Origin of the sequence: Bradyrhizobium sp. CCBAU 45321 (genome assembly GCF_028128975.1) — a bacterium.
Taxonomy (GTDB): Bacteria; Pseudomonadota; Alphaproteobacteria; order Rhizobiales; family Xanthobacteraceae; genus Bradyrhizobium; species Bradyrhizobium yuanmingense.
Genome location: NZ_LFKZ01000130.1, coordinates 297,501 through 354,155, shown reverse-complemented (window position 1 = coordinate 354,155; position 56,655 = coordinate 297,501). Strand labels below are relative to the sequence as shown.

General features: G+C 64.3%; 49 protein-coding genes, 2 tRNA genes, 2 rRNA genes and 1 riboswitch (2 of these 54 running past the window's edge). Of the genes, 31 read left to right on the top strand and 22 right to left on the bottom strand.

Going from position 1 to position 56,655, the window contains the following annotated elements; translation table 11 throughout:
* The 6 genes from ACM43_RS34175 to ACM43_RS34150 form a co-directional block, all read right to left on the bottom strand.
* Positions 1-68, bottom strand: the start of a protein-coding gene (locus ACM43_RS34175) for an HNH endonuclease (protein WP_057028390.1). 490 nt of this gene lie to the left of the window's left edge; 68 of the gene's 558 nt are visible here — the first part of the coding sequence; it begins with the start codon at positions 66-68; its stop codon lies beyond the left edge, outside the window.
* 200 nt (positions 69-268) lie between these two features.
* On the bottom strand, positions 269-1,246 hold the full coding sequence (locus ACM43_RS34170) for a peptidyl-alpha-hydroxyglycine alpha-amidating lyase family protein (protein WP_271546140.1): 978 nt from the start codon (positions 1,244-1,246) through the stop codon (positions 269-271).
* Between the two features lie 127 nt (positions 1,247-1,373).
* A complete protein-coding gene (locus ACM43_RS34165) occupies positions 1,374-3,134 on the bottom strand; it encodes an NAD(P)/FAD-dependent oxidoreductase (protein WP_271546138.1) in 1,761 nt (586 codons plus the stop codon).
* Between the two features lie 163 nt (positions 3,135-3,297).
* Positions 3,298-4,824, bottom strand: coding sequence for an acyl-CoA synthetase (locus ACM43_RS34160; RefSeq protein WP_271546520.1), 1,527 nt, complete (start codon positions 4,822-4,824; stop codon positions 3,298-3,300).
* A gap of 22 nt (positions 4,825-4,846) precedes the next feature.
* The gene (locus ACM43_RS34155; protein WP_157286816.1) at positions 4,847-6,028 is read right to left on the bottom strand and encodes an ABC transporter substrate-binding protein; all 1,182 of its coding nucleotides are present in this window, start codon (positions 6,026-6,028) and stop codon (positions 4,847-4,849) included.
* A 34-nt stretch (positions 6,029-6,062) separates the two neighbouring features.
* Entirely contained in the window at positions 6,063-7,037 is a 975-nt protein-coding gene (locus tag ACM43_RS34150; RefSeq protein ID WP_271546136.1) for an NAD(P)H-dependent flavin oxidoreductase, read from the bottom strand.
* Positions 7,038-7,216: 179 nt separating this feature from the next.
* On the opposite strand from ACM43_RS34150, the gene ACM43_RS34145 reads away from it, so the two are divergent.
* Positions 7,217-8,104, top strand: coding sequence for a LysR family transcriptional regulator (locus tag ACM43_RS34145; protein ID WP_035996816.1), 888 nt, complete (start codon positions 7,217-7,219; stop codon positions 8,102-8,104).
* Here the strand turns inward: ACM43_RS34145 and ACM43_RS34140 are convergent.
* Entirely contained in the window at positions 8,101-8,754 is a 654-nt protein-coding gene (locus tag ACM43_RS34140) for a DNA-3-methyladenine glycosylase family protein (RefSeq protein ID WP_157286851.1), read from the bottom strand. The two genes, ACM43_RS34145 and ACM43_RS34140, sit on opposite strands and share 4 nt — an antisense overlap.
* A 185-nt stretch (positions 8,755-8,939) precedes the next feature.
* Here ACM43_RS34140 and gluQRS point away from each other — a divergent pair, with 185 nt between their 5' ends.
* A complete protein-coding gene (gluQRS, locus tag ACM43_RS34135; RefSeq protein WP_271546133.1) occupies positions 8,940-9,812 on the top strand; it encodes a tRNA glutamyl-Q(34) synthetase GluQRS in 873 nt (290 codons plus the stop codon).
* A gap of 101 nt (positions 9,813-9,913) precedes the next feature.
* Positions 9,914-11,167: an ATP-binding protein gene (locus tag ACM43_RS34130; RefSeq protein ID WP_157286819.1), complete on the top strand. Its 1,254-nt coding sequence runs from the start codon at positions 9,914-9,916 to the stop codon at positions 11,165-11,167.
* Here the strand turns inward: ACM43_RS34130 and ACM43_RS34125 are convergent.
* Positions 11,094-11,987: a YihY/virulence factor BrkB family protein gene (locus tag ACM43_RS34125; protein WP_271546128.1), complete on the bottom strand. Its 894-nt coding sequence runs from the start codon at positions 11,985-11,987 to the stop codon at positions 11,094-11,096. The genes ACM43_RS34130 and ACM43_RS34125 overlap by 74 nt on opposite strands.
* 314 nt (positions 11,988-12,301) lie before the next feature.
* On the opposite strand from ACM43_RS34125, the gene ACM43_RS34120 reads away from it, so the two are divergent.
* From ACM43_RS34120 to ACM43_RS34095, 6 genes are all read left to right on the top strand, one after another.
* On the top strand, positions 12,302-12,496 hold the full coding sequence (locus tag ACM43_RS34120) for a twin transmembrane helix small protein (protein ID WP_028178512.1): 195 nt from the start codon (positions 12,302-12,304) through the stop codon (positions 12,494-12,496).
* A gap of 2 nt (positions 12,497-12,498) precedes the next feature.
* Positions 12,499-13,071, top strand: coding sequence for a cob(I)yrinic acid a,c-diamide adenosyltransferase (locus ACM43_RS34115; protein WP_271546126.1), 573 nt, complete (start codon positions 12,499-12,501; stop codon positions 13,069-13,071).
* Positions 13,072-13,196: 125 nt separating this feature from the next.
* Positions 13,197-13,946, top strand: a complete 750-nt coding sequence (locus tag ACM43_RS34110; protein ID WP_271546125.1) for an electron transfer flavoprotein subunit beta/FixA family protein — start codon at positions 13,197-13,199, stop codon at positions 13,944-13,946.
* Positions 13,946-14,890, top strand: a complete 945-nt coding sequence (locus ACM43_RS34105) for an electron transfer flavoprotein subunit alpha/FixB family protein (RefSeq protein WP_271546123.1) — start codon at positions 13,946-13,948, stop codon at positions 14,888-14,890. The genes ACM43_RS34110 and ACM43_RS34105 overlap by 1 nt, the downstream gene beginning before the upstream one ends.
* 196 nt (positions 14,891-15,086) lie before the next feature.
* Entirely contained in the window at positions 15,087-15,968 is an 882-nt protein-coding gene (locus tag ACM43_RS34100) for a 3-hydroxybutyryl-CoA dehydrogenase (RefSeq protein ID WP_128265896.1), read from the top strand.
* 203 nt (positions 15,969-16,171) lie between these two features.
* Positions 16,172-16,366, top strand: coding sequence for a hypothetical protein (locus ACM43_RS34095; RefSeq protein ID WP_008543352.1), 195 nt, complete (start codon positions 16,172-16,174; stop codon positions 16,364-16,366).
* A gap of 59 nt (positions 16,367-16,425) precedes the next feature.
* Here ACM43_RS34095 and tlpA read toward each other — a convergent pair whose 3' ends face one another.
* Positions 16,426-17,088 (bottom strand): thiol:disulfide interchange protein TlpA, encoded by a 663-nt coding sequence (gene tlpA / locus ACM43_RS34090; RefSeq protein WP_271546117.1) that lies wholly within the window; start codon positions 17,086-17,088, stop codon positions 16,426-16,428.
* 102 nt (positions 17,089-17,190) lie between these two features.
* On the opposite strand from tlpA, the gene argH reads away from it, so the two are divergent.
* The 3 genes from argH to lysA all read left to right on the top strand — a co-directional run bounded on the left by argH (position 17,191) and on the right by lysA (position 20,264).
* Positions 17,191-18,588, top strand: a complete 1,398-nt coding sequence (gene argH, locus ACM43_RS34085) for an argininosuccinate lyase (RefSeq protein WP_271546115.1) — start codon at positions 17,191-17,193, stop codon at positions 18,586-18,588.
* A 93-nt stretch (positions 18,589-18,681) separates the two neighbouring features.
* Entirely contained in the window at positions 18,682-18,975 is a 294-nt protein-coding gene (lptM, locus tag ACM43_RS34080; protein WP_036040362.1) for an LPS translocon maturation chaperone LptM, read from the top strand.
* 23 nt (positions 18,976-18,998) lie between these two features.
* Entirely contained in the window at positions 18,999-20,264 is a 1,266-nt protein-coding gene (gene lysA / locus ACM43_RS34075) for a diaminopimelate decarboxylase (protein ID WP_271546112.1), read from the top strand.
* A gap of 179 nt (positions 20,265-20,443) precedes the next feature.
* Here the strand turns inward: lysA and ACM43_RS34070 are convergent, their stop codons facing one another.
* Entirely contained in the window at positions 20,444-21,352 is a 909-nt protein-coding gene (locus ACM43_RS34070; RefSeq protein ID WP_271546111.1) for an NAD(P)-dependent oxidoreductase, read from the bottom strand.
* Between the two features lie 224 nt (positions 21,353-21,576).
* On the bottom strand, positions 21,577-21,960 hold the full coding sequence (locus tag ACM43_RS34065) for a carboxymuconolactone decarboxylase family protein (protein WP_028134137.1): 384 nt from the start codon (positions 21,958-21,960) through the stop codon (positions 21,577-21,579).
* 169 nt (positions 21,961-22,129) lie between these two features.
* Here ACM43_RS34065 and ACM43_RS34060 point away from each other — a divergent pair, with 169 nt between their 5' ends.
* On the top strand, positions 22,130-24,799 hold the full coding sequence (locus ACM43_RS34060; RefSeq protein WP_271546109.1) for a TIGR02302 family protein: 2,670 nt from the start codon (positions 22,130-22,132) through the stop codon (positions 24,797-24,799).
* 141 nt (positions 24,800-24,940) lie between these two features.
* Here ACM43_RS34060 and ACM43_RS34055 read toward each other — a convergent pair whose 3' ends face one another.
* Entirely contained in the window at positions 24,941-25,315 is a 375-nt protein-coding gene (locus ACM43_RS34055) for a response regulator (protein WP_018316255.1), read from the bottom strand.
* Positions 25,316-25,352: 37 nt separating this feature from the next.
* The gene (locus tag ACM43_RS34050) at positions 25,353-26,231 is read right to left on the bottom strand and encodes an MJ0042-type zinc finger domain-containing protein (protein ID WP_271546106.1); all 879 of its coding nucleotides are present in this window, start codon (positions 26,229-26,231) and stop codon (positions 25,353-25,355) included.
* Between the two features lie 204 nt (positions 26,232-26,435).
* Here ACM43_RS34050 and ftsE point away from each other — a divergent pair, with 204 nt between their 5' ends.
* From ftsE to ACM43_RS34030, 4 genes are all read left to right on the top strand, one after another.
* Entirely contained in the window at positions 26,436-27,095 is a 660-nt protein-coding gene (gene ftsE, locus ACM43_RS34045; protein ID WP_057028593.1) for a cell division ATP-binding protein FtsE, read from the top strand.
* On the top strand, positions 27,088-28,056 hold the full coding sequence (locus ACM43_RS34040) for a cell division protein FtsX (RefSeq protein ID WP_128265888.1): 969 nt from the start codon (positions 27,088-27,090) through the stop codon (positions 28,054-28,056). Before ftsE ends, ACM43_RS34040 begins: the two co-directional genes overlap by 8 nt.
* Positions 28,057-28,128: 72 nt before the next feature.
* Positions 28,129-28,833 carry a YdcF family protein gene (locus ACM43_RS34035; RefSeq protein WP_035996919.1) on the top strand — a complete coding sequence of 235 codons (705 nt, stop codon included), beginning with the start codon at positions 28,129-28,131 and terminating at the stop codon, positions 28,831-28,833.
* Positions 28,834-28,844: 11 nt separating this feature from the next.
* Entirely contained in the window at positions 28,845-29,615 is a 771-nt protein-coding gene (locus tag ACM43_RS34030; protein WP_271546100.1) for a lysophospholipid acyltransferase family protein, read from the top strand.
* Between the two features lie 97 nt (positions 29,616-29,712).
* Here ACM43_RS34030 and ACM43_RS34025 read toward each other — a convergent pair whose 3' ends face one another.
* Positions 29,713-30,324: a gamma-glutamylcyclotransferase gene (locus ACM43_RS34025; RefSeq protein ID WP_271546098.1), complete on the bottom strand. Its 612-nt coding sequence runs from the start codon at positions 30,322-30,324 to the stop codon at positions 29,713-29,715.
* 110 nt (positions 30,325-30,434) lie between these two features.
* Here ACM43_RS34025 and ACM43_RS34020 point away from each other — a divergent pair, with 110 nt between their 5' ends.
* On the top strand, positions 30,435-31,619 hold the full coding sequence (locus ACM43_RS34020; protein ID WP_271546096.1) for a DUF2125 domain-containing protein: 1,185 nt from the start codon (positions 30,435-30,437) through the stop codon (positions 31,617-31,619).
* A gap of 119 nt (positions 31,620-31,738) precedes the next feature.
* On the opposite strand, the gene ACM43_RS34015 is transcribed toward ACM43_RS34020, so the two are convergent.
* From ACM43_RS34015 to ACM43_RS34005, 3 genes are read right to left on the bottom strand one after another with little or no spacing between them, the layout of a single operon-like run.
* The gene (locus tag ACM43_RS34015; RefSeq protein ID WP_271546093.1) at positions 31,739-32,674 is read right to left on the bottom strand and encodes a prephenate/arogenate dehydrogenase family protein; all 936 of its coding nucleotides are present in this window, start codon (positions 32,672-32,674) and stop codon (positions 31,739-31,741) included.
* Positions 32,671-33,768, bottom strand: a complete 1,098-nt coding sequence (gene hisC / locus ACM43_RS34010; RefSeq protein WP_271546091.1) for a histidinol-phosphate transaminase — start codon at positions 33,766-33,768, stop codon at positions 32,671-32,673. The genes ACM43_RS34015 and hisC overlap by 4 nt, the downstream gene beginning before the upstream one ends.
* A 33-nt stretch (positions 33,769-33,801) precedes the next feature.
* Entirely contained in the window at positions 33,802-34,650 is an 849-nt protein-coding gene (locus ACM43_RS34005) for a chorismate mutase (protein WP_271546090.1), read from the bottom strand.
* Positions 34,651-34,805: 155 nt separating this feature from the next.
* Positions 34,806-34,885: riboswitch (SAM riboswitch) on the top strand.
* Between the two features lie 94 nt (positions 34,886-34,979).
* Between ACM43_RS34005 and metX the strand changes: the two genes are divergently transcribed.
* Both metX and metW read left to right on the top strand, forming a co-directional pair.
* Positions 34,980-36,182, top strand: a complete 1,203-nt coding sequence (gene metX / locus ACM43_RS34000) for a homoserine O-acetyltransferase MetX (RefSeq protein ID WP_157286853.1) — start codon at positions 34,980-34,982, stop codon at positions 36,180-36,182.
* Between the two features lie 2 nt (positions 36,183-36,184).
* A complete protein-coding gene (gene metW / locus ACM43_RS33995) occupies positions 36,185-36,847 on the top strand; it encodes a methionine biosynthesis protein MetW (protein ID WP_157286836.1) in 663 nt (220 codons plus the stop codon).
* 116 nt (positions 36,848-36,963) lie between these two features.
* On the opposite strand, the gene ACM43_RS33990 is transcribed toward metW, so the two are convergent.
* On the bottom strand, positions 36,964-37,827 hold the full coding sequence (locus ACM43_RS33990) for an alpha/beta fold hydrolase (protein ID WP_271546089.1): 864 nt from the start codon (positions 37,825-37,827) through the stop codon (positions 36,964-36,966).
* Between the two features lie 213 nt (positions 37,828-38,040).
* On the opposite strand from ACM43_RS33990, the gene ACM43_RS33985 reads away from it, so the two are divergent.
* Positions 38,041-38,694 (top strand): TIGR02594 family protein, encoded by a 654-nt coding sequence (locus ACM43_RS33985; protein WP_271546087.1) that lies wholly within the window; start codon positions 38,041-38,043, stop codon positions 38,692-38,694.
* A gap of 118 nt (positions 38,695-38,812) precedes the next feature.
* Here the strand turns inward: ACM43_RS33985 and ACM43_RS33980 are convergent, their stop codons facing one another.
* The gene (locus ACM43_RS33980; protein WP_271546085.1) at positions 38,813-39,616 is read right to left on the bottom strand and encodes an MOSC domain-containing protein; all 804 of its coding nucleotides are present in this window, start codon (positions 39,614-39,616) and stop codon (positions 38,813-38,815) included.
* Positions 39,617-39,855: 239 nt separating this feature from the next.
* Between ACM43_RS33980 and clpB the strand changes: the two genes are divergently transcribed.
* Positions 39,856-42,495: an ATP-dependent chaperone ClpB gene (clpB, locus tag ACM43_RS33975; RefSeq protein ID WP_271546083.1), complete on the top strand. Its 2,640-nt coding sequence runs from the start codon at positions 39,856-39,858 to the stop codon at positions 42,493-42,495.
* Between the two features lie 41 nt (positions 42,496-42,536).
* Here the strand turns inward: clpB and ACM43_RS33970 are convergent, their stop codons facing one another.
* On the bottom strand, positions 42,537-42,956 hold the full coding sequence (locus ACM43_RS33970; RefSeq protein ID WP_271546081.1) for a nuclear transport factor 2 family protein: 420 nt from the start codon (positions 42,954-42,956) through the stop codon (positions 42,537-42,539).
* A gap of 54 nt (positions 42,957-43,010) precedes the next feature.
* On the opposite strand from ACM43_RS33970, the gene ACM43_RS33965 reads away from it, so the two are divergent.
* The 5 genes from ACM43_RS33965 to ACM43_RS33945 all read left to right on the top strand — a co-directional run bounded on the left by ACM43_RS33965 (position 43,011) and on the right by ACM43_RS33945 (position 49,276).
* Complete coding sequence (locus ACM43_RS33965; RefSeq protein WP_271546079.1) at positions 43,011-43,823, top strand: helix-turn-helix domain-containing protein; 813 nt, start codon at positions 43,011-43,013, stop codon at positions 43,821-43,823.
* A gap of 549 nt (positions 43,824-44,372) precedes the next feature.
* Complete coding sequence (locus ACM43_RS33960; protein ID WP_271546077.1) at positions 44,373-45,110, top strand: AfsR/SARP family transcriptional regulator; 738 nt, start codon at positions 44,373-44,375, stop codon at positions 45,108-45,110.
* 421 nt (positions 45,111-45,531) lie between these two features.
* Entirely contained in the window at positions 45,532-45,774 is a 243-nt protein-coding gene (locus tag ACM43_RS33955) for a hypothetical protein (RefSeq protein ID WP_271546075.1), read from the top strand.
* A gap of 89 nt (positions 45,775-45,863) precedes the next feature.
* The gene (locus ACM43_RS33950) at positions 45,864-47,222 is read left to right on the top strand and encodes a hypothetical protein (protein WP_271546073.1); all 1,359 of its coding nucleotides are present in this window, start codon (positions 45,864-45,866) and stop codon (positions 47,220-47,222) included.
* 20 nt (positions 47,223-47,242) lie between these two features.
* Positions 47,243-49,276: a DUF2272 domain-containing protein gene (locus tag ACM43_RS33945; protein WP_271546071.1), complete on the top strand. Its 2,034-nt coding sequence runs from the start codon at positions 47,243-47,245 to the stop codon at positions 49,274-49,276.
* A 227-nt stretch (positions 49,277-49,503) separates the two neighbouring features.
* On the opposite strand, the gene ACM43_RS33940 is transcribed toward ACM43_RS33945, so the two are convergent.
* Positions 49,504-49,761: a hypothetical protein gene (locus ACM43_RS33940; RefSeq protein WP_271546069.1), complete on the bottom strand. Its 258-nt coding sequence runs from the start codon at positions 49,759-49,761 to the stop codon at positions 49,504-49,506.
* A gap of 102 nt (positions 49,762-49,863) precedes the next feature.
* Positions 49,864-51,927, bottom strand: coding sequence for a M23 family metallopeptidase (locus ACM43_RS33935; RefSeq protein WP_271546067.1), 2,064 nt, complete (start codon positions 51,925-51,927; stop codon positions 49,864-49,866).
* A gap of 1,136 nt (positions 51,928-53,063) precedes the next feature.
* Here ACM43_RS33935 and ACM43_RS33930 point away from each other — a divergent pair.
* The 4 genes from ACM43_RS33930 to ACM43_RS33915 form a co-directional block, all read left to right on the top strand.
* Positions 53,064-54,552: ribosomal RNA gene (locus ACM43_RS33930) — 16S ribosomal RNA — on the top strand.
* A gap of 192 nt (positions 54,553-54,744) precedes the next feature.
* Positions 54,745-54,821: transfer RNA gene (locus tag ACM43_RS33925), tRNA-Ile, on the top strand.
* 109 nt (positions 54,822-54,930) lie between these two features.
* Positions 54,931-55,006 (top strand) — tRNA-Ala (locus ACM43_RS33920).
* Positions 55,007-55,470: 464 nt separating this feature from the next.
* Positions 55,471-56,655: ribosomal RNA gene (locus tag ACM43_RS33915) — 23S ribosomal RNA — on the top strand (it continues 1,662 nt past the right edge of the window).
* The 16S and 23S rRNA genes sit together here with 2 tRNA genes alongside, the layout of an rRNA operon.

The following is a 56,655-nucleotide window of genomic DNA, read 5'->3' as shown; positions in this document are numbered from 1 at the left end:
CTCAGCGGCCGGAAGTCCGCATTCAGCACCAACACCGGCCAACTGCCTTGCGAGACATGTGCGTTCAAGTAACGCTCCCGGCCTCCAATATACGCTGCGAAGCAGCATGTAGTGACATACTACATGCAGCGTGACGGGATTGTGAAGCCCGTTGAGCGACTTATTCAAGCGCAAGCAATGCGGCGGCGGGGTGGCAAACGTGCTCAAAAAGCCGCGATCCAGGGGGCGCGCGGAACCGCCCCAGCATGGGCTGCCGTTGCCATGGCAGCTACTCCCGTACCCGCTCCAGCTTCTGCAGGCAGCGCGTCGCGCGCACCGCGGCCGGCATCTCCTCGTCCGGAAAGCTGGTCGTCCAATTGGTGACGCCGACCTCGCCGACATAGATGTCACCCCTCGAGTCCAGTGCGAGCCCATGCGGCGCGAGGAATTTGCCGCTGGCAACGCCCGGGCCCTCCTCGCCGCCAAGCCGTGCGATGCGTTTGCCTTGTGCATCGACGATCGACAGCCGCGGGCCGAGATTGGGCACATTGCGGTTGATGGCAAGGCCGGGGCCGAGCTCGCCGATGACGAAGGTCGGGCTCTTGGCCCCGCCGCAGCAGCACAGCGCGCAGGGCCGGTGCAGATTGTTCCACTGCGTCTCGTATTTGCCCTCGCCGTCGAACACCTGGACGCGGTGGTTCTCGCGATCGGCGACATAGACCCAGCCGTCGGCATCGGTGGCGATATTGTGCACGATATTGAACTGGCCGGGATCGGTGCCCGGCTCGCCCCAGCTCTTGATCAGCTTGCCGTCGGGCGTGAATTTGTGCACGCGCGCATTGCCATAGCCGTCGGAGACGTAGATCTCGCCCTTCGGCGACAGCGCGGTATGGGTGCAGCGGTGGAACGGCTCGCCGCTCATGAACGGCGCCGGCTTTGCGGGAATGCCGATCGTCAGCAGCACCTTGCCGTCGGTGGTGCATTTGCGCACGGTATGGTCGCCGTCGTCGGTGCAATAGAGATTGTCGTCGGCGTCGATATGCAGGCCGTGCGCGCGCGAGAATAGGCCCTCGCCAAAACTGCGCAGGAAATTGCCCTCGCGGTCCAGCACCACCATCGGGTGGGCGCCGCGGTTGAAGACGTAGACGCGGTCCTTGCTGTCGACCGCGACCGAGGCGACGTCGGTGAGTTGCCAGCCGTCCGGCAATCTCGCGAAGTTGTCGACGACGCGGTAGCGGTGCTCGCCGGTGCCGAGAATGGCTGGCATTGATATCTCCTCTTGTCATTCCGGGGCACGGGGAGCGTGAGCCCGGAATCCATCGGGCCGCGGGTTCCGGAGTTTCCATGGATTCCGGGTTCGCGCTGACGCGCGCGCCCCGGAATGACGGCTGTAGCTATATTCGTGCCAAAATCCCTTCCTCGATCGCCTTGATCTGCAGCGCCAGATATTTCGAGTTGATCCGGCATTGCGCCAGGCTCCCCGCAATGAACCAGAGGCCGGGCTGCTTGGTGCGCGCATACATGTTGCGCAGCTCGAAGCCGTCGCCAAAACCCCAGATCGGGCCGACGCGGTCGGCGATGCCGTCGCCGAACAGCTTGCGCACCAGATACTCCTGCGGCTTGTAGCCGGTCGAGAGCACGATCAGGTCGGCGGCGATGATTGAGCCGTCCTTCATCCGCGCGCCCTCGGCGTTGAAGCTTTCGATGTCGGAAATCTGCCTGAGCTTGATCTTGCCCTCGACGATCAGGTTGGAGCAGCCGACGTTGAAATAATAGCCGCCGCCACGGGTGAGGTATTTGAACTGCCAGCCGGTGCCGGCCTCGCCGAAATCGAGCCTGAAGCCGACGCGCGAGAGGCCGTCGAGCAGCTCCTTGTCGAGCTCCTTGGATTGCTCGGTCAGCATCACATGCGTCTTCTTCGCGAGCGGCGTCGGCATCGAGGCCGCGATCAGATCGTTGTCCTCGAGCGTGCCCTCGTTGTAGGTCGCATAGGCCAGCTGCGCCGACGGCTCGATATTGGTGACCAGCGTCGGCGAACGCTGCACCAGCGTCACCTCGGCGCCGCTGGAATGAAGATCCTGCGCGATGTCGTGACCGCTGTTGCCGGTGCCGATGACGATCGCGCGCTTGCCGGTCCAGTTCTCCCCGTCCTCGTAACGGCTGGAATGCACCAGCGTGCCCTTGAAATTGTCGAGGGTCGGAATGTCGGGAATGTTGGCGATGCCGCTGACGCCGGTCGCCATGATCACATGGCGCGGATGCATGGTGCGCTTGCTGCCGTCGGCGCGCCGCAGCGTGACGGTCCAGTGGCCTTTAGCCTCGTCATAGGCGCCGCCCTCGAAGTCGGTGCCGGTCCAGAAGTTCAGCTCCATCGCATCGACATAGGCCTCGAACCAGTTGGCGAGCTTGTCCTTGGGGATATAGACCGGCCAGTTCGGCGGAAACGGCATATAGGGCAGGTGATTCACCTGCACCTGGTTGTGCAGGGTCAGCGCGTGATAACGCTTGCGCCAATTGTCGCCGATCCGCATCTCGCGATCGACGATCAGGGTGTCGACCTTCAGCTGCTTTAGCCGCGCAGCAATGGCGAGCCCGGCCTGGCCGCCGCCGACCACCAGCACGGCCGGGTCACGATCGACATAGTCGCGCGAGGCGTTGCGCTGGTCGAGCCAGTTCGGCCCGCGGAAGTCGCGCGAATAGGCCTGGCCGCGCGGCCGCGAGGTGCCGAGTTGTTCCTCGAAGCCTTTCAATTCGTCGAGCGCGGTGAGCAGCGTCCAGGCTTTCAGGCTGTCGTCAGGGCCGTCGGGAATGAGCCGGACGATGCCGCTGCCGCGGCCGAGCGCGGTCTCAAAATTGAAGATCGCTTCGATGTTGTTGGTGCCGGCCCGCGTCACCCAGCGCGGCGGCGCCCGGTTCGGTGCGATCTTGAAATTGGTCGGCGTTGCCTTGGGCGCCAGCGCGGCCAGCGCTTGCGCAATCGTCTCGCGCCCGGCGATTGTCTGCAGGTTCCAGCTCAGCGCCAGCACGTCGCGCCAGAAGCCGTCGGCGAGGAAGAGCGGGCCCAGCGTCGCGGGATCAGGTCTGCTTAAGGTGCGCTCGAAGTCGTCGAGCCAGGCCTGTGCGGCAATGGAAATATCCTGCGTCCGGTCCAGCATGCGCGACCTCATGGCCGTCTTCGCGGCGTTTCCTCAGAGATCGAACGCTATACGGTTTCGCCGCCCGCCAAAAGCCGCGGACCCGAGCGAGGCCGGCATGCGGCCCTGCCCGGACGGAATATGGCCCGGAATTCCACGCGTGCGGACGCCGCCGGAGAACGGCTTAAGCGCCGCCCGGCCCCCGGTCTGCCCAATAGGGATCGCGCAGCTTGCGCTTGAAGATCTTTCCGGTTGCCTCGCGGGGCAGCGCATCCAGGAACTTGACCTCCTTCGGCACCTTGAAGTTGGCCAGGCGTTCGCGCAGATAAGCCTGCACCGCGGCGGCCGAGAGTTGCTCGGCCCTGTCGGGTTCGATGCAGGCGCACAGCCGCTCGCCATATTCCGCGTCCGGGATGCCGAACACGGCGCAATCGCGCACGCCGGGCATCGCGATCAACACGTTCTCGATCTCGGCGGGATAGATGTTGACGCCGCCCGAGATCACCATGTCGCGCTTGCGGTCGCACAGGAACAGATAGCCGTCCTCATCGAGATAGCCGACGTCGCCGACGCTGACGAGACCGTCGCGCCCGGCCTCGGCGCGCGCCTGCGCCTTGCCGTGATAGTCGAAATCGGGCACCGCGGTCTGGCGCATGTAGATCTCGCCGACCTCATTGACATCGCAGAGGCTGCCGTCGTCGCGAAAGATCTTGACGATGCCGCCTTCGATGGCGCGGCCGACAGTGCCGGGCTTCTTCAGCGCCTCTTCGGCCGAGTGCCAGACCGGGATGCCGGTCTCAGTCGAGCCGAAATATTCGTTGATGACCGGTCCCCACCACTCGATCATGGCCCGCTTCACCTCGGGCGGGCAGGGCGCCGCGCCGTGCACGACGAAGCGCAGCGACGACAGGTCGTAACGCTGCCTGACCGCTTCGGGCAGGCGCAACAGGCGCACGAACATGGTCGGCACCATGTGGATATGCGACACACGGTGGCGCTCGATCAGCGCCAGCAGCTGCTCAGCGTCGAAGCGCGGCTGAAGCACGATGGTGCAGCCATTTCGGAACGCCATCATGCCGTAGGAATGCGGCGCCGAGTGATACATCGGCCCGTTGATTAGCACGACCTGGTCCTCGCGCGGCTTGATGCCGTAGGCGATCGCGCCGACCCGCTCGGAGGCGGCGGCCTGTTCCGGCTGCATCGGCATACGCCGCACGCCCTTCGGCATGCCTGTCGTGCCAGAGGTGTAGATCATCGCCGCGGCCCGGCGCGGCGGCTCCTGCATTTCGGTGTGGCCGTCGCGCCAGCGGTCCCAGTCGGTGAGGCCAGCCGGGATCTCGGCCAGCTCCTGGGGAATGGCGAAGGTCGCCGCCAGCTCGGGCGGCGTCGCGACCACGAGCAGGCGGACATCCTCCGGAGTGCCGCCGCGGATTTGCGGCAGCAGGTCGGCGTGGCAGATCAGGATCTTCGCGCCGCTGTCGGTCAGGATGTAGCGGACCTCCTCGGCCTTCAGGTGCCAGTTGATCGGCACCACGGGGCTGCCCAGTGCGGCCGAGGCCGCGACCACCTCGAACAAGGCGAAGTCGTTGCGCAGCATCATGGCGACCGGTGCGCCTTCGGCAAGGCCGAGGGCGCGCAGCCCGCTCGCCGCGCGCCTGATGCGCGCCTGGATCTCGTCATGGCCGATCCGGCGTTCGCCGCTGATGATCATGGTCATTCCCATTCCGTTGGAGTCAGCGATCGTCCAGCACGTCGCCGAAGCCGACCCAGCTCTTGCCGTTGAAGCGCCGCAGCTGCAGCTGCTGGAACGGCAGATAGTCGTCGGCTGCGGTGCTGACGGATATGCCGGGCAGCAGCAGCGGCAGCTTCACCTCTTTCAGCGAGGCGGACTGGCGCATGATGTTGTCGCGGCTGAAATCGTCCTTGCATGCCTTCAGCACCGTCATCAGCAGCGTCGCGTAATGGTAGCCGGCCGCATAGTTGGAGTTGGAGAGGTCCGCATTCGGCATGTACTGCTTCATGAAGGCGAAATACTCCTTCACGCCGGGATCGCTGGCCCATTGCGGGTCCATCGTGTCCTTCTGGTTGCTCGACGAGATCAGGCCGACGGCGTTCTCGAGCCCGGCAGGCTCCAGGAACGAGATCGACGAGGCCGAGGTCGGCACGAAGAACAGCTCGGGCTTCCAGCCGAGCTCGGCGACGCCCTTGATCATCTGCGAGGTGAACTTGCCGAGCACGACGCCGAACAGCACGTCGGCGCCCGATGCCTTCAGGGTCGAGAGCTGCGAGCTGATCGTCGGCGCGCTGGTCTCGTAGGTCGCCTCCGCAACGATCATGCCGGCGGCCTTGTCCCCGAGCGCGCGCTTGAAGCCGGCGACATAGTCGCGGCCGAAATCGTCGTTCTGGGACAGGATGGCGATCTTGGCGCCCGGCTTGGTGCGCAGCACGTGCTTGGCATAGACCACGCCTTCGGATTCATAGGCGGCCATGCCGGGCATGGTCCATGGATATTTCTGCGGATCGGCCCATTTGGTCGCGCCGGAAAGCACGAACAGCTGCGGCACCTTCTTGCCGTTGAGGTAGCGATGCACGGCGCTATTGGTGGCGGTGCCGAGCGAGCCGAACAGCATCAGCACTTCGTCCTGCTCCACCAGCTTGCGGGTCTGCTCAACCGTCTTCGGCGGCGAGTAGGCATCGTCCAGCGTGATGAACTTGACCTTGCGGCCGTTGATGCCGCCTTCGGCATTGATCTTCTCGAAGAACGCCTCCTGCGTCCGGCCGATCGCACCGAAGCCGGAGGCCGGGCCGCTATAGGGCAGGGTCTGTCCGATCCGTATCTCCGTGCCTTCGGCGTGGGCGCTGTCCGTGGCGAGTGCCAGCAGGGACAGACCGATCAGTGCGGCTGCCAGCTTCATGATATCCTCCCGTTTGTCTTGTCAGTTGGAGACGTCAGGCGCAGACGCGCATTAGGAAATCCTGCCTCGCCTGATCGAATTCACGCTTCATGCGGTCGACGAGCTCCGCAACGGGCGGGGCATCAGTAATCTGGCCGATGCCCTGGCCCGATCCCCAGATGTCGCGCCACGCCTTGGACTTCATGTTGCCGCCGGAGCCGAAATTCATCTTCGATTTGTCGGCGGCGGGGAGGTTGTCCGGATCGAGGCCGGCGGCAGCGATCGACGGCCCCAGGTAATTCCCGTGCACGCCGGTGAACAGGTTGGTGTAGACGATGTCGTGCGCGGCGTGCTGCGTCAGCGCAGATTTATAGGCCTCATCGGCGTTGGCTTCCTGCGTCGCGATGAAGCGCGTGCCCATATAGGCGAGGTCGGCGCCCAGCGTCAGCGCCGAGGCGATGCCATAGCCGTCGCTGATCGCGCCCGACAGCAGGACGGCGCCGTCAAACCATTGCTTGACCTCGCGCACCAGCGCAAAGGGCGACAGCGTGCCGGCGTGCCCGCCCGCACCGGCGCAGACCAGGATCAGGCCGTCGACGCCCTGCTCGGCGGCCTTGCGCGCGTGCTTGACGTTGATGACGTCGTGGAACACCAGCCCGCCATAGGAATGCGCGGCCTCGACGATCTCCGCCGGCGGCCGCAGCGAGGTGATGATGATCGGCGCCTTGTGCTTGACGCAGGTCTCCATGTCCTTCATCAGCCGGTCGTTCGAGGCATGGCAGATCTGGTTGACGGCGTAGGGCGCGACCTTCTTGCCGGGATTGCGCGATTGGTACTCGCCGAGCTCGTCCTCGATCCGGCTCAGCCATTCGCCGAGCTTCTCGACCGGGCGGGCATTGAGCGCGGGAAAGGAGCCGACGACGCCCGCCTTGCACTGAGCGATCACCAGTTCCGGGCCGGAGACGATGAACAGCGGCGAGCCGACCACGGGCAGCTCGAGCGAATCCTTCAAGAGATTGGGTAGTGCCATCATGTCCTCCCGAAACGCAGCCCCGCCCGCGGGCGGATGACGAGGCGTTTCCGTATTGATTGTCGCGCGGGCGGATGGGCCGCCCGGGCCGCGGATTTGATCCCATTATAAGGTTGGACGACGCGGCCCGGCCGTTCAATAATGAACGGACGATCATTCAGGTATGAACAGGGCTGCCGATGGATTGGGACCTTTGCAAGACCTTCGTCGCGGTCGCCGATACCGGCAGCTTCACCGCTGCCGCCCGCCGCCTGCACACCAGCCATCCCACTGTCAGCCGCAAGATCGCGGCGCTGGAAGCCCAGCTCGGCACCAGATTGGTGGCGCGCGCCGCCGACGGCCTGGCGCTGACCGCGGATGGACGGACCTTGCGCGAGCACGCCGAGGCCATGGCGGCCGCAGCGCTGCGGGCCGAGACCGCAGTGGCGGCGGGTGGACACAAGGCGCGCGGCATCGTCAAGCTGTCGATCGGCGCGACGCTGGCCTCGCACTGGCTGATGCCGCGCTTGCCAGCCTTCCTGCGCGCGCACGATCATATCCAGCTCGAGATCATCACCCATCCCTTTCCGGCGAGCGTGCGCCGGCGTGAGGCGGACGTGGTGCTGCGGCCCTTCGATACCGGGGAGGAGAACCTGGTCGGCCGCAAGATCGGCCGTCTCGGCACCGGCTTCTATGCCTCGCGCGATTATGCCGCCGGGCGGTCCTTGCCGGAACGGCGCGGCGATTGGAAGGAGCACAGCGTCATCGGCTTCGCCGACCAGACGTCCAATGCGCAGCTTGCGCGCTGGAGCGACGTCGTCACGCGGCAGGCAAGGGTGGCGATGCGCTGCTCGTCCCAGGGGGACATGCTGGCGGCGGTCCGCGCCGGCATCGGAATCTCCGCGCTGTCGTGCTTCGTCGCCGAAGCCTACTCCGATCTCGTGCGCGTCGCTCCGCAGAAGCTCGCCAGCGTGGCGGATCTCTGGCTGCTGGCCCACCCCGACCTCGTCGAGCTGCCGGCGGTGCGCGCCGTGATCGAATTCGTCGCCGAATGCGCCCGGACCGACCGCGCGCGGCTACGGGGTTAGCCCGCTCCCGCGAGCACGCCCTCGCGCTTCTTCACCGCGCGGTAATAGCTCCACCACAGATGCGCCGCCGCACCGCGCAGCGGACGCCAGGGCTCGGCGATCGGCGCCATCTGCTTCTCCGTCGGCCGCGCCTTGAGGCCGAGGCCGATACGGATGCCTTCCTGCACGGCGAGGTCGCCGGCCGGCCAGGCATCGCCGTGGCCGAGGCAGAACAACAGGTAGAGGTCGGCCGTCCAGGGGCCGATGCCGGGCAGCGCGATCAGGGTGTGATGCGCGGCGTCGGCATCCTCCTCGGCGAGCACGTCGAGATTCAGCCGCTGCGCGGCGATCTCGCGGGCGAGATGCTTGAGCGTCTTGATCTTGGCGGCGGAGAGGCCGAGCCGCCCCAGCCGGTCGGCGCGGGCGCGGCGCACGGCGTCATGGTCGAGCGGATCGAATGCGGCCGACAGCCGTCCCCAGATCGCCGCGGCGCTCGCGGTGGAGAGCTGCTGTCCGCAAACGATGTGCGCGAGCCCCGTAAACCCGGGCTCGCGCCGCCGCAACGCCGGCATGCCCGCGATCTCGAGCACGGGCTTGAGCCGCGGATCGCGCTTGATCAGCGCGTGGACGGCCTCTTCGAGATCGGACTGGGTTTCGAGGTGGATGGTCATGGCGGGCGGGTTCTCTCCAGCGTCATGGCCGGGCTTGTCCCGGCCATCCACGTCTTTCTCACCGCGAGGCACTGTGTAGCATGAGCGGTGGTCGTGGTGTTTGTTCGTGACGTTGACACCATCGGTCTGTGGTACCGAAGAACGTGGATGGCCGGGACAAGCCCGGCCATGACGAGATTCATGTGATGGCACCACCCGTTTTCCGATTCGCCCCGAGCCCGAACGGCTTCCTGCATCTCGGCCACGCCTATTCCGCGCTGCTCAACTTCGATCGCGCGCGGGAGACCGGCGGCCGATTGCTGCTGCGAATCGAGGACATCGACTCGACGCGGTGCCGGCCGGAGTTCGAGACGGCGATCTACGAGGATCTCGCCTGGCTCGGGATTGCCTGGGAGACGCCGGTTCGGCGTCAATCCGAACATCTCGCCGATTATCGCGCTGCGCTGGAAAAGCTCTCTGTGCTCGGTCTTGTCTATCCCGCCTTCGAAAGCCGCGCCGAGATCGCAAGGCTGGTGGCGGCGCGCGAGGCCGCTGGCCCGTGGCCGCGCGATCCCGACGGCGCGCCGCTTTATCCGGGCGAGGCCAAATCACTTTCGGCTGACAAGCGCGCGCAGCTGATCGCCTCGGGCGTGCCCTATGCGCTGCGGCTCGACATGGCGGCCGCCTGCCGCCGCGTCGCCGGCCTGAGCTGGAACGAGCTCGGCGAGGGGCCGGATGGCGAACGCGGCGTCGTCCCGACGCGACCGGAGGCCTGGGGCGATGTCATCCTAGCCCGCAAGGAAACGCCGACCAGCTACCATCTCTCGGTGGTCGTCGACGACGCGCTCCAGGGCGCCAGCGAGATCGTGCGGGGGCAGGACCTGTTTCACGCCACCGCGGTGCACCGCCTGCTCCAGGTCCTGCTCGGCCTGCCCGAGCCGGCCTATCGCCATCACCGGTTGATTCGCGATGAGGCGGGTCGGAAGCTGTCGAAATCGGGCCGCTCGACCGGTCTGCGCGAATTGCGCGCGGCCGGCCTCACGCCTGCCGCGATCCGCGGGCTGGTGGGATTAGGTTAAGTTTCTCTGGGGGTTAGCGAAACGTCGCCGTGACTCCGGGCGTTCCTCCGTGCCATGCTTGGCCAGCGCGGGGTTCGAAGAGGGTACTTCGAAGGGGATTCATGGCGGCGAAGACGCGTCCAGTGCGCACCACCCGGACGTCCAGGCGGCGGCCGCTTCGGAAGCGGCCCAGGGCGGCAGGCCAGCTGCGCAAGCGCAGCACCAAGGCGGTTGCGCCTGATGTCGTCCAGGCGGCGCTGGCCGCGTTTGCCCATGAGGTCCGCACCCCCCTGACCGGCATTCTCGCGATCAGCGACCTGCTCGCGACCTCCGATCTCGGCGAGCGGGAGCGGCGCTGGGCCGACACTATCAAGGCCGGCGCCGAGCATCTGGCGAGCCTCGCCACGCTGTTCGTGGATGCTGCCAGAACGGGAAAGGGCGGCAGCACGCCGCGGCAGGACCTGTTCGATCTCAAGGCGCTCGCCCGTACCGCCGGCGATTCCCTGGCCGGCCGTGCCGCGGCCAAAGGTCTCCAGGCCAAGGTCGAGATCGCCGACAAGATCCCAGGGCTCGTGGTCGGTGATTCCGTCCGCCTGCGCGCCGCGCTCGAGAACCTGATCGACAACGCCGTGAAATTCACCGACCAGGGCGGTGTGGCCCTCGCGGTCGAGCCGTGGCGTCCGGCCAAAGGTAAAGCAAAGGGCAGGGTCGGCGTCGCTTTCGCCGTGTCCGACAGCGGCATCGGCCTGACCATGACCGAGATCAAGCGGCTATTCCGCCCGTTCACCCAGGCCAATGTCACCATTGCCGCACGCTTCGGCGGCGCCGGCTTGGGGCTCTCCTCGGTCAAGCAATTGGCGCGGGCGATGGGCGGCGATATCACCGTCGCTCCGCGCCGCGGTGGCGGCGCCACCTTCACATTGACGGTGTCGCTGGACGCGGCGGGACCGGGCAAGGTCCGCAAGGCGAAGGACGGCAGCGAGCCCGAGGCGGTGGCTGCGCTCCGCGTGCTCAGTGTCGAGGACAACCCGTTCGGCCGCGTCGTGCTCAACACCATCCTGACCGAGCTCGGCCATCATGCCGAATTCATCGGGCGCGGCGAGGACGCCGTGAACCGGCTGGAGCAGGGCGCATTCGACGCGGTGCTGATGGACATGGTGCTGCCGGGCATTGACGGCATCGAGGCCATCAGGCGGATTCGCATGCTGCCAACGCCGCTGGCTCGGATCCCGATCATCGGCGTGTCCGGCCGCGGCGAGGACGAGGCCGCCTCGCGCGAAGCCGGGGCCGACGCCTTCCTGGTTAAGCCTGTGTCTCCGAGGGCTTTAGCGACTGCGCTGCTTGAAGCGACACGCCGTGAGGAAGCCTCGACTTGATGATCGCGGCGTTCAGCTCGCCGCCGTAAACGAAGATCGCGGCGATGAAGTACAGAAACACCAGCGCGATGATCACCGAGGCGAGCCCCGCATACATGGTCACGTAGTTGTTGGCAAAGCGGGCCAGGTATTGGCCGAACACGATGCTGGAGATCAGTGACGCCACGATGGTGAAGACGATGCCGGGCAGTATCTGCAGGAAGCTGCGCCGTCCCGCCGGCAGCCAGGCGTGCAGGATGAGCAGTGCGATCACCAGCGCGCCGATGGAGATGCCGTAGCGCACCCAGGTGAGGATGCTCTCGTTCGATTCCACGAACAGGGGAATGTGGCGCCGCGCGGCCTCGATGATGAGCGGGCCGAGCACGATCAGGAACGCCATGGCGAGCGCCGTGAAGGCCGCAATGATCGTATAGGCGATTGATTCCAGCCGGAGCCAGTACCAGCTTCGCATCTCCACCACCGCATAGGCGCGGTTGAGCGCGACCCTGAGCGCCTCGACGCCGTTCGAGGCGAAATAGACCGACAGCGCCGCGCCGATGGTCAGAAGCCCGGTACGGGTGGTGGTCAGCACGTCATGCACCTCGCCCGAGATCGAATCGGCGACTTGCTTGGGCCAGACCTGGAGCATCAGGCTGGCCGCCTGGTCGGCGAGTTCCTTGGAGCCGAAGAAGCCGGCGAGCGCGGTCAGCACGATCAGGAATGGGAACAGCGCCATCAGCGTCGACAGCGCGATGTGGCTTGCGATCGCCCAGCCGTCATCGGCGAGGAACGTGTAGAACGCGTCCTCAGCGACGCAGTAGATGTAGCGGATGGCTTTCACTTGGCACCTACGCCGCTGCCCTCTCCCTCTGCACGTAGGGAGAGGCCAGGAGAACAAGCAATGGGCGCAAATCGAAAAATCATCGCGCTACCATCTGATATTCTTGGCCCAAAAGCCAGTTCGCGAAGCGCCCCGCCGTCATTCCGGGGGCGCGCCAAGCGCGAGCCCGGAATCCATCTAGCCGCGGCGCAAGTGGCCCGATGGATTCCGAGCCCGATGTGCCGGGCCTCGCTGCGCTCGGTCCCGCCGCATCGCCCTGGAATGACGAGCTGGGGAGATGGCGGACCGGCACACATGGTGTTATCTACCTTCAAATGGCATCTCTCCTGAGTACTTTCATCCTGCCGGCCGCAGCCGGCGCCGTGGCGCTGGTGCTGCTGCTCGGGCTCATCAACATGATGCGCGGCGGCTCGCCCAACACCTCGCAGAAGCTGATGCGCTGGCGCGTGCTGCTTCAGTTCGTGGCGATCATCATCGCGATGCTCGCGGTCTGGGCGATGGGACGCTGATCATGGTGGTGCTGAACCGCATCTACACGAAGACCGGTGACGATGGCACGACGGCGCTCGGAACCGGAGAGCGACGTCCGAAATACGATCTGCGCATCGAGGCCTATGGCACCGTCGACGAGACCAACGCGGCGATCGGCGTGGTCAGGCTCTACACCGCCGAGATGCACGAGCTCGACGCGATGCTCGGCCGCATCCAGAACGATCTGTTCGATCTTGGTGCCGATCTCGCGGTGCCGGAGCGGGAAGGCAAGGCCGAGCGGCTGCGGGTGGTGGTGAGCCAGGTCGAACGGCTCGAGCGCGACATCGACATGCTGAACGAAAAGCTCGCGCCGCTGACCTCCTTCGTGCTTCCCGGCGGCACGCCGGCCGCGGCCCATCTGCATGTGGCGCGCACGATATGCCGCAGGGCGGAACGCGTGATCGTGGAACTGGCGGCCCAGCCGGGCGAGCCGGTCAGCGCGGCTGGCATCCAATATATGAATCGCCTGTCCGACTTTCTCTTCGTGGCCAGCCGGGTCGTGAACGGCAATGGCGCGGGCGACGTGCTCTGGGTTCCCGGCCAGAACCGCTGACCCATCGCGCTCCCGCATTTCAGAAGGCCAAAATTAGACCCGTTCGCGCGTTGACCGGGGCAGATCAGGCCTTTAGGTTCCGCGCCAGTTGATAACCCCCTCCCAAATTGAGTGAAAGAGGATCGATGAAGGTCTTAGTGCCGGTAAAGCGGGTGGTCGATTACAACGTCAAGGTCCGCGTCAAGGGCGATGGATCGGGCGTTGAACTCGCCAACGTCAAGATGTCCATGAACCCCTTCGACGAAATCGCTGTCGAGGAAGCGCTGCGCCTGAAGGAAGCCGGCAAGGCCACCGAGGTCGTGGTGGTCTCGATTGGACCTGCGCAGGCGTCCGAGACGATCCGTACCGGTCTTGCCATGGGCGCCGATCGCGGCATCCTGGTCAAGGCGGAGGGCACGGTCGAGCCGCTGGCTGTCGCCAAGATCCTGAAGAAGGTTGCGGAAGAAGAGCAGCCCGGCCTGATCATTCTCGGCAAGCAGGCGATCGACGACGACTCCAACCAGACCGGCCAGATGCTGGCCGCGCTGCTCGGCTGGTCGCAGGCAACCTTTGCCTCCAAGCTCGAGGTCGAAGGCTCGGACTTCAAGGTCACCCGCGAAGTCGATGGCGGCCTGCAGACCGTGAAGCTGAAGGGGCCGGCGATCGTCACCACCGATCTCCGCCTCAACGAGCCGCGCTACGCCTCGCTGCCCAACATCATGAAGGCGAAGAAGAAGCCGATCGCGGAGAAGACCGTCGCCGATACCGGCGTCGACATCGCCGCGCGCCTCGAGGTTCTAAAGACGGCTGAGCCCGCGGGCCGCAAGGCCGGCGTCAAGGTCAAGGACGTCGCCGAGCTGGTGTCCAAACTCAAGAACGAAGCCGGGGTGCTCTGATGACGACGCTTCTGATTGCCGAACACGACAATGCCTCGCTCAAGGACGCCACCAACAAGGCGCTGACCGCTGCTAGCGCCCTCGGCGCCGATGTCGAGGTTCTGGTCGCCGGCCAGAACGCCAAGGCCGCGGCCGATGCCGCTGCCAAGCTCAATGGCGTGAAGAAGGTGCTGCTCGCCGATGGCGACCTCTACGCGCACGATCTCGCCGAGCCGCTGGCTGCGCTGGTGGTGTCGCTGGCGTCCGGCTATGACGCCATCGTCGCGCCGGCGACCTCGCGCTTCAAGAACGTGATGCCCCGCATCGCCGCTCTGCTCGACGTCATGCAGGTCTCGGAGATCACCAAGGTGGTCGCGCCCGATACCTATGAGCGCCCGATCTACGCCGGCAACGCCATCCAGACGGTGAAGGCGAAGGACGCCAAGAAGGTCATCACGGTCCGCACCTCCACCTTCGCCGCAGCAGGCGAGGGCGGCAGCGCCCCGGTCGAGACCGTGGCGGCGGCGGCCGATCCGGGCCTGTCGACTTTCGTCGGTGAGGAAGTCGCCAAGAGCGATCGCCCCGAGCTGACCTCGGCCAAGATCATTGTCTCCGGTGGCCGCGCCATGCAGAGCCGCGAGAACTTCGCCAAGTACATCGAGCCGCTCGCGGACAAGCTTGGGGCCGGTGTCGGTGCCTCGCGCGCCGCGGTCGATGCTGGCTATGCGCCGAACGACTGGCAGGTCGGCCAGACCGGCAAGGTCGTGGCTCCCGAGCTCTATGTCGCGGTCGGCATTTCCGGCGCGATCCAGCATCTGGCCGGCATGAAGGACTCCAAGGTGATCGTCGCGATCAACAAGGACGAGGACGCGCCGATCTTCCAGGTCGCCGACTACGGCCTGGTCGCCGATCTCTACCAGGCGGTTCCTGAGCTGACCGCCGAACTCGGCAAGCTCGGCAAGTAAAAGGCATCGAAAACACCGGCCGGAGGTATAAACTCCGGCCGGTGTTGCGTTTCTGAGGCGTTTTCTTTGGCGTGGGGCGCGCCTTGGAGGCGATCCAATCTAGGTTTCGAGCCAAGGTTCTGATTAAATCGGACCTCCCGGCTCGAGGGGAAAAGGCAGGGCGCGCCCCCCGCGCGCCGTTCCGGTGGATGACAATATGGCGGCAGTGATCAAGAAGGTCGGCGTGATCGGCGCGGGTCAGATGGGCAATGGCATCGCGCATGTCGCGGCGCTCGCTGGCTTCGACGTGGTGCTCAACGACGTTTCAGCCGACCGCCTCAAGTCGGGCATGGCCACCATTAACGGCAATCTGGCGCGTCAGGTCTCCAAGAAGGCCGTCACCGAGGACGACAGGGCCAAGGCGATTGCGCGTATCAAGCTAGCCGAGAAGCTGGACGATCTCGCCGATTGCGACCTCGTCATCGAGACCGCGGTCGAGAAGGAAGAGGTCAAGCGCAAGATCTTCCACGAGCTCTGCGCCGTGTTGAAGCCGGAGGCGATCGTCGCCTCCGATACGTCCTCGATCTCGATCACGCGCCTCGCCGCCGCCACCGACCGCCCGGAGCGCTTCATCGGCATTCACTTCATGAATCCGGTGCCGTTGATGGAACTGGTCGAACTGATCCGCGGCATCGCCACCGACGACGCCACCTTCGAGACCGCCAAGGAATTCGTCGGCAGGCTCGGCAAGCAAGTCGCGGTCTCCGAGGATTTTCCGGCCTTCATCGTCAACCGCATCCTACTGCCGATGATCAACGAGGCGATCTACACGCTGTATGAAGGCGTCGGCAACGTCGAGGCGATCGACGCGGCGATGAAACTGGGCGCCCACCATCCCATGGGTCCGCTCGAGCTCGCCGATTTCATCGGTCTCGACACCTGCCTCTCCATCATGCAGGTGCTGCACGAGGGGCTGGCCGACTCCAAGTACCGCCCGTGCCCGCTGCTGGTGAAATACGTCGAGGCCGGCTGGCTCGGCCGCAAGACCCAGCGTGGCTTCTACGATTACCGCGGCGCCAAGCCGGTGCCGACGCGTTAAGGTGGTCTCGTGCCCCGGACGCAGCGCGGAGCGCTGCAGAGCCGGGGCCCAGGAGCCGTGCGCTGAATGCTGGGTCCCGGCTCTGCGGTGCGTCACTTGCGTGCTCCCCTTGTCCGGGACACGATTGCCCGTACTGCTCCATCACAGTTCATCTCGCGTTAACACCTCGCGCCTAGGTTACGGCCGGTACGAGGGTTCGCGTAATGGACATGATGGCAATGGTCAGCACCATGCTGGCCGCACAGCAAGGCGCGCTGCAGTCGAATATTGCGGCGACGCTGACCAAGCAGAACGCGGATATGGAGAAATCCACCGTCCTGACGCTGCTCGGCGCCGGCCAGCCCTCGCTCGCCAATGTCGGCCCTGGCGTCGGCGGCAATCTCAACGTCACGGCCTAGCGCATGATCCGGAAGAGTGGGAACCGGTTTTCCGATCAGATCATGCGTAAAATGACTATCTAAAGCGACGCGACAGCCTTCCCTGTTGCCGCCCGGATCAGCTTGAGTGCGTCCTCGCTCGCCCATTCCGCTGGCCCCGCGATCGTCGCGATCTCGCAGCCTTGCGGGTCCACCAGCACCGAGGTGGGCATCCCCAGCGCCCGTCCCACGGCTTTAAGATCCTGAAAAACCTTGGCTTTGTGGTCGCTGAAATAGCCGAGCCTGACAAGATTGGCGTCTTTCAGGAAGGTTTTCGGCTTCTCCAGGTCGCGGGTGTCGATGTTGATCGCCACCACCTCGAAATTCGGGCCCGACAGCTTGCCCTGGAGCTCGTCCAGCGCCGGCATCTCCTTTCGACAGGGCACGCACCAGGTCGCCCAGAGGTTCACCAGCAGGGTCTTGCCGCGGAAGTCGGACAGCTTCTTCGGCTTGCCCTCGGAATCCTCGAAAGCGAGGTCGGGCAATCTCAAGGGGGTGCTTGCCATGGTCAGCGCCGCCACCTCGCCATGGGCGAGCGGGGCAATTTTCTGCGCCGTCGCGACCGCCGCCTTGCAGGTCGGATCGCCAGATGGCGCCCGGCTCAGGCCCAGCCCGTACAGCGCGGCGAAGCCGGCCAGCCCGCCAATCGCCACGGTGGCGATGACGAGGGGGATGCGGCGCGTGGAGGGCTTCGGTTCGAGCATATCGTTTGTCATCCGGTCGCAGATATGGCTATCAGGGGCCTCTTAATACGGCTGGCCGCGGCCAGCAAACGTTCGGCAAATCAGGCGTGAGCACAGGGGATCATGAGCAACAAGATGTGGGGCGGCCGGTTCTCGGAACGCCCCGACGAGATCATGGAAGAGATCAACGTCTCCATCGACGTCGATCGTCACCTCTTCGCCCAGGACATTGCCGCGTCCAAGGCCCACGCCGCGATGTTGGCCAATCAGGGCATCATCACGGCTTCTGATGCGAAAAATATCGGCAAGGGTCTAGACACAATCCTGTCAGAGATCGGCAAGGGCGGCTTCGAATTCAAGCGCGCGCTCGAGGACATCCATATGAATGTCGAGAGCCGCCTGTCGGAGCTGATCGGCCCGGCCGCCGGCAGGCTGCACACCGCGCGTTCGCGCAACGACCAGGTCGCCACCGACTTCCGTCTATTCGTCCGCGACGTCATCGACGAGACCGATGCCGCGCTCGCCGCGTTCCAGCAGGCCCTGGTGGACCGCGCGCTGGAGCACGCCGCAACCGTGATGCCCGGCTTCACGCATCTGCAAACGGCGCAGCCCGTCACGTTCGGCCATCACCTGCTGGCTTATGTCGAGATGGCGGCGCGGGACCGCGGCCGCTTCCAGGACGCCCGCAACCGGCTGAACGAATCGCCGTTGGGCGCGGCTGCGCTCGCCGGCACCTCGTTCCCGATCGACCGCCATGCCACCGCTAAGGCGCTCGGCTTCGACCGCCCGATGGCGAACTCGCTCGATGCCGTCTCCGACCGCGATTTCGTGCTGGAGACCCTGTCGGCCGCCTCGATCTGCGCCGTGCACATGTCGCGCTTTGCCGAGGAGATCGTGATCTGGACCTCGCCGTTGGTCGGCATGATCCGGCTCAGCGACAAGTTCACTACGGGATCCTCGATCATGCCGCAGAAGCGCAACCCGGATGCCGCCGAGCTGGTGCGCGCCAAGACCGGCCGCGTCATCGGCGCGCTCAACGGGCTCCTGATCGTCATGAAGGGCCTGCCGCTCGCCTATCAAAAGGACATGCAGGAGGACAAGCAGGGCGCCATGGAGGGTTTTGCCGCGCTGTCGCTGGCAATCCGCGCCATGACCGGCATGGTCCGTGATCTCGTTCCGGACGAAGCCAAGATGAAGGCGGCCGCGGGCGAGGGTTACGCCACGGCGACCGATCTCGCCGACTGGCTGGTGCGGACGCTGAAGATGCCGTTCCGCGAGGCGCACCACGTCACGGGCCGCATCGTCGCCAAGGCCGCCGAGGGGGGCGTCGCGCTGCACGAGCTGCCGCTGAAGGAAATGCAGGCGATCGAGCCCAAGATCACCAAGGACGTGCTCGGCGTGCTCTCGGTCGAATCATCGGTGAAGAGCCGCACTAGCTTTGGCGGCACCGCGCCGAAGAATGTGACCTCCCAGGCCAAGGCCTGGGCGAAGCGGCTGGAAAAAGAGCGAAAATTGGGCTGAGGGCAAAATTTCGCTTATGTTTCATGGTCATCCGGCCCTCGCCAGAACGCGCCAATCTCTGTATGGTGCGCCGCGCGTAGTGGGGATTTCGTCGTGACGTCAAAGTTTCGCCCGGCCGGCTCGGGGTGGGCCATCATTGTCTTGAGCCTGACGGCGCTCGCGCTTGCAGGTTGCGGCCGCAAGGGCCCGCTGGATCTGCCGCCGACCGCCTCCAACGCGCCCGCAGCCACCGGCGCTGCGCCCGTCGAGCCCGAGACCGCGGCCCAGAAGGCGCCGAGCCTGTTCGAGCCCACCGCCAGCGCGGATGCCGCGCCCGCGGCGGCCAAGGGCCGGAAGAAATCGTTTATTCTCGACCCGCTCCTGGACGAACCTCCCGGCAGGAAATAAGCCGGCACAACCGAGCCTGCGCCATGAACCATTTCGACTATCGCAACGGCGTGCTGCACGCCGAGGCGGTGAACCTGTCCGAGCTGGCCGCCAACGTCGGCACACCGTTCTATTGCTATTCGACCGCAACGCTGGAGCGGCACTACCGCGTCTTCACCGAGGCCTTTGCCGGCGAGAAGGTGCTGGTCTGCTACGCCATGAAGGCGAACTCCAACCAGTCGGTGCTGCGAACGCTGGCCAAGCTCGGCGCCGGTGCCGACGTGGTTTCGGGCGGCGAGCTGAAGCGCGCCTTGGCCGCCGGCATTCCCGCCAGCAAGATCGTCTTCTCCGGTGTCGGCAAGACCGAAGCGGAGCTGCGCGCGGCGCTCGCCGCCGACATCCTCTGCCTCAACGTCGAATCCGAGCCGGAACTCGAATTGCTGTCGCGCCTCGCGACCGAGATGGGCAAGACCGCGCGCATCTCGCTCCGCGTCAATCCCGACGTCGATGCCGGCACGCACGCAAAGATCTCCACCGGCAAGTCCGAGAACAAGTTCGGCATCCCGATCGTGCATGCCCGCGAGGTCTATGCGCACGCGGCGAAGCTGCCCGGGATCAAGGTGACCGGCACCGACGTGCATATCGGCAGCCAGATCACCGACCTGTCCGGCATGGAGACCGCGTTCCGCATCCTCTCCGAATTCGTGCAGACGCTTCGGGCGGACGGCCACGACATCAGCCACGTCGATTTCGGCGGCGGTCTCGGCATTCCCTATTACATGGATCGCGAGGCGCCGCCTGCGCCCGCCGCCTATGCCGCCATGGTCAGGCGCGTCAGCCACAATCTCGGCTGCACGCTGATGTTCGAGCCGGGCCGCATGATCGTCGGCAATGCCGGCATTCTCGTCGCTAAGGTGATCTATGTGAAGCACGGCGACGGCAAGAATTTCGTCATCATCGATGCCGCCATGAACGACCTGATCCGCCCGACGCTGTACGAGGCGCATCACGACATCCTGGCGGTGAAGCAGCCGGCCAAGGGCGCCGCCACCATCAAGGCCGATGTCGTTGGCCCGGTCTGCGAGACCGGCGATTATCTCGCCCTCGACCGCACGCTGCCGACGCCCGCGCCCGGCGATCTCCTCGCCATCATGACCGCCGGTGCCTATGGCGCCGTGCAGGCCGGCACCTACAACACCCGGCCGCTGGTGCCCGAGGTGCTGGTGAAGGGCGACCAGTACGCCGTGGTGCGCCCGCGCGTGGAGGTGGAGCAGCTCATTGCGATGGACACGCCGGCGCCGTGGCTGTGAGTTGACGACATCGGCTCAACAGCCGCGGTGTCGTCCCCGCGTAGGCGGGGACCCATACTCCCAGGCAGTCATTGTGACGCCAAGCTAGTAACTCCGAGTCTTCGCCACACGTTGTCCTGTGGTTATGGGTCCCGGGCTCGCGCTTCGCGCGCCCCGGGACGACGAGCGGAGCGCTGGCGCTACTTCCCCGTCACCCCGCCCTTCGCTCCCCCCACCACGACGCCCGCTTTCCTCTCGATCGGCTTGATCGCCGCGGTGAAATCGGACTCGGCGCCTTCGGCGCTGATCACCGTTTCCCACAACCGTCCGACCGCCTCGGCGACCTCCATCGACAGGCCGAGCTGCTTCATCTCCTCAAGCGCCAGCCGGACGTCCTTCACCATCAATCCCGTGGCGAAGCCGAAATCGAACGTGCGCGGCAGCACCGCGCGCGGAAACTTGTCGCGGCTCGCCGTGTTCATGCCGGAGCCGGCATTGATGACGTCGATCATCACGGCGGGATCGAGCCCGGCCTTGACGCCCATCACCACGGCTTCCGACGTCGCCACGATCGCGGTGGCCGACAGGAAATTGTTGGCGAGCTTCATGGTCTGGGCCGCGCCCGGCTTCTCGCCGATGAAGAAAACCTTTCCGATCACGTCGAGCGCCGGCTTGAGCAGCTCGAACTCGGCTTTCGGTCCCGACACCATCACCGCCAGCGTGCCCTTCTCGGCACCGCCGACGCCGCCGGAGACGGGACAGTCGATCTGTACGATGCCGCGCTCGGCCAGGAGCCCGTGAATCTTTGCGGCCATCGCCGAGCCGACGGTGGACAGATCGACGAAGCGTTTGGCGCGCTTGCCCTCGATGACGCCGTTCGCGCCGGTGGCAACGTCGAGCGAAGCCTGCAGGGAGGGCAGGCTCGCCATGACGGTCTCGACCTGATCGGCGACGTGCTTCGGCGAGGTCGCAGCCCTCGCGCCGAGCGCTACCAGCTTGTCCACGACCTCCTCGCGCGTGTCGAACACGACGAGCCTGTGCCCCGCCTCGATCAGCCGCCGCGCCATCGGGAAGCCCATGTTTCCGAGCCCGATGAATCCGATGTCCATGGTGTTTCCTTTGTTTCTTGTTGTGCGTGAGAGCGGAGTCACATTCTCCGCTCGTCGTCCCGGGGCATCGCGAAGCGATGAGCCCGGGACCCATAACCACAGGGAGAAGTTGTTCGCGCCAGAACGGTAATTCAGAGTTCCCATAACCACATCGTCCTGTGGCTATGGGTCCCGGGCTCGCGCTTCGCGCGCCCCGGGACGACGGCGGAGATTGGTGCCGCTCCTCACGCCTTCCCGTCGATCTCTGCGAACACCTCGCGCGCGATGCGGAAGCTGTCGACCGCGGCGGGCATGCCGCCATAGATCGCGACCTGCATCAGGATCTCGCGGATCTCCTCCCGGGTGACGCCATTGGTCAGCGCGCCCTTCAGATGCGCGCGAAACTCGTGCTGACGGTTGAGGATCGCGATCATGGCGATGTTGAGCATGCTGCGGGTCTTGCGCGGCAGCTCCTCGCGGCCCCACACCGTGCCCCAGCAATATTCGTTGAGCATCTCCTGGAACGGGCGGTTGAAATCGTCGACGTTCTTCAGGGCGTTGTTGACATAGGCCTCGCCCAGCACCGCTTTGCGGACTTCCAGGCCCTTGTCGTGCATCTTCTTGTCCATGGCGTTTCCTTCGTTTCCCTCGAGATTGGCGCGCGGAAATTACGGGGTTGCACCCGGCCAGTCACGTCCTCGTGTTATGCGGGAAAAGGAGGCGCTCCCGTACGGGAACGGATGCCTCAGTGCTGCCGTTGTGATAGGCTCTGCTCTACCGGGCAACCTGGAGAGTTGATTGAACGGCATCACCCCCGAGCCGTCAGACCCGATCCGCAACGGCGATGCGCTGTCGCGGCTGAAGCTGGCGCAGGCCCTTGATCGGGCGACTTATGCCATCGCGTGGGAGCGTGCCTGGCCCAATGCGGCGCGCCTTCTGACCGTCGTCGGCCTGTTCCTGGTGGTGTCCTGGGCTGGCCTTTGGCTGGCGCTGCCGTTCACGGCCAGGGCCGTCGGCCTCGCCCTCTTCGCCGTGATCGCGGCGGCCGCCCTGTTCCCGCTGATTCGCTTCCGCTGGCCGAGCCGCGAGGAAGCGCTCGCCCGGCTCGACCGTGGCTCCGGCATCCGGCACCGCCCGGCCACGACGCTCACGGACACGCTGACCTCACAGGACCCAGTCGCGCAGGCGCTGTGGCAGGCGCAGCGCGAGCGGACGCTCGCCTCCATCAAGCGCATCCGCGCCGGTGTGCCGCAGCCCCGGCTCGCGCTTCACGACCCCTGGGCGCTGCGTGCCCTCGTGATGGTGATGCTGGTTGCGACCTTCTTTGCCGCGGGTGACGAGCGTGCGATGCGCCTTGGCGCCGCCTTCGACTGGAACGGGGTGCTGGCGCCGGCCAATGTTCGCGTCGATGCTTGGGTCACGCCGCCGCTCTACACGGGCAGGCCGCCGGTGATCCTGTCGGCCGCCAACAAGGAAGCGGCGGCGCTGCCCGCCAGCGGCCCGCTCGCCGTTCCCGCCGGCTCGACCCTGATCGTGCGCTCCTCCGGCGGCAACCTGGATGTCGCCGTCTCCGGCGGCCTCAAGGAGGTCGCTCCGGCTGAAGCCAGTCCCAAGGGGACCAACGAAAAGCATTTCGCGATTTCCGGTGACGGCACCGCGCATGTCCGGGCGCCTTCCGGCCAGCCACAATGGGCCTTCGCCGCCACGCCGGATCGTCCGCCGACGATCGCGCTCGCCAAGGATCCGGAGCGCCAGGCGCGCGGCGCGCTCCAGCTCTCCTACAAGATCGAGGACGATTACGGCGTCACCGGCGCCGAGGCGAAATTCGCCCCGCGGCCGACCGACGCAAAATATGGTGCCAAGGATGGCCTCAAGGATGGTCCGAAGGCCGCCGCCGGCGATGGCGACAGCAGGACGGCGCCGCGGCCGCTGTTCCAGCCGCCGAAATTCCCGCTCGCGCTGCCGAATGCGCGCACCCGCAACGGCGTCGGGCAATCCGTGAAGGATCTCAGCGAGGATCCCTATGCCGGCGCCGAGGTCACGCTGACGCTCACGGCCAAGGACGAGGCCGGCAACGAGGCCGCCAGCGAGCCGTTCAACATGCGCCTGCCCGAGCGGCTCTTCACCAAGCCGCTGGCCCGTGCATTGATCGAGCAGCGCCGCATCCTCGCGCTTGACGCCAACAAGAATTCGGACGTCTATGCCGCGCTCGATGGGCTGATGATCGCGCCCGAGATGTTCACGCCGGAGCCGGGACAATATCTCGGCCTGCACAGCGTGGCCCGGCAGCTCGAAGCGGCGCGCACCGACGATGCCCTGCGCGAGGTCGTGGCGAGCCTGTGGGCGCTTGCGGTGACGATCGAGGACGGCAAGATCTCCGACGTCGAGAAGGCGTTGCGCGCGGCCCAGGAAGCGCTGAAGCAGGCGCTGGAGCGCGGCGCGAGCGACGAAGAGATCAAGAAGCTCACGCAGGATCTGCGTCAGGCGCTGAACGATTTCATGCGCCAGCTCGCCGAGCAGTTCCGCAACAACAATGACCCGCAGCAGCTGGCGCGGCCGCTCGATCCGAACACCAAGGTCCTGCGTCAGCAGGATCTGCAGAATATGATCGACCGGATGGAGCGCCTGTCGCGCTCCGGCGACAAGGATGCGGCCAAGCAGTTGCTCGACCAGCTCCAGCAGATGCTGGAAGGCCTGCAGATGGCGCAGCCGGGGCAGTCCGGCGAGAGCGACATGGAGCAGGCGCTCAATGAGCTCGGCGACATGATCCGCAAGCAGCAGCAATTGCGCGACAAGACGTTCAAGCAGGGCCAGGATTCCCGGCGCGATCGCTCGCGCGGCAAGCAGCAGCAGGGCGATCAGTCCATGTCGGAGCTGCAGCAGGATCAGCAGGGATTGCGCGACCGCCTGAAGAAGCTGCAGGACGAGCTTGCCAAGCGCGGCCTCACCCAGAAGGGGCAGAAGGGTCAGCAGGGCCAGCAGGCACAGAAGGGCCAGAAGGGTCAGCAAGGCGAGCAGGGCCAGCCCGGCCAGAACGGCGATCAGGACGGCGACCAGGGCGATGACGGCAGTCTGGACGCAGCCGACGGTGCCATGGGCGATGCCGGATCAAAGCTCGGCGAGGGCAATGCCGACGGCGCCGTGGACTCGCAGGGCAAGGCACTCGACGCCATGCGCAAGGGTGCGCAGAAGATGGCCGAGGCGATGCAGCAGGGCGATGGCGACGGCCAGGGCGACGGCCCCGGCCAGCGTGCCGGCCGGCAGCAGAGCGGCGGCAACCAGACCGATCCGCTCGGCCGTCCGCTTCATGGGCGCGAATATGGCGACGATTATACGGTCAAGATCCCCGGCGAGATCGACACGCAGCGTGTCCGCCGCATTCTCGAAGAGCTCCGCCGCCGTCTCGGCGATCCTTCGCGGCCCCAGATCGAGCTCGATTATCTCGAGCGGCTGCTGAAGGAGTTTTAGCGGCACACTCGGTGTCATCGCCCGGCTTGGCCGGGCGATCCAGTACTCCGAGCCAGTTGTGATTCAATCGAGAAGCCGCGGCGTCCTGGATGCCCCGATCAAACCGGGGCATGACAGCGGAATGTGGGGCAGTCGCCGACGCTAGGTCTTCTTCGCCGCCAGCGCATCGGCGACCGCCGTGCGGATATCCGCGACCGAGAACGGCTTGGTCACGACGTCATGCACCAGCGCGTTCAGGTTCGAGGCGCGCTCGCGCTGGTCGGCAAAGCCGGTCATCAGCAAGATCGTCAGGTCGGGGAAATCGCGCGCGGCGGAGAGCGCCAGGGCGATGCCGTCCATCACCGGCATCTGGATGTCGGTGAGCAACAGATCGAAGGCGCCATCCTCGCGGGTCAGGATCTCCAGCGCCTCGGCACCGTCCTGGGCGGTGACGGTCTCGTGGCCGTCCATGGCGATGGCGCGCGCCACCAGCGTGCGCATCGAATCCTCGTCGTCGGCGATCAAGATCTTCGGCATGAGACGAACCTTGGTATCAACCTCCCCTGGGGGGCGATTATACGCTGCCGCCGGCAATGTCGCGCCGGTTGAAGAAACGAACGTCGATGTTGCGGCCCTCCGGCGGCGGCGAGGCCAGGCGCGAGCGGAAGAAGGCGCGCTCACCTGGCCGCAGCACGGTCTGCTCCAGCACCGTGTTCCAGGCATAGATCTCCGCGCCTTGGGCGTCGCGCACGGCAAAGCGCAGCCGCGGAATGTCGAGCGGCTTCTTGCCCTCGCCGACGATCACACCCTCGATCACCAACACCTGCTTACCGTCCACAGTCTCGCTGGAGAGCTTGACGTCCTTGAAGGCGAGACCCCGCAAGTTCACCTCGAGTCCGACCATCTTGTAGAACGCTGCCGTCTGCGGCAGCAGCCGCACCACGTCGCCGCGCCAGAGCACCAGTGCCAGCACCAGCGCGCCCATCGCGGCGCAGGCGGTGGGCAGGCCAAGATAGGGTTTGCGCGGAGCTGTGGTGGCGACCGGGCGGCTCACCCGCGCGCCGCGGCGAGGGAATAGGCTGCGGAACCAGGACTGGTGCTGCGCGCCGACGGCCTCCTCTTCGGCCTGCCGGGCCGCTGCCGACCATTCGTCCTCGGTCTCGCGGGCCTGCTCGTCCGGCCAGTCGCTGGCGATCGATGGGCTATCGACGACGGGCGCATCAGTGGCGCCGTCGTCCTTGGCATAGGAGTTCCATTGTTCGGCGAGGTCGGACTGGTCGTCGGCTCGGCTGGCCGCGGCCATGGCCGGAACGGACGCCTCCTCGATGGCATCCTCGGCGTGGGCGATCCAGGTCTCCTTGCAGCGGGAGCAGCGGACCGCCCGCCCGTTCGCCCCAAGGCTCGCGAGCTTGATGGCGTAGGATGTCATACAATGGGGGCAGACGATATGCATGGACGAGCCTTGATGCATGAACGAAGGTCTTGAACGGAGGTCTTGGACGGGTCTTGACGATGCCACGGTCGCGGAGACCGGGCGCCCCTTATGCTACTGGGCGACCGTTAACGAACCGGAAACCATAACGGCGGCAAAACCCGTTGATCGCGTATGGCGGAGCGCCGCAAGGCGGCCCGCGCCTCCTCTCGAACGGAGCTGAGCTTGGTTCGGTTCGAAAATGTCGGATTGCGTTACGGTCTGGGGCCGGAGATTTTGCGCGACCTCACTTTCCAGATTCCCGCGCATTCCTTCCAGTTTCTCACCGGACCGTCAGGCGCCGGCAAGACGTCCCTGCTGCGCCTGTTGTTCCTGTCGCATCGACCGACGCGGGGCCTCGTCAACCTGTTCGGCCACGACATCTCGCAGCTCGGCAAGGACGAGATCGCAGACCTGCGCAAGCGCATCGGCATCGTGCTCCAGGATTTCCGCCTGCTCGATCACATGACGACCTATGAGAACGTCGCGCTGCCGTTCCGCGTTATGGGCCGCAGCGAATCGAGCTACCGCAAGGAGGTGATCGACCTGCTGCGCTGGGTCGGCCTCGGCGATCGCATGGACGCGCTGCCGCCGATTCTGTCGGGCGGCGAGAAGCAGCGTGCCGCGATCGCGCGCGCCGTGATCTCGCGGCCGCAGCTGCTGCTCGCGGACGAGCCGACCGGCAGCGTCGATCCGACGCTCGGCCGCCGCCTGCTGCGACTCTTCATCGAGCTCAACAAATCAGGCACCGCCGTCATCATCGCCACCCACGACATCGGGCTGATGGACCAGTACGAAGCACGGCGGCTGGTGCTGCACCAGGGACGGCTGCACGTCTATGAGTAGGCTGGACGAGCGCGGCGTGCTGGTCGACCTCGGGCAGGAGCGTCCGCAGCTTCCGGCCAAGGCGCGCAACATGTCGCCGATCGTGCCGCGCGCCTCGATCCACGGCAGAGCGCTCCTTGCGGTGGTCGCCATCATGACCTTCCTCGCCTCGATGGCCACGGGCACGGTGCTGCTGGTGAGTGCCTCCGCGGCCGAATGGCAGTCGGACGTCGCGAGCGAAATCACCATCCAGGTTCGCCCGCAGGCCGGCCGCGATCTCGAGCGCGACACCGCAGCCGTGGCGGAAGCGATGCGCACGCAAGCCGGCATCGTCGAGGTCAAGCCGTTCACCAGGGACGAGAGCGGCAAGCTGCTCGAGCCCTGGCTCGGCACCGGCCTGTCGATGGACGATCTGCCGGTGCCGCGCATGATCATCGCGCGCGTGCAGCCGGGCACGCCGCTCGATCTCGGCGCCTTGCGCGCGCGCGTGGCGCAGGTCGCCCCTAGCGCCAGCGTCGACGATCACCGCGCCTGGATCGAGCGCATGCGCCTGATGACGAACGCCACCGTGCTGGCCGGCCTCGGCATCCTCGCGCTCGTCATCGTCGCAACCATCATCTCGGTGTCGTTCGCGACGCGCGGCGCAATGGCGGCGAACCGTCCGATCGTCGAAGTCCTGCATTTCGTCGGCGCCGGCGACCGCTACATCGCCAATCACTTCCTGCGTCATTTCCTCAGGCTGGGCCTGGAGGGCGGCGTGATCGGCGGCGGCGCCGCCATGCTGATGTTCGGCTTCTCCGAGTCCATCGCAGGCTGGTTTTCCGGCACCCCCGTCGGCGACCAGTTCGCCGCGCTGCTCGGCACCTTCTCGCTGCGCCCCTCCGGCTACATCGTGCTCGCGGTTCAGGCCGTCCTGATCGGCGCCATTACCGCAGTCGCCTCGCGCCAAACGCTGTTCGCGACGCTGAACGACGTCGACTAGGGTTGAGAAACCGGACTCCACTTCGCCTCAAAACATCCTAAAATCGCTCAGGGAAGGGATCACCGACATCGCATGAGCTCGCCGACCGACGATCGATCGCCGAAACTGCCGCGCGGCTGGCTGCGCGCGGCAATCGTGTCGACGATCGCGCTCGCCTTCGTTGGCGCAGCGGCGGGCTTCATTGCGTTCCTGGCGCAATTGCGCGGGGCTGAGAAGGTACCCGATCGCAAGGCGGACGGCATCGTGGTGCTGACCGGCGGCTCCTCGCGGGTATCGGACGCGATGGAGCTGCTGGCTGCCGGCTACGGCAGGCGGCTCCTGATTTCCGGCGTGCATCCGACCTCGACGGCGAACGACATCTCCCGCACCTTGCCGGAGAATCAGTCCTTCATGACCTGCTGCGTCGACCTCGACCGCACCGCGCTCACGACCCGAGGCAACGCAGCGGAGGCGCGGCGCTGGGCCGAGGGACGCCGGTTTACGTCTCTGATCGTGGTCACCTCGAACTATCACATGCCGCGCGCGCTGGTGGAATTCTCGCATGCGATGCCGCGGACGACGTTGATCCCGTTCGCGGTGGTCGGCGAAAAATGGCGCGAGGAGCCGTGGTGGATCTCAGGCTCGACGCTGCGGCTGCTCCTGTCCGAATACGTCAAGTACGTTGCGGCCGAGCTCAGGGTGCGGCTGGAGGATTTCGGGATTGACCTTTGGCCCGAGATGTCGGAGCAGCCTGCAGGTCAGCAACCGAAGCGGCCCGCCACCGCGCAGGCCAATTGATCGGACCATCGATGTTCCTGATTTTCCTGCGATCGCTCGTATTCAACGTGCTGTTCTACGCCGTGCTGGTCTGTCTGGCGATCGTTGCGCTGCCGACCTTTGCATTGCCGCCGCGCGCCATGCTGACGGTGGCGCAATGGTGGGCCAAGGCCACGCTGGTCCTGATGCGCGTGGTCTGCAACATCAAGGTGGAATTCCGCGGGGTGGAGAAGATCCCGACAGGACCGCTGCTGATCGTGGCCAAGCATCAGTCGTTCTGGGAGACCTTCGTGCTGCCGGGCTTCTTCAACCGGCCAATCTTCATCCTCAAGCGCCAGCTGATGCAGATCCCGGTGTTCGGCCAGTTCCTGGTCAAGACCGGGATGATCGCGATCGACCGCAATGCCGGCGTGAAGGCGCTGCTCGACATGACGCGGCGCGCGCGCGAGGCGGTGCGCAGTGGAAAGCAACTCGTGATCTTTCCAGAAGGCACGCGCCGCGCGCCCGGCGCGCCGCCCGACTACAAGACCGGCTTCGCGCAGATCTATTCCTCCTGCGGCGTGCTGTGCCTGCCGGTGGCGCTCAATTCCGGCCTGTTCTGGCCGCGCCGCACCTTCATGCGCTATCCGGGCACGCTGGTGGTGGAGTTTCTCGAACCGCTGCCACCGGGACTGCCGAAGGACGAATTTCTCGCGCGCGTGCAAACGGCGATCGAGGACGCGACCGCCCGCCTCGTCGAAGCGGGGCGAAAAGAGCAGGAGCAGTTGATCGGCTCGGCGCCGAGCTACGCGCCGACCGGCTAAAGCGCGATGAGATTGGGATGAATCATCATCGCGCTTTGGGTTGTTGTTTACGCATGATCTTTCCGGAAAACCGCTTCGCACTTTTCCGGATCATGTTTTAGCGGCTTTCCCGATCCTGGTCCCGAGCCGCCGCGTGCAGCGAATGCGCATCACCATGCAGCATCAAGGCAAGCTGATGCAGCTGCCTGTCGCGAAAGCCTTCGGCCTCGATCGCCTTCACCGTCGCGGTGACGTAGTCGCGGTTGGCGCCGGACTGGCCGTGGCCCTGCACCACGTGGCGGTGCTGTTCGGCAAGCGAGAGGCGGCCGGCATATTGCACATGGCCGCGGTCGACGACGTAGGCGAGCGCGGCGACGCGCTGGCGCGCGTCGTTCTCCAGCCACACCGAGCGCATCACCTCGCGATAGACCGAGGTGACCTGCTCGCGTGCGCGCAAATATGCGACCACTTCGGCACGGTTCTTCTCGGCGACCCGGAAGGCGATGCCGCGGCAGGCGCCGCCGCGGTCGAGTCCGAGCACCAGGCCCGGCTTCTCCGGCGTGCCGCGATGCACGAAGGAATAGACGCAGAGCGCGCGGTGCTCGCCGACCAGCCGCGCCGGGACGCGCTCCTCGAAGTCGAAGCCCGGCCGCCACATCAGCGAGCCGTAGCCGAACACCCAGAGGTCGTCCTTGGCTGTGGTGACGGAGGGGAGGGTGATTTCGGACATTTCGGGGACGGCTACCAGAACCCTGCGCCCAAGCGAAGCGATTTCTGCGCCTTTCGTCGCAGGCCGGCCCCGCTTACATTTGCCTGAATCTGGCGTCAAAGGGTCGCCGCATGTCCAATATGACCGTTGCCACTGGCCGCCGCTCCCGCTGGGGCCTTTTCATCGCCCCCGTTCTCGTCCTGGTCCTCGCCGTCGGCTGGACCTGCTTCTGGTTCTATGCGGCTTGGCAGGCCGAAATCGTCGCCGACGCCTGGCGGGCGCAGGAGGCCAAGGCCGGCCGCATCTATGATTGTGCCAAGCGCTCGATCGCCGGCTTCCCGTTCCGCTTCGAGGTCCAGTGCTCCGGCGCCAGCGTCGCCCTGGTCTCGCAGAACGCGAGCAAGACGCCGTTCACGGCCAAGCTCGACAACATCCTGGTCGTGGCCCAGGTCTACGACCCCAAGCGCATCATCGCCGAATTCGCAGCGCCCGCCACGCTGATCGACGGCATTACGCAAAACACCTTCACCGTGAATTGGAGCAAGGGCCGCGCCAGTGTGGCGGGTCTGCCGGCGGTGCCGGACCGCGCTTCGATCGTATTCGACGATCCCACCCTCAACCGTCTCGACGGCAGCGTGCAGGTGCCGCTGGCGCGTGCCAAGCAGGTGGAGCTGCACGGGCGCCTTGCCGACGGATCATCGCCGGATCGTCCAGTGATCGAGACCGTGCTGCATGTCGCGCAGGGCAGCATCCAGGGCGTGCATCCGCTGCTCGCCGAGCCATTCGAGGCGGACACCCGCGCCAAGATCACTGGTCTCTCCGACCTCACGCCAAAGCCATGGCCGCAGCGCTTCCGCGAGATCCAGGCCGCCGGCGGTTACATCGAGATCGTGCAGTCGCGCATTCAGCAGGGCGAGATGATCGCGGTCGCGGCCGGCACGCTCGGCCTGTCGCCCAACGGCCGGCTCGACGGCGAGTTGCAGATGACGGTGACCGGCCTCGAGCGCGTGATCCCGGCGCTCGGCATCGAGAAGATGCTGGAGGAGGGCGTGCCGCAGGCAACGCTCGATCGCCTCGCGCCCGGCGTGAAGTCGCAGGACCTCAACAATCTGTTCGGCGCGCTCGACCGGGCCGTGCCCGGCCTCGGCAAGGTCATCAAGCAGAACGCCAATGCCGGCGTTGCCGCCGGCATCAATTCGATCGGTACCGAGAGCACGCTGGAAGGCAAGAAAGCGCGGAGCTTCCCGCTGAAATTCGTCGACGGTGCCGTGCTGCTCGGCCCGGTCAAGGTCGGCCAGATCCCGCCGCTGTACTAGTTGGCTCCCGTAGCCCGGATGGAGCGCAGCGCAATCCGGGGGTCTTGATCACAGCTGGCACTGTCCCGGATTACGCTTGCGCTCCATCCGGGCTACGCAGCATTGTCCGGGCTACAGGCTCACGGCTTCTTCAGCGCCGCATGCGGCCGGCCGAAATCGGGCGCGGCGGAATCCTGGCCGATCTCGACGATGCCGCGGCGGATGGCGCGGGTGCGGGTGAAGTGGTCGAACAGCGCCTCCCCGTCGCCGCGGCGGATCGCGCGGGTGAGTTTTGCCAGATCCTCGGTGAAGGTGCCGAGCATCTCCAGCACGGCCTCCTTGTTGGCGAGGAAGACGTCGCGCCACATCGTCGGATCGGACGCCGCGATGCGCGTGAAATCGCGAAAACCGCCGGCGGAGAATTTGATCACCTCGGATTCCGTCACCTGCGCCAATTCGTCGGCGGTGCCGACGATGGTGTAGGCGATCAGATGCGGCAGGTGGCTGGTGATGGCGAGCACGAGGTCGTGATGATCCGGCGTCATCACCTCGACCTTGGCGCCCATCGCCGCCCAGAACGCGCGCAGGTGCTCGGTGGCCGCTACGTCGGTGCCATCAGGCGGGGTCAGGATGCACCAGCGGTTGATGAAGAGCTCGGCAAAGCCGGAATCCGGGCCGGAATGCTCGGTGCCCGCCACCGGATGCGCCGGCACGAAATGAATGCCGCTCGGCAGATGCGGCGCCATGTCCCTGACCACCGCGCCCTTGACCGAGCCGACGTCGGAGACGATCGCACCCGGCTTGAGATGCGGCGCGATCTCCTGCGCCACGGCTCCGCAGGCGCCGACGGGAATGCAGAGGATGACGAGATCGGCGTCCTTCACCGCCTCCGCATTGGTCGCCACGACCTGATCGACGATGCTGAGCTCGGTGACACGTGCGCGCGTCTTCTCCGAGCGTGCGGTGGTGACGATTTCACCGGCCAGCCCCTGGAGCTTCGCAGCGCGGGCAATCGAGCCGCCGATCAGGCCGAAGCCGATCAGCGCGACGCGCTGGAAGTGCGCCTGCGCGCTCATTTGCCCGCCATGAAGTCGCGCAAGCCCTCGACCACGAGGCGGTTGGCCTCCTCGGTGCCGATGGTCATGCGCAGCGCATGAGGCAGGCCGTAATTCTTCAAGCCGCGCAGCACGAGCCCCCGCTTGGTCAGGAAGGCGTCGGCGTCATCGGCGGTCCTGCCCTTGTCGGTCGGGAAATGGATCAGCACGAAATTGGCGAAGCTCGGCGTCACCTTCAGCCCGAGCTTGCCGATCTCCTCGGTGAGCCAGTTGCGCCAGGTCTCGGTGAACTGCTTCGACATCGCCTGATGCGCGGTATCCTCGATCGCGGCGACCGCGGCATACATCGCCGGCGTCGACACGTTGAAGGGGCCGCGGATGCGGTTGACCGCGTCGATGACGTGCTCGGGCCCGAACATCCAGCCGATGCGCAGCGCGGCAAGGCCGTGGATCTTGGAGAAGGTGTGCGTCACCACCGTGTTCTCGGTGGTGGCGACGAGCTCGATCCCCATCTCATAGTCGTTGCGCGAGACATAGTCGCAATAGGCGGCGTCCAGCACCAGCAGCACGTGCGAGGGCAGGCCGGCGCGCAGCCGCTTGACCTCGTCGAACGGCAGATAGGTGCCGGTCGGATTGTTGGGGTTGGCGAGCCAGACCAGCTTCGTCTTCGGCGTCACGGCCTTCAGGATGGCGTCGACGTCAGCAGTGAGGTTGGTCTCCTGGGCGATGACGTTCCTGGCGCCGACCGCCATCGTCGCGATCGGGTAGACCAGGAAGCCGTGCGTGGTCGAGATCGCCTCGTCGCCCTGGCTGAGATAGGTGTGCGCGAGCAGGTTGAGGATCTCGTCCGAGCCGGCGCCGCAGATGATGCGGTTGGGATCGAGCCCGAACGAGCGGCCGATCGCCTCGCGCAGCACGCGCGAGGTGCCTTCCGGATAGTCCTCCAGATGATCCGCCACGCGCTTGAAGGCTTCAATCGCCTTGGGCGAGGGCCCGAACGGCGTCTCGTTGGCGGAGAGCTTGAACACCTTGCGGCCCGGCTCCGGCACCGGGCTCTTGCCGGGCGTGTAGGGCGCAATATCGAGAATGCCGGGATTCGGCACGGGGCGGGACATCTTGGACTCCGGATAGGCTGGGCTGCTCGCGATTTACGATTTCGGCCCGGTCGGGGGCACCGTATAGCGCGTTGCGTGGCTGCCGACGAGGGCCACAGAGCGCACCGAGGCCCCCGCCTCGATCAGGGCCGCCCTGATTTTGTCGATGCTGGTCGCGCCGGTGACCGAGACCAAGAGCGCCGCGCCGTCGAAGGCGGTATCGGGCACCGCCACGATCTCGGCGAGCGGCGACAGCGCGCGGGCGATCTCGGCGTTCCATCCCGAGACGCGCACGCTGAAGGTCTCGACCTCCGTCACCAGGGCGCTGTCGGCGACGCGCGAGATCGCGAACACCGGCAAGGCGGCCGGATGGTCGGCGCGCTCGATGAAGGGCATCCGTGCGATGATCTTCGGTGCGCCCTCCGCTTCAAGCTCCAGCCACCACGGCGTGCGGCTCGAGGTCGCCGAGACCAGCGCGAGGTCACCCTTGGATTTCGCCACCGCCTCAACCGCAGCCTGCGCGCTGAAATGCGCGACATAGGGCACGGTGAAGCCGAAATGGAAGCGCGCGGAATCCCGCATTGCCGGCTCGCTCACCGAGACGTCGGCATGCACCGAGAACGGCGCTTGCACATAGGTGAAGGTCGAGATGATGACGCGCCAGATGCTCTCGACCGTGTCGAGCGGCAGGATGCCGCGATGACGCTGCACGATCTCGCGCATCATCGAAGCTTCGCGCGCGGGCCGGAACGCCGAGCCGACCTCCTGGGTCTGCTTCACCTGGATCAAGCGATCGATGATCTCGCCGCGCTGCATGAGGAGGCGATGCATGCCCTCATCGATCGCGTCGATCTCCTTGCGTAATTCCTGCAACGATGGTGGCGCGGGCGGACGTTGGGACATGTCTGGTCGTCGATCGTTCCGGTGGGGATGTCCTGATTAGGCAGTCGTGGCGGCGAAAGCAAAGAGAAATGACGTGCTTTGCGGGCGTCGCGGCAGAGGCGAATTGGGCCGATCCGGGCCGCGACTTGACGAAAACCACCCAAGACGGTAGCTTTTGCCCGTTCCGTGGTCATTTGAGCCGGCCGGCTTGCAGCCACGTTAAAAAACTCGCTAAACAGGCCGGGGACGCTTCCGATCCCGGCCGAACCTTTCGTTCAGGCCGGGTTTTTCATGGCCTGATGTCAGCGGCGCGGTCGAGCAGCCAGTCGCAAACGAGGTCGATGTCCGAGATGGGTAGCGTCAAGTCGATACCGAGTCCTGCGATCAGCGCCGACGAGCGGTCGCACGAGGTCGATCATCCAAGCTCGCTGGTTGCGCATTTCGGCACCGAGCAGCCGCTGCGGCTCGATTGCGGCGTCGATCTCACCCCGTTCCAAATCGCCTACCAGACCTATGGCGAGCTCAATGCCGATCGCTCCAACGCCGTGCTGATCTGTCATGCGTTGACCGGCGACCAGCATGTCGCCAACGTGCATCCGGTCACCGGCAAGCCGGGCTGGTGGGAGACGCTGGTCGGCCCCGGCCGACCCATCGATCCCAAGCACTACTTCATCATCTGCTCCAACGTGATCGGCGGCTGCATGGGCTCGACCGGGCCGGCCTCGATCAATCCCGCCACCGGCAAGGTCTGGGGCCTGGACTTCCCCGTCATCACCATTCCAGACATGGTGCGCGCGCAGGCGATGCTGATCGACCGGCTCGGCATCGACACGCTGTTTGCCGTCGTCGGCGGCTCGATGGGCGGCATGCAGGTGCTGCAATGGACCGCCGCCTATCCGGAGCGCGTGTACTCCGCGCTGGCGATTGCCTGCGCGACGCGGCACTCGGCGCAGAACATCGCCTTCCACGAGCTCGGCCGACAAGCCGTGATGGCCGACCCCGACTGGCACGGTGGCGGCTATGCCGATCGCGGCATCCATCCGCATCGCGGGCTCGCGGTGGCGCGGATGGCGGCGCATATCACCTATCTCTCGGATGCGGCGCTGCACCGCAAATTCGGCCGGCGCATGCAGGACCGCGAGCTGCCGACCTTCTCGTTCGACGCCGATTTCCAGGTCGAAAGCTACCTGCGTTACCAGGGCTCGTCCTTTGTCGAGCGCTTCGACGCCAATTCCTATCTGTATCTGACGCGGGCGATGGACTATTTCGACATCGCCGCCGATCACGGCGGCGTGCTGGCCAAGGCCTTCGCCGACATCAAAACCCGCTTCTGCGTGGTCTCCTTCACCAGCGACTGGCTGTTTCCGACCTCGGAATCGCGCGCACTGGTGCACGCGCTGAATGCCTCGAGCGCCCGGGTGTCGTTCGCCGAGATCGAGACCGATCGCGGCCACGACGCATTCCTGCTCGACGTGCCCGAATTCTTCGACATCTCCCGGGCCTTCCTGCAATCGGCAGGCAAGGCCCGCGGGCTCAACCTCGAGGACCGATAGCGATGTCCGTGCAGGAAGTGTTGCCGCTGGACGGCGTTGCGGCCAGGCCGTCCGGTGATTATCGCGCCGATCATCTGCTGGTCGCCGAGATGGTCAAGCCGGGCTCGAAGGTGCTCGACGTCGGCTGCGGCGACGGCGATCTGCTGCAGCTGCTGGAGACCCGCGGCATCGACGGCCGCGGCATCGAATTGTCGCGCGAGGGCGTCAACCGCTGCGTCGCCAAGGGGCTTGCGGTGGTGCAGGGGGATGCCGACACCGATCTCGTCAACTATCCCGACGATGCCTTCGACTACGTGATCCTGTCGCAGACGCTGCAAGCGACGCGGCAGCCGAAGGTCGTGCTGGAGAACCTGCTGCGCATCGGCCGCCGCGCCATCGTCTCGTTCCCGAATTTCGGGTTCTGGAAGATGCGGCTCCAGCTCCTGATCGGCGGCCACATGCCGCGCACGGAGAATCTGCCGGCAACCTGGTACGACACCGCCAACATCCATTTCTGCACCATCAAGGATTTCGTGCAGCTCTGCGACGAGATCAACGTCAAGATGGAGCGCTCGGTCGCGCTCGATCTCTACGGCCGCCCGGTGCCGCTGAACCTGCCCTGGTGGGTGTGGAACATGTTCGGCGAGCAGGCGGTGTTCTTGCTCAGCCGCGGCGGGGGGAAATAGCCCTCTCTCCGTCATTCCGGGGCGATGCGAAGCATCGAGCCCGGAATCCATCGTCCAACAGCGCCTGCAGCCGATGGATTCCGGGCCTGCGCCTTCGGCGCATCGCGGAATGACAGCTAGTGGGGAGCCAGCGACCGCGGGTCCCGCACCGGCCAACGTCCTGCTTCCACCAGCGTCACGAACCGCTCGACATTCTCATTGAACAGCGCGGGCTCCTCCAGGTTCAGCACGTGGCCGGACTTCGGAAACATCGCGAGCCCCGCCGCGGGCAGGTGCTTCTTCAGGAACAGGCTGGCGCCCACGCACGGCTCGTCCTCGTCGCCGCAGATGATCAGCGCGGGTGTTGCCACGCCTCTGATCGCGTCCGTCATCGTGTAGATCGAGGGACGGCCGCCCTGGAATCCGCGCATGGTGCGCGCCGATCCCTTGGCATCGTGCCGCGCCAGTGCGGCGTAGAAATCGGCATGCCCGCGTGGATCCTTCACCAGGAACGGAATCCGGCTCGGCGCCTCGCGCGTGACTTTTGCGACCTCGGCGGAGCCCAGCGTCTCGAACTGCTCGGCATTGGCGCGGCACTGCGTGCGCCAGGCCTCCAGGTTCTCGAGCTCCGAGCCGGAGCCGACGCCGGCGAGCGTCATCGACAGTGCGCGCTGCGGCGCGTTCAACCCGATCTGCAACGAGGAATAGGCGCCCATCGAAAGACCGACGAGATGCGCGCGCTCGATGCCGAGATGATCGAGCACGGAAAGCGCATCGGTGTAGAAGTGCGTGTAGGTGTAGACCTCGCCGTCAGGCACGTCCGATGGCGTGTAGCCGCGCGCCGAATATGTGATGCAACGATGGCCGCGCGAGAAGTAGCGCATCTGCGGCTCCCAATTGGTGTAGTCGGCCGCGAATTCGTGCAGAAAAATTATCGGCGTTCCCTGGCCCGCCTCCTCGAAATAGATGCGGATGCCGTCCCTGGTCGTGGCGTGGGGCATTAACCGTTTCCCTCTGTTTCAAGCCGTGTTCGAGGATCGCAGTTAATTCTGTTGTCGGCAATGCGGCAGCAGCGCCGAGCACGAACACAAAATCATTGCAGCCATTCGCGGGCGTTGCGTCTTTTTCTCGCCACATCGGGCGGCTTAACGGCCAAACGGATGTCGGCCATTGCACGGGCCGGCGGGAAGTGGGGGTGTCAAGAAGGATGAAGAATGTTCGAGTTGTTTGCGTCTCGCCTGTCGCGTTGTGTTGTCGCGCTGGCGCTGTTCTTCGCGGCGTTCGCCGTGTTCGTTTCTCCGGCCTCGGCACGGCCGTATCATCGTCATAGCGCAGAGCGGCACGGTTACGTGCATCACGCCAGACATCATCATCACCGTCACTATGGCCATCATGCCCGCAGTTCGCGCTTCGAGCGCAGCGCGGCGCAATTGCAGGCAAGCGGCTTCGCCGACACCCAGGCGAGCTATGATCCGAATGCCAATGCCAGCGGTGCCGGCATGAACGGAGGCTTCAGCGGAGGATCGGGTCTCGTCTCCGAGGCGCGCCGCTATATCGGCGGCAATCCGACCGGGCGCGGCCGCCTGTGGTGCGCGCGGTTCATGAACATGGTGCTGGAGCATACCGGCCATCGAGGCACCGGCTCCGACATGGCGAGCTCGTTCGCGCGTTACGGCACGCGTGTGTCCGGTCCGCAGGTCGGTGCCATCGCCGTGATGTCGCGCGGCCGCCGCGGCGGTCATGTCGGCATCATCACCGGCATCGACGCGCAGGGTAATCCGATCATGATCTCCGGCAACAACGGCAACCGCGTCCGCGAAGCCCCGGTCTCGCGCGGCAAGATCTATGCGTATGTGATGCCGAACTGACGGTGAGCTGTAGCGACGATCTCGTAGGGTGGGCAAAGCGAAGCGTGCCCACCACTTCCCTTCGCCCGGCGAGATGGTGGGCACGGCGCAAGAGCGCCTTTGCCCACCCTACGGCAGCTTAGATGAGCTTCGGCTCTTCCACCGCCACCACATCGCCGACGCCGACGTCACCGTCGGCGATCACCTCGGCATAGATGCCGCAGTCCATATGGCCGAGACGGCGCGAGAGCGTGGGCGGAATTTCGAGATCGCGCTTGGCGGTCTCGGGGTCGACATTGGTGGCCGGGCAACGGACGATGCGCTTGATCACCTTCAGCCGGGCCTGTCCGATCGCGAGCGTCTGGCCGACGAGGTCGAGCTCCGACCAGGCCGGCCAGCCTTTCACGTAGAGATTGGCGCGGAAGCGCAGCGGGTGCACGGCGACGCCGCCGAGCATGGTCTCGATGGCGCGGACGCTGTCGAGATTGATGATGGAGACGACCTTGCGGGCGACGTCGGAGAAGCTGTGGTCGCGGCCGGAGAGAATTTTGGGCGGGCCCTTCAACTCGGGCTGAAAGTTCTCCATGAAATAGGCCTCGATGGCGGCGCGCCCGGCGGCGGTCTCGAGATCGCCGCTGGCGACGATCTGTCCGTTCTTGCGGATGGTCAGCACGTTGGTTTCGTCGTCGAACCGGCTGTCGAGCTCGGCCAGCCGCTCATTGCGCGCCAGCATCAGAAACTGGATTTTCGGCTTCCATTCGGGCGCCTCGGGGTTGAACCCGCTCGGGCCGTTCTCGATGGCGTAGCGGCGGTCGGCCGGCAGGGTCTGGCCGACCCGCAAAGGAACGTGCGAGAGGCGTTCCGGCGTCAGGCCCTTGATGGGATAGCGGTAGAGGCCGGTGATCTCGGCGGTATGGTTGGCTGACTTTTCGGTAGGGGTCATGCCGCTACTTAAGGGATTCGGCCTGCCAGCGCCAAGCCCACTCCCGCGCGCACGAAATCGTGAAGTTGCCTCTTTCGGATCCGCAGCCTGCTTCCCACATCTGGCCCAGGCCGGCGGCAACGCCGGCAAAAGACGACCGTTACCGGTTGAGAAACGTCAATGCGGTAATTGGAAACCCAATGAAGATGCCGTTTGGGGTGCCTTAGAGGGCCCCGAGGGCAGGCCGAGGGACAGAAAAGATGAATATCGAGAAGTATACCGAACGCTCCAGGGGCTTCATCCAGTCCGCGCAGTCGCTCGCGATGCGCGAGGGGCACCAGCAGTTCTCAACCCTGCATGTGCTGAAGGTCCTCTTGGACGACAATGAAGGGCTCGCCGCCGGTCTGATCGACCGCGCTGGCGGCAATTCCCGTGCAATCCTGAAGGCGACCGAGGACGCCCTCAACAAGGTGCCGAAGGTCTCCGGCGGCGGTGCCGGGCAGATCTATCTCGCGCCCGAGCTGGCCCGCACTTTCGATGCGGCCGAAAAGGCCGGCGAGAAGGCCGGCGACAGCTTCGTCACCGTCGAGCGGCTGCTGCTCGGCCTGACGCTGGAGAAGACCAGCGAGGCCGGCACCATCCTCAATAAGGGCGGCGTCACGCCGCAAAACCTCAACGCCGCGATCGAGGCGCTGCGCAAGGGTCGCACGGCCGACTCTGCGACCGCCGAGAACGCTTATGACGCGCTGAAGAAATATGCCCGCGACCTGACCCAGGCCGCGCGCGACGGCAAGCTAGACCCGGTCATCGGCCGCGACGAGGAGATCCGCCGTACGATTCAAGTGCTCTCGCGCAGGACCAAGAACAATCCCGTCCTGATCGGCGAGCCCGGGGTCGGCAAGACCGCCATCGCCGAAGGCCTCGCGCTGCGCATCGTCAACGGCGACGTGCCGGAGAGCCTGAAGGACAAGAAGCTGCTGTCGCTCGACTTGGGCGCACTGATCGCCGGCGCAAAATACCGCGGCGAGTTCGAGGAGCGGCTGAAGGCCGTGCTGCAGGAAGTGACCGGCAGCGAGGGCACCTTCATCCTGTTCATCGACGAGATGCACACGCTGATCGGCGCCGGCAAGGGCGATGGCGCGATGGACGCCTCCAACCTGCTCAAGCCGGCGCTCGCGCGCGGCGAGCTGCACTGCATCGGCGCGACCACGCTTGACGAGTACCAGAAGCACGTCGAGAAGGACGCCGCGCTGGCCCGGCGGTTCCAGCCGATCTTCGTCAGCGAGCCCTCGGTCGAGGACACCATCTCGATCCTGCGCGGGCTGAAGGACAAGTATGAGCAGCATCACGGCGTGCGGATCACCGATTCCGCGCTTGTTGCGGCGACGACGCTGTCCAACCGCTACATCACCGACCGCTTCCTGCCTGACAAGGCGATCGACCTCATGGACGAGGCCGCGGCGCGGCTGAAGATGCAGGTCGATTCCAAGCCGGAAGAGCTGGATTCGCTCGACCGCGAGATCATCCGCCTCAAGATCGAGCAGGAGGCGCTGAAGAAGGAGAGCGATCCCGGCTCCAAGTCCCGGCTCCAGACCCTGGAGAAGGACCTCGCCGAGCTCGAGGAGAAGTCGGCGGCGCTGACGGCGCGCTGGAGCGCGGAGAAGAACAAGCTCTCCGACGCCCAGAAGCTGAAGGCCGAGCTCGACGGCTTGCGTGTCGAGCTCGCCAACGCGCAGCGGCGCGGCGAATTCCAGAAGGCCGGCGAGCTGGCCTATGGGCGGATCCCGCAGCTCGAGAAGCAGCTTGCCGAGATCGAAGCCAAGGAGAATGCCGGCGAGATGATGGAGGAGGCTGTTACCGCCAACCACATCGCGCAGGTGGTCTCGCGCTGGACCGGCGTGCCCGTCGACAAGATGCTGGAAGGCGAGAAGGAGAAGCTCCTGAAGATGGAGGAGCAGCTCGGCAAGCGCGTCGTCGGCCAGGCCGAAGCCGTGCGTGCTGTCGCGACCGCCGTGCGCCGCTCGCGCGCGGGCCTGCAGGACCCGAACCGCCCCACCGGCTCGTTCATGTTCTTAGGGCCGACCGGCGTCGGCAAGACCGAGCTGACCAAGGCTCTCGCGGAGTACCTGTTCAACGACGAGACCGCGATGGTCCGCCTCGACATGTCCGAATACATGGAGAAGCACTCGGTCTCGCGGCTGATCGGCGCGCCTCCCGGCTATGTCGGCTATGACGAGGGCGGCGCGCTCACCGAAGCGGTGCGGCGCCGGCCCTATCAGGTCGTGCTGTTCGACGAGATCGAGAAGGCGCATCCTGACGTCTTCAACGTGCTGTTGCAGGTGCTCGACGACGGCCGCCTGACCGACGGCCAGGGCCGCACCGTCGACTTCCGCAACACGCTGATCATCATGACCTCGAACCTCGGTTCGGAATATCTGGTGAACCAGCCGGAGGGCGAGGACACCGCGGCAGTGCGTGAGCAGGTGATGGGAATGGTGCGGGCGCACTTCCGGCCCGAATTCCTCAACCGCGTCGACGAGATCATCCTGTTCCACCGGCTGCAGCGCAGCGAGATGGGCCGCATCGTCGAGATCCAGTTCGCACGCCTGCAGAAGCTCCTGACCGATCGCAAGATCGTGCTGAGCCTCGATGCCGCCGGCCGCGACTGGCTCGCCGCCAAGGGCTGGGATCCCGCCTACGGCGCAAGGCCTTTGAAGCGGGTGATCCAGCGCTACCTCCAGGATCCGCTCGCCGAGATGATCCTGGCCGGCGATGTCAGGGACGGCGACAATGTCGCGATCTCGTCCGAAGGCAATGTGCTGACCTTCAACGGCAAGGCGCCGCAGACCGCGGAGATCACCCAGTTCGAGGCACCGGTGCCTAAACGGAAGCTGAACTGATGAAATACACGCCCTCCGCGCCAAACTCGCGGAGGGCGTTTTCAATCCGCTAAGAACGCGTCCACCACTGCCTGATCGCGGTCGTAGACCCAGCATTCGCTCAGCAGGCCTTCACGCACGGCATAGACCAGCAATCGTTCCAATTCAGCCGTGCGACCGTCCCGGCTGAATGATTCCCGTGCGAGAATGGCGCCGCGCCGCGGCCCGGCCATCACGTCATCGATGCCGAGAAGTTTTCGGTTGGAGCGGCGTGCGACCTCGGCCAGAGTGGCAAGCGCGGCCGCCTTGCCGTGGTGAGTGCCGGCGAGCGGGTTATGGCCTGCATAGTGCAGCATGAATTCATCGTGGTAGCAGGCGGCGATGGCGGCGCGGTCACCGGCCTGCCAGGCGGTCGCGTAGCGCGTGACGGCGGCGCGGATTGCGGCGATTTGTGCAGCGTCATCTACCAGAACTCTGTCCATCGATATGATCTCCCGGGTCATCGGCAGCGCTGTGCCGGTGCGCTATGATGAGCCATGACCTCGCCTCCCGGCTTTCAGGAACTGGCTATCAGCACGCCGCCCAGCGACGGACCGAAGAGGGCGCGGATGCTCGATTGGGACGCGCGGGTGCTCTATCTCGGTCCAGCCTTCGGGCTGACGCCCCACCGCAATGCCACCGGCGTGCTGGCCGTCGCGCTCGACGGGGCGATAGGCGTAGCTAACGATCCGAGGGCGCGCTCACCGTCTTATCGCCAGACCCGCAGCGTGCTGATCATGCCCAACAGTCTGCACCATCTCCGCATCGATGCCGGACGGACGGCCTTTCTGATTGTCGATCCCCTCGGGCGCGATATCGAGGCGCTTCGCTCACGAATGAAGGAGGTGGGATCGAACGCCGCGTTCGACCTGATCGACGAGAGGTCGGTCGTCGCGCTGTTCTGCGACATCGCGGAGCGACGCCTCGCATCAGAGCACGCGCAGCGAGCAGCCCGCGATATGCTTGGGATTGGATCAAATCCGCAGCCGGATGCAAGAATTGCCGCCGCCATCAAGCGGATGCGCGAGGAGCCCGGCGGTTCGCACACGCTTGCTGAACTTAGCCGCAAGGCCGGGCTTTCGTCCTCGCGCTTCCTGCATCTGTTCAAGGACGTCACGGGTGTGCCGCTCCGCCGCTACCGGATCTGGTCCCGGATCGGCGCTGCCGCACGGGCGGTCGCACAAGGCCAATCGCTGACCGAGGCCGCGCATGACGCGGGCTTTTCCAGCTCCGCGCATTTCAGCACGGCCTTCCGCGACATGTTCGGCATGATGCCGTCGGAATTGTTCGCACGGCTGCGCGCGGATTAATGTCTGCAACGTGCTGTTTGCAGGTGCTCGACGACGGCTGCTGCCGATGGCCAGGGCCGCACCGTCAATTTCAGCAACACGCTGATCATGAATCTCGGTTCGGAGTGTCTGGTGAACCAGCCGGAGGGTGAGGGGCGTCGGCTGCGCATCAAAGCCCTCTCCGCTGGCGCGGATAGGGCTTTCGCTTTTGCAGGGGAGGCCGGGTATCGGCGTAGTGTTGTGTCGTTGAAAAGCCACACGCATTGCGGTTATCCGCTCTGGGTGTAAATTGATGTTGAACAACCACAGGCTCTGTTGCCATAATTGCATCTCGGTCGGCGGCATTTCCCCCGCGGCCGCGAGCTCGGGGATTTGATGCGAGTCTTTGAGCAACCGACAATTTTAGACTGAGCTCGCAATTTCGAGCTGCGATGACTGAACGCCACAGGCAATTTTTGTTGTGTTTTGCGTGGAGGGGCGGCGGTGTTGACCGTTAGTTTGCTGGGGGCCAGCCGGGTTGCGCGCGGTAACGAGCAGGTTTGGTCGGATCTCGGTCCAGCAGGACGGAGATTGGCCGGTTTCCTTTTCACCTTTCCGGACCGCCCGCATCGTCGCGAGCGACTTATCGACCTGTTTTGGCCGGAGCTCGATACGGACAGGGGACGCCGAGCCGTGAACTCTGCGATCTGGCGCTTGCGAAAGCTGCTCGCGTCAGCTCCGGAGTACCGAGAGGGCTATGGCCTCAGGACCATCGGCTCGGAGACTATTCTCGAGAGGGCGTCTTGGCTGGACGTCGACACCTGGGCCCTGCTTGAAGCGGCACAGGCCGCTCCCACCGGTGTTGAGGCGCACGTGGATCCTTCCACGATGAAGGAGGTTCTCGCCGTCCTGTACCGCTACGAGGGGCCATTCCTGGATGGCGAAGAGGCCGACTGGATATTGGAGGAGCGAGAGCGACTGCATTCCCTTTTTGTGCGGTCGGCAATGACCATCGTTCGTCGCCTTGGGCTTTGTGGCCACTATCATGATGCGATCCTGCTCGCCCGTCACGCGCTGCGCTTCGATCCCTATCGCGAGGAACTGGTTCGTCATCTCCTGACTTTGCTTGCACTCGATGAGAGACGTATCGACGCCATCAGGTACTACGATCATTGGATCGCCATGATCCAGCAGGAGCTGGGAATTTCTCCGCTTCCAGCGACGCGTGCAATCATTGACGAGATCAGGAATCTGCACAACGCCGATGACGCTCAGCATTTACGCATGCAGCTGATGAGCCGCGACGAGAGGCGGCGGGCAGTAAACTAGAGCATGATCCGGAAAAGTGTGAGCAGTTTTCCGAAAAGATCATGCTCAAACAACAACCTAAAGCGCGATGACGATTCATCCTAATCGCATCGCGCTTTAGAGCGTTTTCGAGCGAAGTGGATACTGGTTCGCGCCAAGAAAACGCGTGAAACAAGAATCGAGAGCCCCGGTCCGATTCAATCGGAACGGGAAAAGCTCCAGGCGCCGCAGTCCCCGAATCCGACTGATATCGCAAGCTTGATCGGGGCTTGGCTTGGCCATGGCCGGGCAGGGCTTTGCCTCGCCCGGTCGCATCGTGATTCTACCGTGATCGCGGCGCGATCGCTGCGGAATTCTCGCCGCAAGCCACTGTGACCAGACGGCGACCATCCCGGAACCATCGCGCAATTCTCCCGAGTTCACACCATGCGACGCTCGGCCCATGAGCTCACAACAGCCGCTCTCGGATCAGGTTTTCATTCTGCGCTTCTGGCGGGAAACCGCCGGTGGCAGCGGCGAAGGCGGTTGGAGGGTTCTCGTCCGCAACATCAATACGCGGCGGCGCGATGTGGTCGACGACGTGCAACGCGCTTTCGCAATCGTCACCGCCAATCTGAACGTGACGGCGGAAGCACATGAAGAGCAGGCGACTTCGACCGTTGAGCCGCCAACGCCCGAACAGTGAGAGACAAGCCGTGCGCAAGATCGATCACGCAACGAGCCGCCAGCAACCATCCAAGCGATGCTTCGATGGTTGCGGGCGTGTGAATCGTCTTGAGCAATTTGATCGAGGCTCGCCACGAGTTTCATTTATTTTGCGAGATTGCGTCGATGCGTAGCGTTTGGGGAATCGTTGCGTTCGCGTGTCTGGGGCTGCTGCTGAGCGGCTGCGATACGACCGAGACGCGGTACTTCCGATACGGGATCGGCACGGAGCTTTACTCCGAAGACATCGTTGCAACGACACATTATCAGGACATCTATCTGACGGAGCTTTGCCGGCAGACCTTGTCGCTCACTTCGACCAGAGAGGGACAATGCGTAAACGTGCAACTGAGTCCCAACGACTGGAACCTGCTCGTGCAGGCAGGACTCAACGATGTCGACCGGCGGTGCGACTCTTATCTCGCCTGGCTTGACGATAGGCGTCGAACCAACACCGCGGTGCTGAAAGAGCTCGGTGATCTCACCGTCGCGAGCCAGGCCATCATGCGCGTGTCTGGCGTGAGCGCTAACCCGATCACGCTCGCAGGCCTTGCCTTCGGGCTCGCCGCCGACACCTTCATCAACGTCAATTCACGCTTGCTGCTCGAAGTCGACAAGACGACCGTGCAGACGTTGGTGTTGAGGCGACGAAGCGAGTACAGGGTCGAGCTCCAGTCGGTCAGGATCGAGAACAGGCCCGCGGCCATTCATGCGATGCGCTCGTATTTGAATATCTGCACGCCGTTCACGATCGAGACGGACATCAACGCGACGATCATGGTATTTCAGCAGGCCGGTGCCGGCGCGCTCGGCGTCAAGCCTCCCTTGGTAGGTGTTCCGGCGCAGCGCGCGGATCGTCCCATCTTCGTGACGCCCGGGCCGAAGAAGCCGACGCCTACGGTGCTCTCCGATATCGAGAAAACTATGGGTATGGATCAAGCGAGGAACATCCAGCGCGTTCTCTGCGTCGATGATACCGGCGATTTTGGTCCCGAAGGCTCTCCGACGCGACGGGCTCTGATCGATTTCATGGGGGCGTCAGGCCTGCAGAGCAGGAAACCCGGCGTAATCGAGAATGGAGATCAATTGGCGACCCTGACAAAGGCCGTAAAAGACGTCCAGTCGTGCAGGGTTGAGGCGCTGGCAAATTCATTCGAAACCGGCATCGTTAGCCGGTTTGGCGAAGACAGCGTTCGTGCGCGCATCAAGCGGGCGATTGAAAGCGTAAACAAGCGCGTCACCGAAAAAATTGCGCTGCCACCAGAGCTGGGTACCACTTCGAGCAATGTCGCGGTGGGGGAAACCATTCGTTCGTCGATAACTGCGCTTCGGAAAGCCTATTCCGCACTTGGATTGCCGATTGCGGCCGGAAGCGCAATTGACCAGCAGCTGTGGCAACAGATCACGAAAGACGGCCTGGTCCAGTAACCGAGCGTGGGGACGTTTCCATGGCTAATGAATTTGCTGACCTCAAAGACGAATATTCACGTTTGTTTCAGTCGATGGTGGTGAAAGAGGTTCAAGGCGTCGACACGGCCGTTGCAAGGGTTCTGGGCAATCGGGCCGACTATGAAAAGGTGACGGCGCGCACCGGCGTGCCATGGCCGATCGTCGGGATCATCCATAGCCTGGAAGCCGATTGCAAAATGAATCGCCATTTGCACAACGGCAATCCCTTGAGCGGGCGCACGACTGACGTACCGGCTGGCCGTCCCCCGACAGGATCGCCTCCCTTCACGTGGATCGACAGTGCCGTGGATGCACTGACGATGCCGAGGCACAACCTCGACGCGGTGAAGGACTGGCCGATCGAGCGGATTGCGTTCGAGTTGGAAAAGTACAATGGGTTTGGGTATCGAACGCAGAATACCGGCATCAATTCGCCGTATCTGTGGTCGTTCACAAATCACTATACCAAGGGCAAGTTCATCGCCGATCACGTTTTCGATCCCAACAAAAAGAGCAGCCAGGTAGGCGCAATGGCGCTGCTGAAAAGGCTCCTCGACGGAGGCGCCAGCATCGCTGGGGGCGCCGGTCCAAGCGTTGTCGTCGGGGGCGTGTCATCGACTGTCATGGCGCAGACAAAACCACTGGAAACCGGCCTGTTCCTCGCTTCCGGGCCGTTTGAGTTGCGGCCCACAGCCACGGCCGCTCCTGCCGACGATCCCGACATCGTCGAGGAGGATCTGCCCTGCCTCAAGATCAGTGAAGTTGGGGTGATGTGGGAGATTGAGGTTCAATCCGAGCCGAAACGCCGTGGCTTTGCCCGTGGCGGCATATTCAAGCCTATGATTCCCGAACCGGAGGTCGACATCGACGGCTTTGCTCAGATGTGCCTGAACGCTGCGCGATTCAGCGGAACCAGCGCGCACCATCTGGTGGCTTTTGCGGATACCGAGACCGGCATCAAGAATGTTGCTGCGGTCCAGGGCGACGAAGTTGGTCCTTTCCTGATCAAGGCAGCTGACTGGAATGAACTGATTGCGGATGGGACGACGGGAATGAATGCTAGAAGCCGTTTCAAACCGCTGGCCCAGCCCTTTATCGCAGCAAAGGCGACCGTGGCCGACACCAAGGTTCTGCAGCCGTCGTTGCCCAACAGGCTTCCGACGTCGGCGGAACTCTATCTTGCGCAGCTGGTTGGTGCGGCCCACGCAGTCAGGATACTGGCAAATCCTGACGCCTCATTCCAGACTGCCGTGTCCGAAGAGGTCGGAGCAACGGAGCTTGCGATTCTGAGCGCTATCCGGCCTTGGCTCTTCGGCGCTCCGCTCGACGTAAAATCGGCGCTGATAAAAATCGCTCGCAGGATGGATTTTGGCTACGAGCGCGCGGACAAGCTCTTCCTGCGTGTGGAGCCCGACTTCGATGCGGGCGCTCAGCCGGGGTTCGCCGGCAAGCTCTGCGAGATGGCCGCCAGTGAGTGGGACTTTTTCGGCAATAACACGTTCGATCTTGCCGGTGCGACCATCAAGGCGGGCCATAGGGAAGCGGAGCCAGGTTTTTTTGAACGCATTGGAACATACTGGCGCGTCGTAGGCGACATCAGCTCCGACGGGCGGACCAACAAACCGTGGTCCGCGGCCTTCATCTCATTTCTCGTGAAGGGTGCTGGTGCAGCGAACAAGTTCCGCGGATCCTCCCAGCATTCTGTCTACATCAGCCAGGGTATTCGTGATTTCGACGGCCGCGCCGAGGCGGCCTATTGGTGTCAGCGCCTCAACGCTCACAAGCCGGTCGCAGGCGATATCATCTGCTGGGCACGAGAAGATGGCGTTGACTATGACCATCAAAAAGGCGGCGACTATGATGGCCATTGCGATATTGTGGTCGAAGTCCGGGACAACGAATTTGACGTGATCGGCGGCAACGTCGGCAACTCCGTCACGAAGCGGACGTTCGCCCTCGAAAATGGCTTCGTCAAGGGTGGCCGGTTTCAGGAAGCGCTTCTGTTCGCGATCATGGAGAATCGCCTGCCTTAGAGGCGGAGAAATTTCATAGTCTCGAACGGGTACAGGGAGCGACGCCTGACAACGCTGATTGCAATGGCGCCACACTATTCGCTGGGAGAACGTCGAAGGCGTTGGCATATACGCCAAGGATCGCAGGGGTCTGTAGTAGGCCCTCGCGTAGTGTGTAGCAGTCGGGCGTCGACTTACTGCGTCGTATCCCTCGTCCTCTCCGGGGGAGTTGTTTTGGGTCCAGCCTGCTAACTGACTGCGGATGCGGCGCCAGGATCGGCCGGGTCCTCCTCCTCCTCCAGCTCCGACAAAATATCCACCAGCTCGCGCACCCGGCCCTGCGCCAGCGGGCGCAGGTCGTTGATCATCGGCTCGTCGTTGGCGAGCCAGGCCTGGGCCTCAGCAAGCTCCTCAGCGGTCGCGCCGGTTCCGATGATCTGGGCAATGGTGACGTCGTCGGCGCGGTCCACGGCTTTGACGACATCGTCGCGTGAGAGGCGCGTCATGGGCGATCCTCCTGCTGGCTTCCGTCCGCGTCTAACTGGGGAACCGGCGCGCCGGTTCCCCCGGCAAGGCGCGCACGCAACTCTTCTCGGCGCCTTGCCGGCTTAGCGGTTGGTGACCTGCAGCGGCCCGCCGGTGGCGTCCGACATGCGGGCGATGGCGCCGCCGCGGCCGCTCATCATGCCGTCGAGCCGGTCGCGCTCCTTCTCGAAGCTTGCCAGCATCGGGCCCTCCAGCGAACGGCCGCGCGGCAGCTTCACGCGCATCGGATCGACGAAGCGGCCGTTGACCAGGATCTCGTAATGGACGTGCGGGCCGGTCGACAGGCCGGAGGAGCCGACGAAGCCGATCACCTGGCCCTGCCGCACCTTCTTGCCGGGCTCCATGCCCTTGGCGAAGGCCGACATGTGGCCGTAGGCAGTCTCGTAGCCGTTGGCGTGCTTGATGCGGATGTACTTGCCGTAACCGCCCTCGGGGCCGGCCTTCTCGATCATGCCGTTGCCGGAGGCGAAGATCGGCGTGCCGTAGGAGGTGGACCAGTCGACGCCGGTATGCATCTTCACGTAGCCGAGGATCGGGTGGCGGCGGCCGCCGAAGCCGGAGCGCATGATGGCGTTATTGACGGGCTTTCTGACCAGGAACTTCTTCGCGCTCTTGCCGGTCTCGTCGTAATAGTCGACGAGGCCGTCGTCGGGGCTCTGGTAGCGGTAGTATTTCTTGGTCTCGCCGCCGACGGTGAGCGAGGCGAACAGCACCTCGTTCTTTTCGCTCGACGTCACGCCCTCGTCCTCGCCGGCGTAAAACACGTCGAAGGAATCTCCGGGCTGCACCTTGCGCTGGAAATCGACGTCGTAGGAGTAGATCTTGATCATGTCCTCGATGACGGGCATCGGGACCTTGTTGCGCATCGCGGTCTCGTAGATGCTCTGGTAGAGCCGCACTCCGGAGCCGTCATCGTCATCCTCGTCGTCGCTGCTGGCGTTGGCCGCAGTATCGGCGACGGTGTTCATGCTGGAGACGTCGACGGCGACGTATTTGCCGAGATCGGACAGCGCCGCGATCGCTTCCACCATCGTGTCGTTTGCAACCACGACGCGATAGGGCTGCAAGCGGGCGCCGGGGCTTGCCGGCGCCATCAGGATGCGGAGCTTCTCGCCTTCCTTCAGGCCGCCGTCGCGGCCGCGCGGTCCGAGCGTCGCGGTGATCGCCTTGATCTCGTCGGCATTGGCGCCGAGATCGCGCAGCACGCCGGCGACGCTGTCGCCCTTCTTGACCATGTGGACGCGTTCGCCGTTGGGATTGCCGCCGGTGATCTGCTCCTTGGTCTTGGGCAGCAACGTGACATTTTCCGGCACCACGCGCGTCTCGAAGCCGGCATAGGGGTCGGACGGCGAGGCCTCGGCGGCGTAAGCGGTTCTGATGTCGGAAGGACCGGTCGCGCCGGAGATGTCGGCAGCCGTGTTGGCGAGCGAGGCGTAGCGCACCCCGCCATTGCCGCGCCAATTGGCGGCATCGCGCACCCGCATCAGGATGTCGTCGAGTGCCACCACCGCGGAAATCTTGGCCTTCGGCAGCACCGGCGACAGGTCCTTGGTGACGAAGGACACTTCCGCGTCGGGCTCGACGGCTTCGGGATTGTTGGGATCGTCGGACGCCGTCTTCGGGTCGGAGCCGACATCGGTCAGCAGGCGCTGGGCGTTGAACGGCGGGATCTTTGCCGACAGATCGCTCGTCGTCATCGACAGATTGCCGGCGATCCGCACGAACGGACGCACCCGCATCACGTCACGGTTGCCGACGCGGGCAACCGTCGAGACGCGCATCACGTTGCGCGAAGCGGTGGATTCGCTCGGCGGCGGCAGGCGATCGCTCTTGTGCAGCGTGGCGGCACGATCGGCGGCGCCGAATGCGCCGCGCAGCGCGCCTTCGACCCGCTCCGGCACCTTGGCGAAGGTCATCTCGCCGTCGAGCGAAGCGAAAACGGCGCCGCCGATCAGGGCTGCGCCGCAGAGTCCGGTCAAAATTGTCCCGCTGAACCATTGCACCGAGACGCGGCGGCGGTCGATCACCGCGGCTTCAGAACCATCGACGGACAGCGGCGGCTCGTGGCCGAGATCGATGATCCCGGTCTCACGCCCGTAAGTGCCGCGTGACGTCCTGTGGTTCAACCCAAGTCCCCCAACTCAACGACCCAAGATGCCCGGTTTCGAACCTGTCCCAGGCTGCCCTCTTGAACGGGGATCGCCGGAGCAGGCAAGCCGCACAACTGTCCGCGCCCAGAAAGCCCCTTGATGGGGCCGGCCGAAATTACGAACAGCTGGACGGGTAAAGCTCTCTCGATGTCTTTCGAATGCCGAAGGAAGGTCGCGTCATCTGCAACATCGCCTTCCTCTGACCCCATGAAAATCGCCGGCAGCCCCCACAGGCGTCCCCGCGATTCAAGCTTGTCTCTTATCAGAACGCCGCGGGATTGTGGCTCAAGTACGGCGCCAAATATGGAAAAAGTTTCCTAAATGCCGGGCCGTAAAGGCCCCCGTCAGATCACGCCCCCCCCCCCCCCCCCCCCCCCCCCCCCCCGGGGGCAGGGCCGCCTATAGCGGGGGAGGCGGGCGTCTGGCCGGGGGGCCGTCAGCCCTTGGGACGACACGCCCCAGGGGTGGCGGGGGTGCGGAGGAGGGGCCCCGGGGGAGGCCGCCAGGGAGGGCTCCAAGGCGCTCTCCGGAGCCCGCCGGCGGGCAAACTTTTTTTCAGATTTTTTGCCGGGCGGGCTCGTCCGGCGCGACCGACAGCCTTCTAACCGCCTGGAATCGTGTATGTTTTGTCGACCTTCCACTGTGCGACGATTTGTTGACGATTGGCGTTGACAGGCCGGAAGGTGGGGCCTATAACCCCAACCACTGAGCGCGGCGCCGCCGGGTCACTGACCAAGGCGAGCGAACGCGCCACTGATGCTCCTCACCTTGTTGAGTGACACAACAGCCGACACCAGTCGGTTGGAGTTCATCCATCGTCGGTAAGGGTGTCGGAACCCTTCCTCTCAGGAAGGTTGAGGCCTCCACGGTCTCGGGCTGTTTGACAAGTGAAGATGAAGAAAGAGAAACGTGGACGGCGGAGTCCTTGCGGGTCTCGCTTCCGAGAAGCTTCGGCTTTTCTGATCGAGACCGGACGAAAGACTTCGGCGGTACACGTTTTAAAGGAAACACCATCGTTGCCAGCGATGTGAATCGCGGGCAGCACATCGACTTCGGTCGATAATGGTGGGACCTCGTCAAACGTTGTGATCAGCCGGTTCAAAGTTCAAGTCCAACTTGAGAGTTTGATCCTGGCTCAGAGCGAACGCTGGCGGCAGGCTTAACACATGCAAGTCGAGCGGGCGTAGCAATACGTCAGCGGCAGACGGGTGAGTAACGCGTGGGAACGTACCTTTTGGTTCGGAACAACACAGGGAAACTTGTGCTAATACCGGATAAGCCCTTACGGGGAAAGATTTATCGCCGAAAGATCGGCCCGCGTCTGATTAGCTAGTTGGTGAGGTAATGGCTCACCAAGGCGACGATCAGTAGCTGGTCTGAGAGGATGATCAGCCACATTGGGACTGAGACACGGCCCAAACTCCTACGGGAGGCAGCAGTGGGGAATATTGGACAATGGGGGCAACCCTGATCCAGCCATGCCGCGTGAGTGATGAAGGCCCTAGGGTTGTAAAGCTCTTTTGTGCGGGAAGATAATGACGGTACCGCAAGAATAAGCCCCGGCTAACTTCGTGCCAGCAGCCGCGGTAATACGAAGGGGGCTAGCGTTGCTCGGAATCACTGGGCGTAAAGGGTGCGTAGGCGGGTCTTTAAGTCAGGGGTGAAATCCTGGAGCTCAACTCCAGAACTGCCTTTGATACTGAAGATCTTGAGTCCGGGAGAGGTGAGTGGAACTGCGAGTGTAGAGGTGAAATTCGTAGATATTCGCAAGAACACCAGTGGCGAAGGCGGCTCACTGGCCCGGTACTGACGCTGAGGCACGAAAGCGTGGGGAGCAAACAGGATTAGATACCCTGGTAGTCCACGCCGTAAACGATGAATGCCAGCCGTTAGTGGGTTTACTCACTAGTGGCGCAGCTAACGCTTTAAGCATTCCGCCTGGGGAGTACGGTCGCAAGATTAAAACTCAAAGGAATTGACGGGGGCCCGCACAAGCGGTGGAGCATGTGGTTTAATTCGACGCAACGCGCAGAACCTTACCAGCCCTTGACATGTCCAGGACCGGTCGCAGAGATGTGACCCTCTCTTCGGAGCCTGGAGCACAGGTGCTGCATGGCTGTCGTCAGCTCGTGTCGTGAGATGTTGGGTTAAGTCCCGCAACGAGCGCAACCCCCGTCCTTAGTTGCTACCATTTAGTTGAGCACTCTAAGGAGACTGCCGGTGATAAGCCGCGAGGAAGGTGGGGATGACGTCAAGTCCTCATGGCCCTTACGGGCTGGGCTACACACGTGCTACAATGGCGGTGACAATGGGATGCTAAGGGGCGACCCTTCGCAAATCTCAAAAAGCCGTCTCAGTTCGGATTGGGCTCTGCAACTCGAGCCCATGAAGTTGGAATCGCTAGTAATCGTGGATCAGCACGCCACGGTGAATACGTTCCCGGGCCTTGTACACACCGCCCGTCACACCATGGGAGTTGGTTTTACCTGAAGACGGTGCGCTAACCCGCAAGGGAGGCAGCCGGCCACGGTAGGGTCAGCGACTGGGGTGAAGTCGTAACAAGGTAGCCGTAGGGGAACCTGCGGCTGGATCACCTCCTTTCTAAGGATGATCCTTCAGCGAGCTCACGCTCACTATCGGATCGTTTTAGAAACATCAGTGGCCAACAGATCGCCAGATCGTTGAGCTGCATTGGCGGGATTTCGCCGTCTTCGTTTCTCTTTCTTCGCGGACGAACACGCGCTGGGCCTGCATCAAGCAGGATCCCACGGTCCCTGACGGGATATGCGTTAGGGGCTTGTAGCTCAGTTGGTTAGAGCGCGCGCTTGATAAGCGTGAGGTCGGAAGTTCAAGTCTTCCCAGGCCCACCAGCCTTCGCGCTTCGCTGCTTCGGCTAGGCAAGCCCTTCGAAACGAAGGCTGCCGCGCCGTAGCCTTGGCGAAGGCGGGCTAATCAAACGAGCATTCGTCTTCTGGTTACGGGGCCATAGCTCAGCTGGGAGAGCGCGTGCTTTGCAAGCATGAGGTCGTCGGTTCGATCCCGTCTGGCTCCACCAGCCTTCGCAGGCTACGCCTGCTTCGGCTAGGCGAGCCAGTCGGTAGCGAAGGCTGCCGCGCCATAGCCGAAAGGCGAAGGCGGGCTACTTCTGATCCCGTAACCATCACCGTCCGCGAAACATCACTTCGCATCCTGCTAGTCTGGATAGACAGCAAGATGCGTGTTTTCTGACATCGTAAAGAGGAGATCGATCCGAGTTGGGTCGTGCAGCAGATTGTTGCGCGAATCCTCCATTATCTCCGGATCATTTTCGGCGCTCGCTTTCAGCCGTGAGGTTGAATGCGAGTTGTAAAATGATCCTTTTAGCGAAGCTTGACCGCCTCGCTATCGGAACGATCTTACGAAGCAAGCTGGTCTTTCTAGTCAATGTCCGGCTGCAGATAGCGTTCATCGAGGGCGCGCGCCGCAAGGTAATTCTGCAGACAACATTCTGCCGAGTGTGTGGACATTGATAATGAGAGCAATCAAGTGCCTTAAGGGTGTTCGGTGGATGCCTTGGCGCTGAGAGGCGATGAAGGACGTGCTACGCTGCGATAAGCCGTGGGGAGCTGCGAAGAAGCTTTGATCCGCGGATTTCCGAATGGGGAAACCCACCTTCGATAGCCGGAACTCCAAGACCTTGTGTCTTGGTGTTCGACCAGAAATGATCGGGACCATGACCTCAGAGGTTTTGGATTTCCGGTTATCAAGAGAAGGTATGAGACTTCTGAATACATAGGAGGTTTCAAGCAAACCCAGGGAACTGAAACATCTAAGTACCTGGAGGAAAGGACATCAACAGAGACTCCGTTAGTAGTGGCGAGCGAACGCGGACCAGGCCAGTGATACATCAAAGACAATCGGAACCAGTCAGGAAAGCTGGGCCTCAGAGGGTGATAGCCCCGTACGAGTAATGCGATGATGTATCCACGAGTAAGGCGGGACACGTGCAATCCTGTCTGAACACGGGGGGACCACCCTCCAAGCCTAAGTACTCCTCAGCGACCGATAGCGAACCAGTACCGTGAGGGAAAGGTGAAAAGCACCCCGACGAGGGGAGTGAAATAGACCTGAAACCGGACACCTACAAACAGATGGAGCTCAAGATTCGTTCTGGGTGACATCGTACCTTTTGTATTATGGGCCAGCGACTTAATTTAACGAGCAAGCTTAAGCCGATAGGCGAAGGCGTAGCGAAAGCGAGTCTGAATAGGGCGCCAAGTTCGTTGTATTAGACCCGAAACCTAGTGATCTAGCCATGAGCAGGTTGAAGGTGAGGTAACACTCACTGGAGGACCGAACGGGTGCCTGTTGAAAAAGGCTCCGATGACTTGTGGTTAGGGGTGAAAGGCCAATCAAACTGGGAAATAGCTGGTTCTCCGCGAAAGATATTTAGGTATCGCCTCGCACGAATGCTTCGGGGGGTAGAGCACTGGATGGGCTAGGGGGACTTACCGTCTTACCAAACCCAACCAAACTCCGAATACCCGAAAGCAATATGCGGGAGTCACACGGCGGGTGCTAACGTCCGTCGTGGAGAGGGAAACAACCCGGACCTACAGCTAAGGCCCCTAATTCGTGGCTAAGTGGGAAAGGATGTGGAAATCCCAAAACAACCAGGAGGTTGGCTTAGAAGCAGCCATCCTTTAAAGAAAGCGTAACAGCTCA

What these genes read in the sequence shown, in the direction of transcription:
- ACM43_RS34170 (WP_271546140.1), bottom strand. Translation starts at nt 1,246, where the DNA reads ATGCCAGCCATTCTCGGCACCGGCGAGCACCGCTACCGCGTCGTCGAC.
- ACM43_RS34165 (WP_271546138.1), bottom strand. Translation starts at nt 3,134, where the DNA reads ATGCTGGACCGGACGCAGGATATTTCCATTGCCGCACAGGCCTGGCTC.
- ACM43_RS34160 (WP_271546520.1), bottom strand. Translation starts at nt 4,824, where the DNA reads ATGATCATCAGCGGCGAACGCCGGATCGGCCATGACGAGATCCAGGCG.
- ACM43_RS34155 (WP_157286816.1), bottom strand. Translation starts at nt 6,028, where the DNA reads ATGAAGCTGGCAGCCGCACTGATCGGTCTGTCCCTGCTGGCACTCGCC.
- ACM43_RS34150 (WP_271546136.1), bottom strand. Translation starts at nt 7,037, where the DNA reads ATGGCACTACCCAATCTCTTGAAGGATTCGCTCGAGCTGCCCGTGGTC.
- ACM43_RS34145 (WP_035996816.1), top strand. Translation starts at nt 7,217, where the DNA reads ATGGATTGGGACCTTTGCAAGACCTTCGTCGCGGTCGCCGATACCGGC.
- ACM43_RS34140 (WP_157286851.1), bottom strand. Translation starts at nt 8,754, where the DNA reads ATGACCATCCACCTCGAAACCCAGTCCGATCTCGAAGAGGCCGTCCAC.
- gluQRS (WP_271546133.1), top strand. Translation starts at nt 8,940, where the DNA reads ATGGCACCACCCGTTTTCCGATTCGCCCCGAGCCCGAACGGCTTCCTG.
- ACM43_RS34130 (WP_157286819.1), top strand. Translation starts at nt 9,914, where the DNA reads ATGGCGGCGAAGACGCGTCCAGTGCGCACCACCCGGACGTCCAGGCGG.
- ACM43_RS34120 (WP_028178512.1), top strand. Translation starts at nt 12,302, where the DNA reads ATGGCATCTCTCCTGAGTACTTTCATCCTGCCGGCCGCAGCCGGCGCC.
- ACM43_RS34115 (WP_271546126.1), top strand. Translation starts at nt 12,499, where the DNA reads ATGGTGGTGCTGAACCGCATCTACACGAAGACCGGTGACGATGGCACG.
- ACM43_RS34110 (WP_271546125.1), top strand. Translation starts at nt 13,197, where the DNA reads ATGAAGGTCTTAGTGCCGGTAAAGCGGGTGGTCGATTACAACGTCAAG.
- ACM43_RS34105 (WP_271546123.1), top strand. Translation starts at nt 13,946, where the DNA reads ATGACGACGCTTCTGATTGCCGAACACGACAATGCCTCGCTCAAGGAC.
- ACM43_RS34100 (WP_128265896.1), top strand. Translation starts at nt 15,087, where the DNA reads ATGGCGGCAGTGATCAAGAAGGTCGGCGTGATCGGCGCGGGTCAGATG.
- ACM43_RS34095 (WP_008543352.1), top strand. Translation starts at nt 16,172, where the DNA reads ATGGACATGATGGCAATGGTCAGCACCATGCTGGCCGCACAGCAAGGC.
- tlpA (WP_271546117.1), bottom strand. Translation starts at nt 17,088, where the DNA reads ATGCTCGAACCGAAGCCCTCCACGCGCCGCATCCCCCTCGTCATCGCC.
- argH (WP_271546115.1), top strand. Translation starts at nt 17,191, where the DNA reads ATGAGCAACAAGATGTGGGGCGGCCGGTTCTCGGAACGCCCCGACGAG.
- lysA (WP_271546112.1), top strand. Translation starts at nt 18,999, where the DNA reads ATGAACCATTTCGACTATCGCAACGGCGTGCTGCACGCCGAGGCGGTG.
- ACM43_RS34070 (WP_271546111.1), bottom strand. Translation starts at nt 21,352, where the DNA reads ATGGACATCGGATTCATCGGGCTCGGAAACATGGGCTTCCCGATGGCG.
- ACM43_RS34065 (WP_028134137.1), bottom strand. Translation starts at nt 21,960, where the DNA reads ATGGACAAGAAGATGCACGACAAGGGCCTGGAAGTCCGCAAAGCGGTG.
- ACM43_RS34055 (WP_018316255.1), bottom strand. Translation starts at nt 25,315, where the DNA reads ATGCCGAAGATCTTGATCGCCGACGACGAGGATTCGATGCGCACGCTG.
- ACM43_RS34050 (WP_271546106.1), bottom strand. Translation starts at nt 26,231, where the DNA reads ATGCATATCGTCTGCCCCCATTGTATGACATCCTACGCCATCAAGCTC.
- ACM43_RS34040 (WP_128265888.1), top strand. Translation starts at nt 27,088, where the DNA reads ATGAGTAGGCTGGACGAGCGCGGCGTGCTGGTCGACCTCGGGCAGGAG.
- ACM43_RS34035 (WP_035996919.1), top strand. Translation starts at nt 28,129, where the DNA reads ATGAGCTCGCCGACCGACGATCGATCGCCGAAACTGCCGCGCGGCTGG.
- ACM43_RS34030 (WP_271546100.1), top strand. Translation starts at nt 28,845, where the DNA reads ATGTTCCTGATTTTCCTGCGATCGCTCGTATTCAACGTGCTGTTCTAC.
- ACM43_RS34025 (WP_271546098.1), bottom strand. Translation starts at nt 30,324, where the DNA reads ATGTCCGAAATCACCCTCCCCTCCGTCACCACAGCCAAGGACGACCTC.
- ACM43_RS34020 (WP_271546096.1), top strand. Translation starts at nt 30,435, where the DNA reads ATGTCCAATATGACCGTTGCCACTGGCCGCCGCTCCCGCTGGGGCCTT.
- ACM43_RS34015 (WP_271546093.1), bottom strand. Translation starts at nt 32,674, where the DNA reads ATGAGCGCGCAGGCGCACTTCCAGCGCGTCGCGCTGATCGGCTTCGGC.
- hisC (WP_271546091.1), bottom strand. Translation starts at nt 33,768, where the DNA reads ATGTCCCGCCCCGTGCCGAATCCCGGCATTCTCGATATTGCGCCCTAC.
- ACM43_RS34005 (WP_271546090.1), bottom strand. Translation starts at nt 34,650, where the DNA reads ATGTCCCAACGTCCGCCCGCGCCACCATCGTTGCAGGAATTACGCAAG.
- metX (WP_157286853.1), top strand. Translation starts at nt 34,980, where the DNA reads ATGGGTAGCGTCAAGTCGATACCGAGTCCTGCGATCAGCGCCGACGAG.
- metW (WP_157286836.1), top strand. Translation starts at nt 36,185, where the DNA reads ATGTCCGTGCAGGAAGTGTTGCCGCTGGACGGCGTTGCGGCCAGGCCG.
- ACM43_RS33990 (WP_271546089.1), bottom strand. Translation starts at nt 37,827, where the DNA reads ATGCCCCACGCCACGACCAGGGACGGCATCCGCATCTATTTCGAGGAG.
- ACM43_RS33985 (WP_271546087.1), top strand. Translation starts at nt 38,041, where the DNA reads ATGTTCGAGTTGTTTGCGTCTCGCCTGTCGCGTTGTGTTGTCGCGCTG.
- ACM43_RS33980 (WP_271546085.1), bottom strand. Translation starts at nt 39,616, where the DNA reads ATGACCCCTACCGAAAAGTCAGCCAACCATACCGCCGAGATCACCGGC.
- clpB (WP_271546083.1), top strand. Translation starts at nt 39,856, where the DNA reads ATGAATATCGAGAAGTATACCGAACGCTCCAGGGGCTTCATCCAGTCC.
- ACM43_RS33970 (WP_271546081.1), bottom strand. Translation starts at nt 42,956, where the DNA reads ATGGACAGAGTTCTGGTAGATGACGCTGCACAAATCGCCGCAATCCGC.
- ACM43_RS33965 (WP_271546079.1), top strand. Translation starts at nt 43,011, where the DNA reads ATGACCTCGCCTCCCGGCTTTCAGGAACTGGCTATCAGCACGCCGCCC.
- ACM43_RS33955 (WP_271546075.1), top strand. Translation starts at nt 45,532, where the DNA reads ATGAGCTCACAACAGCCGCTCTCGGATCAGGTTTTCATTCTGCGCTTC.
- ACM43_RS33945 (WP_271546071.1), top strand. Translation starts at nt 47,243, where the DNA reads ATGGCTAATGAATTTGCTGACCTCAAAGACGAATATTCACGTTTGTTT.
- ACM43_RS33940 (WP_271546069.1), bottom strand. Translation starts at nt 49,761, where the DNA reads ATGACGCGCCTCTCACGCGACGATGTCGTCAAAGCCGTGGACCGCGCC.